The 47,672-nt window shown below is 65.3% G+C and carries 42 protein-coding genes and 1 pseudogene; 32 read left to right on the top strand and 11 right to left on the bottom strand.

Annotation, left to right across the window (positions count from 1 at the left end; genetic code table 11):
• The 4 genes and pseudogenes from Q0071_RS18360 to Q0071_RS18345 form a co-directional block, all read right to left on the bottom strand.
• Window positions 1-452, bottom strand: a pseudogene (locus tag Q0071_RS18360) (CpaF family protein); the annotation flags it as partial.
• Window positions 453-606: 154 nt separating this feature from the next.
• A complete protein-coding gene (locus Q0071_RS18355; protein WP_298173021.1) occupies window positions 607-2,184 on the bottom strand; it encodes a hypothetical protein in 1,578 nt (525 codons plus the stop codon).
• A gap of 55 nt (window positions 2,185-2,239) precedes the next feature.
• Window positions 2,240-2,950: a class I SAM-dependent methyltransferase gene (locus Q0071_RS18350; RefSeq protein ID WP_298173018.1), complete on the bottom strand. Its 711-nt coding sequence runs from the start codon at window positions 2,948-2,950 to the stop codon at window positions 2,240-2,242.
• Window positions 2,943-3,998, bottom strand: coding sequence for a glycosyltransferase family 2 protein (locus Q0071_RS18345; RefSeq protein ID WP_298173015.1), 1,056 nt, complete (start codon window positions 3,996-3,998; stop codon window positions 2,943-2,945). Before Q0071_RS18345 ends, Q0071_RS18350 begins: the two co-directional genes overlap by 8 nt.
• Window positions 3,999-4,171: 173 nt before the next feature.
• On the opposite strand from Q0071_RS18345, the gene Q0071_RS18340 reads away from it, so the two are divergent.
• Entirely contained in the window at window positions 4,172-5,074 is a 903-nt protein-coding gene (locus Q0071_RS18340; protein WP_298173012.1) for a DMT family transporter, read from the top strand.
• A gap of 2 nt (window positions 5,075-5,076) precedes the next feature.
• A complete protein-coding gene (locus tag Q0071_RS18335; protein ID WP_298173007.1) occupies window positions 5,077-5,346 on the top strand; it encodes an HNH endonuclease in 270 nt (89 codons plus the stop codon).
• Here the strand turns inward: Q0071_RS18335 and Q0071_RS18330 are convergent.
• From Q0071_RS18330 to Q0071_RS18310, 5 genes are read right to left on the bottom strand one after another with little or no spacing between them, the layout of a single operon-like run.
• A complete protein-coding gene (locus tag Q0071_RS18330) occupies window positions 5,343-6,185 on the bottom strand; it encodes an HAD hydrolase-like protein (RefSeq protein ID WP_298173004.1) in 843 nt (280 codons plus the stop codon). The two genes, Q0071_RS18335 and Q0071_RS18330, sit on opposite strands and share 4 nt — an antisense overlap.
• Window positions 6,182-7,654 (bottom strand): biotin carboxyl carrier protein, encoded by a 1,473-nt coding sequence (locus Q0071_RS18325; protein WP_298173001.1) that lies wholly within the window; start codon window positions 7,652-7,654, stop codon window positions 6,182-6,184. Before Q0071_RS18325 ends, Q0071_RS18330 begins: the two co-directional genes overlap by 4 nt.
• A complete protein-coding gene (locus tag Q0071_RS18320; RefSeq protein ID WP_298172998.1) occupies window positions 7,651-8,985 on the bottom strand; it encodes a biotin carboxylase N-terminal domain-containing protein in 1,335 nt (444 codons plus the stop codon). Before Q0071_RS18320 ends, Q0071_RS18325 begins: the two co-directional genes overlap by 4 nt.
• Before the next feature lie 18 nt (window positions 8,986-9,003).
• Window positions 9,004-9,450, bottom strand: a complete 447-nt coding sequence (locus Q0071_RS18315) for a biotin/lipoyl-containing protein (RefSeq protein ID WP_298172996.1) — start codon at window positions 9,448-9,450, stop codon at window positions 9,004-9,006.
• A gap of 12 nt (window positions 9,451-9,462) precedes the next feature.
• Window positions 9,463-10,692 (bottom strand): Tm-1-like ATP-binding domain-containing protein, encoded by a 1,230-nt coding sequence (locus Q0071_RS18310; RefSeq protein ID WP_298172993.1) that lies wholly within the window; start codon window positions 10,690-10,692, stop codon window positions 9,463-9,465.
• 143 nt (window positions 10,693-10,835) lie between these two features.
• Here Q0071_RS18310 and Q0071_RS18305 point away from each other — a divergent pair, with 143 nt between their 5' ends.
• From Q0071_RS18305 to Q0071_RS18215, 19 genes are all read left to right on the top strand, one after another.
• Window positions 10,836-11,663 (top strand): IclR family transcriptional regulator C-terminal domain-containing protein, encoded by an 828-nt coding sequence (locus Q0071_RS18305; RefSeq protein ID WP_298172990.1) that lies wholly within the window; start codon window positions 10,836-10,838, stop codon window positions 11,661-11,663.
• A gap of 121 nt (window positions 11,664-11,784) precedes the next feature.
• Window positions 11,785-12,798 (top strand): NAD(P)-dependent alcohol dehydrogenase, encoded by a 1,014-nt coding sequence (locus Q0071_RS18300; protein ID WP_298172987.1) that lies wholly within the window; start codon window positions 11,785-11,787, stop codon window positions 12,796-12,798.
• 75 nt (window positions 12,799-12,873) lie between these two features.
• Window positions 12,874-13,422, top strand: a complete 549-nt coding sequence (locus Q0071_RS18295) for a VOC family protein (protein WP_298172985.1) — start codon at window positions 12,874-12,876, stop codon at window positions 13,420-13,422.
• Window positions 13,419-14,381: an MFS transporter gene (locus Q0071_RS18290; RefSeq protein WP_298172982.1), complete on the top strand. Its 963-nt coding sequence runs from the start codon at window positions 13,419-13,421 to the stop codon at window positions 14,379-14,381. The genes Q0071_RS18295 and Q0071_RS18290 overlap by 4 nt, the downstream gene beginning before the upstream one ends.
• Before the next feature lie 27 nt (window positions 14,382-14,408).
• A complete protein-coding gene (locus Q0071_RS18285; protein WP_298172979.1) occupies window positions 14,409-14,660 on the top strand; it encodes a hypothetical protein in 252 nt (83 codons plus the stop codon).
• 42 nt (window positions 14,661-14,702) lie between these two features.
• The gene (locus Q0071_RS18280; protein WP_298172976.1) at window positions 14,703-15,635 is read left to right on the top strand and encodes a helix-turn-helix domain-containing protein; all 933 of its coding nucleotides are present in this window, start codon (window positions 14,703-14,705) and stop codon (window positions 15,633-15,635) included.
• 151 nt (window positions 15,636-15,786) lie between these two features.
• Window positions 15,787-18,312: a TonB-dependent receptor gene (locus Q0071_RS18275; protein WP_298172973.1), complete on the top strand. Its 2,526-nt coding sequence runs from the start codon at window positions 15,787-15,789 to the stop codon at window positions 18,310-18,312.
• Between the two features lie 63 nt (window positions 18,313-18,375).
• Complete coding sequence (locus Q0071_RS18270) at window positions 18,376-18,909, top strand: 2,4'-dihydroxyacetophenone dioxygenase family protein (protein WP_298172971.1); 534 nt, start codon at window positions 18,376-18,378, stop codon at window positions 18,907-18,909.
• Window positions 18,910-18,923: 14 nt separating this feature from the next.
• A complete protein-coding gene (locus Q0071_RS18265) occupies window positions 18,924-19,460 on the top strand; it encodes a 2,4'-dihydroxyacetophenone dioxygenase family protein (RefSeq protein WP_298172968.1) in 537 nt (178 codons plus the stop codon).
• Between the two features lie 11 nt (window positions 19,461-19,471).
• Window positions 19,472-20,005, top strand: a complete 534-nt coding sequence (locus Q0071_RS18260) for a 2,4'-dihydroxyacetophenone dioxygenase family protein (protein WP_147157747.1) — start codon at window positions 19,472-19,474, stop codon at window positions 20,003-20,005.
• Window positions 20,006-20,018: 13 nt separating this feature from the next.
• Complete coding sequence (locus tag Q0071_RS18255; protein WP_298172959.1) at window positions 20,019-21,089, top strand: aromatic ring-hydroxylating dioxygenase subunit alpha; 1,071 nt, start codon at window positions 20,019-20,021, stop codon at window positions 21,087-21,089.
• Window positions 21,090-21,120: 31 nt separating this feature from the next.
• Window positions 21,121-21,960: an SDR family NAD(P)-dependent oxidoreductase gene (locus Q0071_RS18250; RefSeq protein WP_298172956.1), complete on the top strand. Its 840-nt coding sequence runs from the start codon at window positions 21,121-21,123 to the stop codon at window positions 21,958-21,960.
• A complete protein-coding gene (locus Q0071_RS18245) occupies window positions 21,957-22,274 on the top strand; it encodes a cytochrome c (protein ID WP_298172953.1) in 318 nt (105 codons plus the stop codon). Before Q0071_RS18250 ends, Q0071_RS18245 begins: the two co-directional genes overlap by 4 nt.
• The gene (locus Q0071_RS18240) at window positions 22,271-23,890 is read left to right on the top strand and encodes an FAD-binding oxidoreductase (protein WP_298172950.1); all 1,620 of its coding nucleotides are present in this window, start codon (window positions 22,271-22,273) and stop codon (window positions 23,888-23,890) included. The genes Q0071_RS18245 and Q0071_RS18240 overlap by 4 nt, the downstream gene beginning before the upstream one ends.
• Entirely contained in the window at window positions 23,887-24,774 is an 888-nt protein-coding gene (locus tag Q0071_RS18235; protein ID WP_298172948.1) for an MBL fold metallo-hydrolase, read from the top strand. The genes Q0071_RS18240 and Q0071_RS18235 overlap by 4 nt, the downstream gene beginning before the upstream one ends.
• Window positions 24,762-25,520: a glucose 1-dehydrogenase gene (locus Q0071_RS18230; RefSeq protein ID WP_298172945.1), complete on the top strand. Its 759-nt coding sequence runs from the start codon at window positions 24,762-24,764 to the stop codon at window positions 25,518-25,520. Before Q0071_RS18235 ends, Q0071_RS18230 begins: the two co-directional genes overlap by 13 nt.
• Before the next feature lie 12 nt (window positions 25,521-25,532).
• Window positions 25,533-26,540, top strand: coding sequence for an alcohol dehydrogenase catalytic domain-containing protein (locus Q0071_RS18225; RefSeq protein WP_298172942.1), 1,008 nt, complete (start codon window positions 25,533-25,535; stop codon window positions 26,538-26,540).
• A gap of 24 nt (window positions 26,541-26,564) precedes the next feature.
• Window positions 26,565-27,200, top strand: a complete 636-nt coding sequence (locus Q0071_RS18220) for a hypothetical protein (protein WP_298172939.1) — start codon at window positions 26,565-26,567, stop codon at window positions 27,198-27,200.
• An 11-nt stretch (window positions 27,201-27,211) separates the two neighbouring features.
• On the top strand, window positions 27,212-28,048 hold the full coding sequence (locus Q0071_RS18215) for an SDR family NAD(P)-dependent oxidoreductase (protein WP_298172936.1): 837 nt from the start codon (window positions 27,212-27,214) through the stop codon (window positions 28,046-28,048).
• A gap of 8 nt (window positions 28,049-28,056) precedes the next feature.
• Here Q0071_RS18215 and Q0071_RS18210 read toward each other — a convergent pair whose 3' ends face one another.
• Entirely contained in the window at window positions 28,057-29,547 is a 1,491-nt protein-coding gene (locus Q0071_RS18210; RefSeq protein ID WP_298172933.1) for an MFS transporter, read from the bottom strand.
• 122 nt (window positions 29,548-29,669) lie between these two features.
• The gene (locus tag Q0071_RS18205) at window positions 29,670-30,704 is read right to left on the bottom strand and encodes a LacI family DNA-binding transcriptional regulator (protein ID WP_298172931.1); all 1,035 of its coding nucleotides are present in this window, start codon (window positions 30,702-30,704) and stop codon (window positions 29,670-29,672) included.
• 310 nt (window positions 30,705-31,014) lie between these two features.
• Here Q0071_RS18205 and Q0071_RS18200 point away from each other — a divergent pair, with 310 nt between their 5' ends.
• The 11 genes from Q0071_RS18200 to Q0071_RS18150 all read left to right on the top strand — a co-directional run.
• On the top strand, window positions 31,015-33,822 hold the full coding sequence (locus Q0071_RS18200; protein ID WP_298172929.1) for a TonB-dependent receptor: 2,808 nt from the start codon (window positions 31,015-31,017) through the stop codon (window positions 33,820-33,822).
• Between the two features lie 213 nt (window positions 33,823-34,035).
• Window positions 34,036-35,586: a tryptophan halogenase family protein gene (locus tag Q0071_RS18195; RefSeq protein WP_298172926.1), complete on the top strand. Its 1,551-nt coding sequence runs from the start codon at window positions 34,036-34,038 to the stop codon at window positions 35,584-35,586.
• Window positions 35,583-37,430 carry an alpha-amylase family glycosyl hydrolase gene (locus Q0071_RS18190; protein ID WP_298172923.1) on the top strand — a complete coding sequence of 616 codons (1,848 nt, stop codon included), beginning with the start codon at window positions 35,583-35,585 and terminating at the stop codon, window positions 37,428-37,430. The genes Q0071_RS18195 and Q0071_RS18190 overlap by 4 nt, the downstream gene beginning before the upstream one ends.
• Window positions 37,427-39,055, top strand: coding sequence for an alpha-amylase family glycosyl hydrolase (locus Q0071_RS18185; protein WP_298172921.1), 1,629 nt, complete (start codon window positions 37,427-37,429; stop codon window positions 39,053-39,055). The genes Q0071_RS18190 and Q0071_RS18185 overlap by 4 nt, the downstream gene beginning before the upstream one ends.
• Before the next feature lie 8 nt (window positions 39,056-39,063).
• Window positions 39,064-41,130 carry a glycoside hydrolase family 97 protein gene (locus Q0071_RS18180; RefSeq protein ID WP_298172918.1) on the top strand — a complete coding sequence of 689 codons (2,067 nt, stop codon included), beginning with the start codon at window positions 39,064-39,066 and terminating at the stop codon, window positions 41,128-41,130.
• The gene (locus Q0071_RS18175) at window positions 41,127-42,035 is read left to right on the top strand and encodes an alpha/beta hydrolase-fold protein (RefSeq protein WP_298172915.1); all 909 of its coding nucleotides are present in this window, start codon (window positions 41,127-41,129) and stop codon (window positions 42,033-42,035) included. Before Q0071_RS18180 ends, Q0071_RS18175 begins: the two co-directional genes overlap by 4 nt.
• A gap of 111 nt (window positions 42,036-42,146) precedes the next feature.
• Window positions 42,147-43,595, top strand: a complete 1,449-nt coding sequence (zwf, locus tag Q0071_RS18170) for a glucose-6-phosphate dehydrogenase (protein WP_298172911.1) — start codon at window positions 42,147-42,149, stop codon at window positions 43,593-43,595.
• Window positions 43,588-44,199, top strand: coding sequence for a 6-phosphogluconolactonase (locus Q0071_RS18165; protein ID WP_298172908.1), 612 nt, complete (start codon window positions 43,588-43,590; stop codon window positions 44,197-44,199). Before zwf ends, Q0071_RS18165 begins: the two co-directional genes overlap by 8 nt.
• Window positions 44,199-46,019, top strand: a complete 1,821-nt coding sequence (gene edd, locus Q0071_RS18160; RefSeq protein ID WP_298172905.1) for a phosphogluconate dehydratase — start codon at window positions 44,199-44,201, stop codon at window positions 46,017-46,019. Before Q0071_RS18165 ends, edd begins: the two co-directional genes overlap by 1 nt.
• A 56-nt stretch (window positions 46,020-46,075) precedes the next feature.
• Window positions 46,076-47,041 carry a glucokinase gene (locus tag Q0071_RS18155; RefSeq protein WP_298172903.1) on the top strand — a complete coding sequence of 322 codons (966 nt, stop codon included), beginning with the start codon at window positions 46,076-46,078 and terminating at the stop codon, window positions 47,039-47,041.
• A gap of 108 nt (window positions 47,042-47,149) precedes the next feature.
• Window positions 47,150-47,672: enoyl-CoA hydratase-related protein (locus Q0071_RS18150; protein ID WP_298172900.1), on the top strand; the 523-nt coding region annotated here is incomplete at its 3' end.

Below are 47,672 nucleotides of genomic sequence, written 5' to 3'. Positions count from 1 at the left end.
TCGATCAGCACCTTTTCCAGCGCGAACTGTTCGCGCCGGTTGAGCGTGACCTTGAGCTCGGCCAGGACTTCCATGATGATCGGGCGGAATTCCTCGGAAAGCTCTTCCTTGGTCAGCGTTGCCGCCGCTTCGGGATCGACGCGTTCGAGCAGGCGCGGGAGCACCTGTTCCTTGATCTTGTGGACCGACGCCTCGAAGCCCTCTGCCTGATAGCCCGGCTCGTTGACCCCGTTGGCACGGTCAGCAAGCCGCGTCAGCGCATCCGACTTGTTGTTTGCCCCGGAATCGGCGGCGTCCATGTTCGGAAGCGGCGGGAACTGTTCGCCCCCCATCGGCACCGGAATAGGTGCTGCCGAACCTTCGCCCGATTTCATCGGACGCGCCACGCCGAACGAGGGGCGCATGGCAGTGCTGCCCCCACTGACTCCGGACTTGCGGCCAAATGCGCTCATGCAGATTTCCCTGTTCTCGTAACGGTAGGTTTGCGCCGACAATGGTCAGCACGATCTTCCGATGCGTGGTGAATACCGCCGAAACCTTCAGGATTTCCTAAACTGATCCCGATTTCGCACAGACGCTGCGAAAGCCGAGGGCGGTGGAGGCCCATCATAGCGGCACATACTCCGGAAAACCGGGCCTTGCGGCGTCCGGCCAGGCGATATCCCAGCACTTGGAGGGTTCCCGGATCGGCACAATCGCGGGGTGTTCGGGGCGAATCGCGCCGATCATCCGGTCATAAGGCGCGATGTAGGTGGCGTAACCTGTCGGCACGACGCCGTAGTAGCCGCAGCGCACTTCGGGCGCGCGAGGCAGCAGAATGGCGCGCGCCGTTTCGCCGATGGGCACCGCAAGGCCGATCAGGAACAGGCAGATCGCAATCCGGCGGGCGGCTTTTCCGTCCTTGTCCTGCGCGGCGGGGGAGGACCGAAGCACGCCGGCCATGACGATGGCGATGAAGACGAGCGAGGGAATCGAGACTCGCATCATGAAGTCGATCTTCTCGCCGACCCGGCCGAACGGCAGCACCAGCAGCATCGCAACGCTCAGCAGCACGGTCACCCGGTCAAGGTTCCATGATCCGCGCGAGAGCCACACCACGCACAGGAACGGCACGACCTCGACCAGATAGAACAGGACGTAGACTTCCACCGCATAATGCGAGGTCCCGGTCGAGACCCCGCCAAGGCCGCTGGCCAGATAGAGCAGGGAGGGCAGGGCGAGCGCGACCGAAACCGCGGGCAAGGCGATCTCGGCGATGCCGATGCGCCGGGCCACAAGTTCGGACAAGGACGCCGCGATCACGAACGGCACGATGCCCAGCCCGCCAAGCGGCGACATCAGCGCGAGTGCGGGAACGAGGCACAGCAGCGCAGCGAGCGGCAGCTTGCCAGCGCGCCAGCTGAGGTAGAACGCGGCCCCGATCCATCCGGCCAGCGCGTGCTGCGGGACCCAATAGGCCAGCGTTACCACCGCCGTATACTGCATCTCGTCCCACTGTTCGAGATGGACCAGCACGCTGCCGCCATAAAGGCGCTGCCCGATGACATCGAGCCCGCTGGAGCCCAGCACCAGCAGCAGGGTGATCCAAGGGCGCCTAATGCCCGAGAAGATAGGTGCAGCAAGCGCGACGAGGCCGGTCAGCAGCGCGGCATCCTGCACCAGCAGCGCGAGCTGCGCCGCCCATGGTCCGGCAAGCTTTCCGACGAGCGCGGGAACCAGATAGATGCCCACCGGGCAGCGCAGCATGGTCAGCCCGCCAGCGGTCTCGTAGACCCAGGGCCAGGGGTGGGAGACAAGGTCGTTGAGGACGGCGTAGCGAACTTGCCAATCGGTGTTCGCGTAGAAAAAGCTCCCTTCACCGCCAAGGATGAACAGGACAAGCGCGCCCGCAAACAGCAGGCCAAGGGTGCGCGGCTGCACCGCAGCGCCCTCGCCCCATCCGCGCAGCCGCCAGAGCGCGGCGCACAGTGCGGCCGAACCGGCCGCTGCTCCACTGACAACAAGCGGGGAAAGCCCGAGCAAGGCCAGCAGCAGGACCTGATCGAGCAGCAGGAAGCCGACCAGGCCCAGCGCCAAGGTCCTGCTTTCCAGCAGCACGGTGCGCGCGCGGGTTAGGTCAGCGGGTGCCTCGGCACCGATTGCGGGCAAGGGTGGGTTGAGCATCCCGGACAGGATACGCAGCACCCCTCAAGGTATGGTTAACGCAATCCCGCTGGGCAGAAATGTTGGGAACCTGCGCTCAGCTGCCGACGAGGTGGTACTGCGCGCCGAGCGGAAGCCAGCCGAGAAAGCGCTCCAGCGGGCGAAGCAGCCCGAGCGCCGGCGGAAAGAACAGGCAGAACTTGCTCGCCGCGCGGACGAAGCCGCCGGCCACCAGCCGCCGCCGCATTTCGCGCGCGCCGATCAGCACGGCATCGCGGTCGAACTCGCAGCGCGCAACGGCAAGGCGGGTGAGGGGGTTTAGCGGGTTGTGCTCGAACAGTACGAGCACCCCGTCGGGCCGCAGCACGCGGCGCAGTTCGGCAAGCAGCGCGACGTGATGTTCAGCCGGAATGTGGTGGAACACGCAGGCGATGAAAATGCAGTCGAGGCTCGCATCGGGCAGCGGAACCTTGAGCCCATCATAGGCGAGGGTGCGCACGTTCGGGATCGCCTGCGTGTCGACGAGATCGAGGCTGGCGCGCGAGACGTCGAGGGCGATGATCTCGGCCTCCGGAAAGGCCTCGTGCATCGGGGCGAGCGCGTTGCCGATCCCGGCGCCAAAATCCATGATCGTGCGCGGACTGCGGCCCCGTTCGCGCCACAGTTGCTGTACATACTCGATCTTGTAGCTGGCGAAGTAGTCCAGCGCGTCTTCCGAAACGCCGGTCGAATGGGCGTGCTGGGCGCGGTAATCCTGCGCAACCCTGTCGAATTCTGCATCTGCGTGCAGCGGCATGGTTTCACCCATGGACTCGCTCCCTGATGGTGTCGTGAAGCTGGTGGACGGCATTGCCGCGCACGCCGCGCACCCCATGCACTTCGTCGATGACATAGAGCGGGCGGCGCTTGGCTTCCATGTACATGCGGCCGAGGTACTCGCCCATGATGCCGAGGATCATCAGCTGGGTGGACCCCAGCACGAGAATGACCGCCAGCGTCGAGGTCCAGCCGCTGATCGCATAGCCCATGACCCACGCGCCGAGTACGTAAGTCAGCATGAGCATCGCCCCGATTCCGGCGCAGACACCCATCCACGAAGCGATGCGCAAGGGCGCGACAGAGAAGCTGGTGATTGCGTCGATCGCGAAGGAAATCATCTTGTGCAGCGGATACTTGGTCTCGCCCGCAAAACGCGCATCGCGGTCATAGGGCAGGGCTACCTGCTTGAAACCGACCCAGCTGACCATGCCGCGCACGAACCGGTAGCGCTCCGGCATGGCCTGCAGCACATTGAGGACCCGGCGCGTCATCAGCCGGAAATCGCCGGTATCTCGCGGGATATCGACATCGACGAGCCGGTCGAGCACGCGGTAGAACGCAGCGGCGGTCGCGCGCTTGAACGCGGTCTCGCCGTCACGCTTGCGGCGTTGGCCATAGACGACATCGTTGCCGGCGCGGATCAGCTCGAGCATCGGGCCGATCAGTTCGGGCGGGTCTTGCAGATCGGCATCGAGAACGAAGACCAGCTCGCCGGCCGCCTGCGCGAGGCCAGCCGTCAGCGCGAGCTGATGCCCGTGATTGCGCGCCAGATTGACGCAGAGCACGCGCGGATCGGCATCCGAGAGCGCGACCATGCCCGCCCAGGTCGCATCGCGTGAACCATCGTTGACGAGAACGATCTCGAAATCCTGTGCGAAGATGGGTTCGATCGCGGCCACCAGCCGGCGGTGCAGTTCCTGAAGCCCTTCGGCTTCGTTATAGCATGGCACGACGACAGACAGCGCGGGGGCCAGCGCGGAAGAAGGGGCCGACCCGTGCAGCGCGGCTGCGGCATCCCGCCCGGGCTGATCCACCATCAAAATGTCTCCTGCGATGCGCTGAACCATACGCAAAGCTTGGTAAACAAGCCGTAAAGAAGCCTTAACGGGCCTGTGATGCAACCCCATGGCACCGATTGTGGAACAAGACCAGTATCGAGGGTTGCAGCCGGGGCCAAGTCCAGCAATGAGGCTGGGTGACGGAGGGGCTATTGCGCAATCGGACAAGAGACGGACTGCTGCTGGCTCTGGGCGGGTTTGCGCTGCTTTCCACAGGCGATACGCTGGTCAAATCCATGGCCGGGCTCTGGCCGGGGCCAGCCATTGCGGCGCTGCGCTATATCATCGGCACCATCGGCCTTGGCACGATCCTGCTCTGGCGTGAGGGCTGGGCGGGTTTCCGCATGGACCATCTGGGCTGGCATGCCGCGCGCGGGTTCGGCGTTGCATTCTCGGCCACGACTTTCTTCACCGCCGTGCAGATCATGCCAATTGCCGAGGCGACTGCGATTTCGTTCACCAGTCCGATGGTGACAGCGCTGCTCGCCGCAGCGCTCATCGGCGAGCCGATGCGGCGCGAGACGTGGATCGCCAGCCTTGTCGCCTTTGCTGGGGTGCTGATCGTGCTCAGGCCCAATTTCGCCGCGATCGGCCCGGCGGCCGTGCTGCCGCTGTTTGCGGCCTGCGGCATGGCACTGCTGATCATCGGCAACCGCGCGGTGCTCGGGCGCGGCTCGGCGCTTGCCATGCAGGTCAATGTCGCGATTTTCGCCACGCTGTTCCTGCTGGTGTTCACGCTGATCGGCCATTTGTGCGGCATTGCCATGCTGCATGTCGGCGCGCCGCCATGGAGTGTGATCGGCAAGAGCGCGGCCATCGCGGTCACCGGCAGCAGCGCGCATGCCCTGATCTACATGGCAACCTCGCGCGCGGGCGCCGCCACGGTCGCGCCGATGACCTATTTCCAGCTGATCGTGGCCGGCTTCTATGGCTGGCTGCTGTTTCGCGAACACCCCGATGCGACCGCGCTGCTGGGCGCCGCGATCATCATCGGCGCGGGCCTTTTTCTCTGGCGCGCAGGCCGCATGACCGACGAGCCGCAAGGCACCGAATAGCGATGCCGGAGGCCTGCTGGCTTTGCGAAAGGCCACTTGGCCGCAAGGTGGAATGGCACCACCCCGTGCCGAAAAGCCGTGGCGGGCGTGAGACAGTGGCGGTCCATCCGATCTGCCACCGCACGCTCCATGCCCAGTTCAGCAACGGCGAACTGGCCCGGATCGGGGCTGATCCAGATGCCTTGCGCGCGCAGCCCGTGATCGCGAAATTCGTTGCCTGGGTCGCGAGCAAGCCGCCCGATTTCCACGCACCTACCGCGCGTCGGCGTTAGAGCAGGTCGAGCAGCGGCTGCAGGCTGTCGAGCAGGACCGCAGGACGATCACGCTCGGGAAGCTCTGCCCCCTTGGCCATGATCCCGGTTGCCATCCCCACGGAGAGCGCGCCCACGGCATTGGCCATGCGCATCTCCAGCGCAGGGTCATCGCCCACCACGACCATCTGCTTTGCAGCACTGCGCGGCAAGCCCATCAGCACCCGGGCCGTATCGAACGCCACGCGGGAAGGCTTGCCGAGAATGCGCGGCCGCTTGCCGGTCATTGCGGTCAGCATCGCGTTGATCGGATAGCTGGCGCCGATGGCGCGGCCATTCGCCGTCGCGAAGAAGGGCACATTGCTCGCAGTCAGCAACTTGGCGCCTTTCCAGAGCGAATCGCAGGCGGCCTCCAGCGCCGGAAAATCGAACTCGCGGAACCAGCCAGTGTAGACCGCCTCGACACCTTCGGCAGCCTCGTCCGGCCCCACCACATCGAGACCCGCATCATCGAGCGGCGCGCGGCATCCGGCATTGCCCAGTACACGCACCTTGCCCACGCCAGAGCGCTTGAGCCAATCGGCGGTCGAGGACGAAGGCGTCAGCATCTGCCCGTCGTCCACGGGGAAGCCGGCGTTGCGCAGCGATGCGGCATAGGCGGCAGGCGGCTTGGCCGTGCCATTGGTGAAGACCACGAAGGGCGTGCCGCGCGCCTTCAGTGCTTCGAGCAGCGCCACCGCATAGGGCAGAGCGTTGTGCCCGCCGCTTTGCGCGTCGCCCAGCGCGATGGTGCCGTCCATGTCGAACACGAACCCGGCGGCATCCTTCAGCCGCACGGCGTTCTCGGGGGAAATGGTCACAGGCTGGCTCCGGCATGAAGGGCAAGGCGGAAGGACCCGCGCTCGATCACGAGGTCGCGCGCGGTGGGTTTGGCGGCCAGCTTGCGCAGCAACGCGATGACCGGCGCGGCCTCGGGGGTGTAGGTCGATCGCGAGGGGCCTGCGGCGAGCATGGCATCGACCTGCTCCGGCGGCATGACCGCGCGCAGGAGGAATTCCTCGTCGGGCATGGCATGGCCGAACTGGCGGCGCAGATCGCCGAGCGCGGGGAACGTCGGCTCGTTTTCCAGTTCGCGGGCGCGGGGCCGGTCCATGATCGCGGCCAGCACATCGCGGTCGATCGGCGAAGTCGGCTTGCCGAACTTGCCGAGGCAGTAGCGGATGACCTGATCGGAGACTTGCGCATAGCGACGATCCCCGATCACGTTGAACAGTGCCTGGCTCATGACCATTTGCGGGAAGGGCGTGACCATGATCGGATAGCCGAGCTCCGCGCGGACCTGTTCGGTTTCGGCGATCACGGCGGGCAGGCGATCTGCGAGGCCTAGCTCGGCAAGCTGGCGCGCGGTCGTCGTCATCACGCCGCCGGCGATCTGGTGGCGCAGGAAACTTGCATCGAAGTTCTGCGGCTGACCAAACGGCAGGTTTTCCGCAAGCGCGAGGCGGTTCCAGTAGGATGTCAGCTTCGCCAGCGCCGCGCGGTCGATTTCGACGGTGTGGCCGGCCTCCTCGAGATTGGCGAGCATGCGGTTGGCCTCGGGCAGCGAGGAACCATCGCCCGCTGCGCCGATGCCGACATGGATTGCCGAAATGCCTAGCTTGGCGGCTTCAAGGCTGGAGAGCATGCCCTGACCGATGGTGGTGTGGGCGTGGATTTCCAGCGGCCGATTGCCGATGGCAGCTTTCACTGCCGGGACCAGCGTGCGCACCCGGTCCAGCGAGAGCAGACCGGACGGGTCCTTGATGTAGAACAGGTCGATGTCCGGGCTCTGGCCAACGGCACGCGCGAAATCGGCGTAGAACTTGTCGGTGTGGAATTCGGAGAGCGTGAAGGTGAGGGCACACATCACCTCGGCGCTGCCTTCCTCCTTCACCAGCCGCGCCGCCTCGATCACCGCGGGCACTTCGTGCATCGGATCGAGCAGCACGAAACGGCCCACGCCGTTCACCTGCAGCGCGCGGTAGACGAGGCGCATGAACTCCGGGTCCGCCTGCTGCCAGGCAATGAAGCGCAGGCCGGTCGTGATGAACTGCAGCGGGGTTGTCGGCATGGCCGCAGCCATGCGCCGCAGCCGCTCCCACGGGTTGTTCTGGAAGTAGCGCACCGCGACGGCCATGTGGCTCGAGGAGGTGAAGTCGATGGCGCGAAAGCCGCAGGCTTCCGTAAGCGCAGCGGCCTGCAACATATGCGAGGTGTTGAGCCCGGTGGCGCCCCACAGGCTCTGGTTGCCATCGCGCATGGTCACGTCGACCAGCCTGAGCGTTGTCATTGCGCAAGTCCTGTCAGAAATCCGGTGTCGACCCCGCCTGCCACAAAGCGCGGATCGGCGGCGATGCGGGCGTGAAGTCCGGCGGTGGTGGGCACGCCCTCTATGCGAATGCTGGCCAGCGCCGCCTTGAGCCGTGCGACCGCCTCTTCGCGGCTAGGCGCATGAACGATCAGCTTGCCGAGCAGGGAATCGTAGAGCGGGGGCACTTCTCCGCCTGCGGCGATATGCGTGTCGACGCGAATACCCGGTCCAGCAGGCCAAGCGGCCCGCGTGATCCGGCCCGGTGCCGGGCGGAAATCAGCGTCCGGATCCTCGGCGTTGATCCTCACTTCGATGGCATGGCCCACTGGGCGCACCATGGCCTGCGTCAGCGTGAGGCGCTTGCCCGCAGCCACCAGCAATTGCTGCTCGACCAGATCCACGCCGGTGATCGCCTCGGTCACCGGATGCTCGACCTGGATGCGCGCGTTGAGCTCGAGGAAATAGAACGAAAAGTCGGTCGCATCGACGAGGAACTCCGCCGTCCCCGCGCCGCGATAGCCGATATGCCGGGCGAGCCGCACTGCCGCCTCCTCGATCCCCGCACGCGCCGCATCGGGCATGGCCGGGGCAGGGGCCTCTTCCACCAGCTTTTGAAACCGCCGCTGGATCGAACAATCGCGCGTGCCGAGATGGATGGCGCTGCTGCCATCGCCCAGCAACTGGACCTCGACATGCCGTCCCTTGGCAACGAAGCGCTCGACATAGACCGCAGCATTGCCAAACGCGGCCTGCGCTTCGGCCTGCGCCATATCGAGCACCGTATCGAGGTCCTCGGCGCGGTCGACCCGGCGCATGCCCTTGCCGCCGCCGCCCGCCACGGCCTTGAGCAGCAGCGGATAGCCGATCTCGGCCGCGCGGGCATGGACCGCCTCGCGCGTCGCTGCCTCGCCGCCGGGGAGCACCGGCAGGCCCGCTTCCAGCGCGAGGGCGCGGGCGGCCAGCTTGTCACCCATGCCCTCCAGCGTCTTGATTTCGGGCCCGACGAAGCGGATGCCCGCGCCCGCAACAGCCCTTGCAAAAGCGGCATTCTCCGAAAGGAAGCCGTAGCCCGGATGCACCGCATCGCAGTGTGCCGAGATCATGGCCGCCACGACCGTATCGATAGCCAGATAGCTCTGCGACGAAGGTCCGGGGCCGAGCAGCACGGTCTCGTCTGCCATCAGCGCGGGGAGCGAGGCGGCATCGGCGCTGGAAACACCCAGCACGGTGGTGATCCCCATCGCCTTGGCGGTGCGGATGACGCGCAGCGCGATCTCGCCGCGATTGGCTATGAACAGTCGGCGGATCATGGTTGTCTGCCTTTGCGCTCAGGCGAGCCGGAACAAGGGCTGGCCCTTGGCGACCATCGTCGCATTGGGGACGATCACTTCGGCAACCCGACCTGCGCGTCCGGCATGGACCGGGTTCATGAGCTTCATCGTCTCGACAATGCCGACGACTGTTTCCGGTCCGACTTCATCGCCGACCGCCACGAACGGCGGCGCGCCCGGCTGCGGTGCGTGATAGAAGGTGCCGGGCAGCGGCGCCGGGACCGCGTCGGGATCGGTTGCATGTTCAGCCATGGCCGCCGCCGCTTCAGGCGCGCTGCCCGCCCATTGCCATTCCTGCGTCAGGCCCGCTTCGCCGTCATCGCCGCGTGCAAGGCGCAGGCGGAAGCGGCGGGTCGAAAGGTCCAGTTCACGGTAGGGCGAGGCCTCGATGATCGCCGCGATTTCGGCGACATCTTCGGCAGTCAGCGGCAGGTCGTCGCTCATGATTGTGTCCGTTCAGGCCTTGGCCGCGGCCAGCATCTCGCGCGAGGCGGCGATGATCGCGTCGGAAAAGGCAGTGTCGTTGAAGTGTGCGTCGACGGCAGTCACCGGCACCTCGGCGGGCATCACGGCCCTGAGGTACTCGGCAAATGGCGGTGGCACGCTCCGGTCCATCAGGTGTCCGGCGGGGCTGTCATGGTTGGAGAAGCCGTGAAGCGGGGTGAACACGCGGACCGGCCCCTTGGCATCGCGCACATTGGCGGCGAGGTGATCGGCGAGCTTCTTGAGATCCTCGAATGTCGTGCGCACGGCGGTTAGCTGCGGGTTGTGCTCGTGATATCGGCGGCCGGGGAACTGTGCGCGCGCACCATCGATTGGCCCGCCGATGATGAAGTCCGCATTGCCCGGCGCCAAGATGGTCGGGATGCCCTTGAGCAGCGCGGGGCGTCCGCGATCCGGGCCGGTATCGGCGAGGCCGCCGAAGATGTGGTCGATGATCTCGGTCTGCGAAAGGTCGAGCACCAGCGCCACATCCTTGCCCGCCGCCAGCCCGTCGAGCGTCGGCCCGCCCGCGCCGGACGAGTGAAACACCATGACCTCGCAGCCATCGCTTTCCAGCGCCTCGCGAATGCGCTTCACGCTCGCCTCGGTCGTGCCGAGCGTGGTGATCAGCACCAGCGGCTTTTCCGCCGCCGCCTTGGGGTCATAGCCCTTGGCCATGCCAGCAACCGCGTTGGCGGCGTTGCGGAACACGTCGCGGCTGATCGAATTGAGGCCGGAAATGTCGGTCACCGCGTTCATCATCGCGATGTCCTGCACGCCCATGTAGGGCTTGGTGAAGCCGGAGGCCATGGTCGAGACGATCATGCGCGGCAGGCCATAAGGGAAGCTCTGCATGAGAGCGCCTGCCAGCGCCGAGCCCATCGAACCGCCAACCGCGAGAATGCCGGAGATCGGGTCATTGGCGTTCCAGGCATGGGCGGCGGCAATCGCGCCGCGGATCATGGCGTCCTGGCATTTGCCTTCGTGGCCCAGCGCGCGGACCTCTTCGATCGTCATGCCGGCTGCTGCCGCCACGTCCTCGGGCGAAATCTCCGCGCCGCCGACGGTGCGCCGAACACTTGGATCAAGATGCACGACACGCACGCCCGCTGCCTCCAGCACGGCGCGAACGAAGCGGGCCTCCTCTTCCTTGGTGTCCTGCGTCACGATGAGCATGACGCTCGGCAATGTGGTCTCAGCCATGGCTATCCCTTGTCTCCCTCATGCAAGAGTGCGTCATCGCGGTTGACTTTGCACCACGGTATGCGAAGTGCGCGTTGCATAAGGTGAAACACGCTGACGGGCCCTCCGGCACCGGCCAGCGCCGAAAACACCGGGAAGAGACGATGCTGGAACGCAAGGTTAAGACGGTGCGCGCGCTTGAACGCGGGCTCGATGTGCTGATCGAAGTGCAGGCGCGCCGGGCTGTCAGCCTCCACGAACTCCATCAGGCGCTGAAGCTTCCCAAGGCAACCTTGCTGCGCATGTTGCTGACGCTCGGGCGCAAGGGCCTTGTCTGGCAGCGCCTCGCCGATGGGGCCTATCTCCCGCATCTGGGCCCCGCTGCGCGCGGAACCGGCAGCGCGGTCGAGCATATCGCTGAAATCGCCTCGCCCTACATGAAGGCGCTTTCGACCAAGGTGGCGTGGCCTTCCGTGCTGGGCGTCCCGCGCCTTGATCACATGGAGATTCTCGAGACCAACAGCCCGCTGTTCCGGCTCGATTCCGCCATTCTCGGCCCGGTGGGCGTGAAGCTTTCCTATATCCACACCGCCACCGGCCGCGCCTATCTTGCCGCCTGCGACGAGAACGAGCGCGAGGCGATCATCGCGCGCCTTCGGCCCAAGGATGCCGCGCCCGGCAGCGAGGACGACCTGCGTGCGATCCTCAAGGAAACGCGCGAGCGCGGCTATGCCCTGCGCGAACCGATGCACCCCTGGCCAGACCGGTCGAAGCAGCTCGTGCTGCGTGACGGGCGGCGCTCTATGGCAGTCGCGATCCTCGCAAACGGTGCGCCGATCGCCACGATCAACCTCACCTGGCCGGCCAAGCGTGGGACAGACGAGGCGGTGATGCACCGCCACCTCGATGCGCTGCACCAGACAGCGCAAGCGATCGGACATGCGGTTGCCGCGCAATCGGCAGGGTTGGTCGTTGCGGGAAGTCCCACCTGATCAAATACTTGGGATCAGCCATTCATTCCAATTGCATCCAGTGAAATCTGTTTGTGTTGCTGATTAAATCCGCGCCTGCCTGTGCGACTATCCTCGCACAATACGGAGGGAGGAAAACGGCATGCGGCAGTGGGTGATCCGGGCAGGCGCGACGTCGCTGGACGACATGGCCCTGCGCGACGTTGCCGAGCCGCAGGCAGGCCCCGGCGAGGTTTTGGTGCGCGTGCGCGCCTGCTCGCTAAACTATCGTGACCAGATCATTCCGCTGGGCTTCTACATGGGCGGCACCGTGGCGGTGGATACCGTGCCGCTCTCCGATGGCGCGGGCGAAGTGGTCGCGGTCGGGGCAGGGGTCACTTCGGTGAAACCGGGTGACCGTGTTGCCGGAACCTTCTTCCAGAACTGGATCGATGGCCCGCCCAATCCCGGAGCAGGTCCTGCGCTCGGAGCGCCGCCGGCCACCGGTATGCTGCAGGATCTCGTCGTCCTGCCGGAACACGGCGTCGTGCCGCTGGCGGATAGTCTTTCGTTCGAGGAAGCAGCCTGCCTCCCTTGCGCGGGTGTCACCGCGTGGAACGCCCTGATGGAGGGGCCACATCCGGTCCGCGCGGGCGAAAGCGTGCTTGTGCTTGGCACGGGCGGTGTCTCGCTGCTCGCGCTGCAGATCGCGAAGGCAGCGGGGGCGCAGGTGATCGCAACCAGCTCTTCGGACGAGAAGCTGGCCCGCGTTGCCGCGCTCGGTGCCGACAAGACGATCAATTACCGCGAGGTCCCGGCCTGGGGTGCGACCGCCGCCGATCTGTCCGGTGGCGGCGTTGACCACGTCGTCGAAGTCGGCGGCGCAGGCACGCTCAAGCAGAGCATCACGGCGGTCGGTTTTGGCGGCGAGATCGCGCTGATCGGCGTGCTGACGCGCGAAGGCGATACCAATCCGCACCCGCTTATGTTCAAGGGCGGTTCGATCCGCGGCATCTTCGTCGGCTCGCGCGGTATGGCGAGCCGGCTCAATGCCTTCATCGATGCGCATGGGATCAAGCCGGTTATCGACCGCACGTTTGCAATCGAAGACGCGATCGAAGCCTATCGCTACCAGTCATCCAGCGCGCTGTTCGGCAAGGTGGTGATCACGCTCTGATAGGGGGCCGCAAGGCCCGAACCATAACAGCCCTACCGGACAAACGGCGGGCACAAGGGTAGGGAACACAGAGGCATGGGTCTGGCACTGGGCTTTGGACAACGCATCGGCGGCGTGGCGCAGACCGCGTTTGTCGTGGCGGATATCCATGCCGCAATCTCCCACTTTCAGCGCGATTGCGGGGCAGGGCCGTTCTTCCTGCTCGATCACTTTCTGGGCGAGGGGCAGGTCTATCGCGGGCAGCCGTCGCAGGCCGATGTCGCCATCGCGATGGGCTTTGCCGGGCACATGCAGATCGAACTGATCCAGCCGCTTGACGATAACCCGTCCGTGTACCGCGAAACCATCGAGGAGCGCGGTTACGGCTTCCATCACTTCGGCATCGCCTTCACCGATGTCGATGCCGCGCTGCCCGGCTATCTCGAGCGCGGCCATACCCTTGCATTCCGCGCGCCGGTGCCGACCGGTGGCTCGGTCGCCTATCTCGAAAGCGCCGATCCGGCAGCGCCCGGGTTTCTCGAGCTGATCCCGGCGACCGAAGGCATGAACACGCTCTTCACCGCGCAGTGGCAGGCAGCGCAGGACTGGGACGGCCAGACCGACCCCGTGAGGTCGTTCCTGTGAGCGGCGCCTCGGTCTCTTCGCAGCGCGCCAGCGGCGGCTATCAGGCGTGGGTTGTCGGGCTCCTCAGCCTCAACTTCGGCATCCTGTTCTTCGACCGCAACGCGCTCAATTTCCTTATGCCGTTCGTGCAGCCCGACCTGCACCTCAGCAACACGCAAGTGGGCATGTTCAGTTCGGCGTTGTCGCTCACCTGGGCGCTGTCCGGCCTCGCCGTCGGGCGCATTTCGGATAAGCTTGGTTCGAAGAAGCCGGTGGTCGTCGTCGCGACGATCGCGTTCTGCCTGTGCTCGTTTGCCTCGGGCCTTGCCTCCTCGTTCTTCATGCTCCTCGGCGCGCGGCTCCTGATGGGTGCGGCGGAAGGCGGCGTCATGCCGGTCAGCCACTCGATGATCGTCAGCGAAGTCGCGCCCGAGCGGCGGGGGCTGGCGATGGGCGTGGCGCAGAACCTCGGCTCGAACCTGCTCGGCTCGGGGCTGGCGCCGTTGCTGCTCGTGCCGGTTGCCGCCGCCTATGGCTGGCGCGAGGGGTTCTATCTCGCTGCCGCGCCCGGCCTCATCACAGCGATCCTGATCTGGTTCACCCTGCGAGAGCCGCCGGCCGAAGTGCATGACGAAGCCCTGCCCAAAGTCCCTCTGGGCGAGGCCTTCCGCCACCGCAACGTTGTGCTTTGCGCGATCATCTCTGTGCTGCTGGTATCCTACCTTGTCGTCTGCTGGGCCTTCATGCCGCTCTACCTCACCAAGGTGCGCGGCTTCGCGCCCGAGACAATGGGCTGGCTCATGGCGACACTGGGGCTTTCAGCGGGCCTCGGCAGCTTTGTCGTCCCGGCCATTTCAGACGCGATCGGGCGCCGCCCGGTGATGATCGGGTTTGCATTCCTGGGCGTGATCCTGCCGCTGGGCGGGCTCTACTACACCGGTTCGCCCTGGGTTCTGGCTGCGATCTTCTTCTTCGGGTAGGGGCTTAACGGCCTGTTCCCGATGTTCATGGCGACGATCCCATCGGAATCGGTCGATCCGCGCCTGACGGCTACGCTCACCGGCGTCGTGATGGGCACCGGCGAGGTGCTGGGCGGCGTGCTCAGCCCCTTCCTCGCCGGCGCGCTGGCCGACGTCTACGGCCTCTCCGCCGCGCTCTGGCTTATGCTGGTGCTGTGCATTCTCGCCGGAATTTGCGCGCTCGGCCTCGTTGAATCCGCACCGCGCGTTGTCGCCCGCCGTAATCTCGCCCCTGCCTGATCCTCTCTGCCCCTGATTCTCTCTGCCAAGGATGTGCCCGCCATGACCGCAGTGCAGAAGTTCGCCACCGATGGCATCGCCCCGCCCGAACGGCTCGCGTTCTGGAATGCGCTGGTCGACCGGGTGTACAGCGGCACTTACGTGAAAAGCGCGAGCGAGGATTTCACCGGCGAGATGTGGACCTGGCAGGTCGGTGATCTTGCGATGATCCGCCCCCGCTCGACCGCCTCGTTCGTTGGCCGCGATCCGCGCTACACGCCTGAGGAACGGCTGATCCTCCACCTCCAGTGCCGGGGCTCCAGCAGCCACCGCCAGAGCGGCACCGAGACCATGCTGGGTGCGGGCGATTTCGTGATCGCCTCGCCGCATGAGGCTTACGCGATCGATCTTGCCGCGCACGAATTGCTGGTCGTGGAGTTCCCGCGCGCGCCGCTTGCCGAACGCTTCCCCGGCCTTGACGATGCACTGCGCCAGCGCATGAGCGGGGGCAGCCCGGGTGCGCGCGTGTTTCACGATTTCCTGCTGTCGCTCTGGCGGCAGAGCCAGCAGGGTTTCGCCGATCCGGATTGGCAGGAGGGGGTCAGCCAGGTCTTCTATGATCTCGTTGCGCTGGCGATGCGCGGGGCGACCAAGCCCGATGCTGCAGTACCTTCGGCAGACAGCGCGCTGCGCCGCCGCGTGCTGGGGATTGTCGAGGCGCAGCTGGCCGATCCGGCGCTGCGCACGCTCAGCCTCGCCGCCGCTTGCGGCGCTTCGGTCCGCACCATCCAGAACCTGTTCGCCAGCATGGGCACGACCCCCAGCGCCTATATCCTCGAACGCCGCCTTGCCCGGGCCGCCGAGCGGCTCGGCGCCGCGCCCGATGCCAGCATCACCGAAGTCGCTTTCGAACTGGGTTTCAACGACAGCGCCTATTTCGCCCGTGCGTTTAGGCAGCGCTTCGGCGTTTCACCACGTGAATGGCGGCGCAAATAGGTGCCGGAAACAGTACGACCTTGCGCTCCAGTCCTGATCAGCTTGCGCTCCAGTCCAAGCCGATAGGTCCGAAGCGGCGTATGAATTCGAATGCGCATGTCCGGCCGCCAGGGGGCGAAGCGGGCAGTGACATTTTGATAGGGAGAGCAACATGAGACGAACAACGGTATCACTTGCCGTGCTCGCAGCCGCGCTGGCCGGTCCGGCTTTCGCGCAGAGCGCACCGCAGGCTCAGGCTGAGGCCGCCCCTGAAGGCGGCATCGCGGAAATCGTCGTGACCGCGCAGAAGCGTGCGGAAAACGTTCAGGACGTGCCGATCGCGATTTCCGCCTTCACCGCTGATACGCTGCAGGAACGCTCGGTGACGAGCGTCGCGGCGCTTTCGAACATCGCGCCCAACGTCACGCTCGATGCCGGTACGCCGTTCTCGGGTTCGACGGCTGTGCTCTCGGCCTATATCCGCGGCATCGGCGCCAACGACTTCGCCTTCAACATCGATCCGGGCGTCGGCATCTATCTCGACGGCGTCTATCTCGCCCGCTCGGTCGGCGCGAACCAGGACCTGCCCGATGTCGAGCGCATCGAAGTGCTCAAGGGACCGCAGGGCACGCTCTTCGGCCGCAACACCATCGGCGGCGCGATCTCGATCGTCACACACGATCCGGGCAAGGAATTCCGCTTCAAGGGCGATGTCACCGTCGGCCGCTTCAGCCTCGTGCAGACGCGCGGCACGGTTGACCTGCCGATCACGGACGGCCTCGGCGCCTCGGTGAGCTTCTCGACCAAGAACCGCACCGGCTACCTCAAGCGCATCGCCTATCCGGGCGCGGGCAACTATGCCTCGACCAACATCCAGAACTACAAGGCTGCCGGCTTCAACAACATCGGGCTCGGCACCGAAGGCGGCGACGGCAACTGGAACCTGCGCGGCAAGCTGAAGTACGACAAGGGTCCGTTCACCGCCACACTGTCGGCGGACTACACCAACGTCGACCAGAGCCAGATCGCCAACACGCTGATCACGACGACCCCTGCGGTCTTCGCCGGCACCTACAACTGCGCGATCATCGCCTCGAGCACCGATTGCGGCGGCGGCCCGCCCGCGTTCGCCTACATCGGCGGCATCGGCGGCCTCAATTCGATCTTCGACAATCCGAGCGTCTACGGCGTGAATGTAGATGCGGATCCGCGCAACAACCGTCTGCCTTATGACAACCGCTTCGTGACCGGCAACATCGACACGAGCTACGCCAACGGCAACAACTACTCGAAGCTGAAGTCCTACGGCGGCTCGCTCACGATGGCCTACGATCTGAGCGATTCGCTCACGATCAAGTCGATCACCGGTTACCGCGAGCTGCACTGGAACGTGGGCACCGATCTTGACGGGTCGCCGCTCAACTTCCTCCACACCAGCTTCACCACCGAGCAGTGGCAGTTCAGCCAGGAGCTGCAGCTCCTCGGCAATGCCATGGACAAGAAGCTGAACTACGTGCTGGGCGCCTACTACTTCAAGGAAGCGGGCAACCTGCATGACTACGTGACCTTCGCCGAAGGCCTGCTGCAGGTCGATGGACCCAACGATCTGGCGACCAAGAACTACGCTTTCTTCGGTCAGGTCGATTACAAGTTCAGCGACATGTTCGGCATCACTGTGGGCGGCCGTTACACGCACGAAGACAAGACCTTCGAGGGCTTCCAGTCGGACGCCAACGGCCTGACCTACAAGATCCTGAACTTCCTTGCCGGGATCGACGCCGGCCCGCCGGCCTGCGCGAACATCAACCCGATCAGCGATGCTTGCCGCATCGCCGCCGGGTTCCCGAATGCCGGACAGCCGCTGCGCTACTACATTGCGGGAACGCAGCAGAAGAAGTTCAACAACTTCGCGCCGAAGGTGGGCGTGCAGTTCCATCCCAACGACGACGTGATGGTCTATGCCAGCTGGTCGAAGGGCTACAAGACCGGTGGCTGGACCACCCGCTTGTCCAACCCGCTGCCCTATGCTCCGGGCTTCGGCGAGGAAAAGGCCACGACCTATGAACTGGGCGTCAAGTCGACCCTGATCGACCGCCGTCTGCAGGTGAACGCGGCGGTCTTCCAGACCGACTACAAGGGCATCCAGCTGAACTTCCAGCAGGGCGTCTCGCCGACCATCCAGAACGCGGGCGATGCCAAGATCAAGGGCTTCGAGGTCGAAGTGACCGCGGCGCCGGTCGATGGCTTCACCATCAACGCGTCGATCGGCCATCTCGATGCCAAGTACACCTCGGTTCTGGCGCCGGCGCAGGTTGCGGCCAACCCGTTCCAGGCCGGTGTGTTCCCGGGCGCCGATCTGCCCAAGACACCGAAGTGGAAGTTCAACATCAGCCCGCGCTACGAAGCGGCGTTCAAGAACGGCGGCAAGCTGATCTTCATCGCCGACTACACGCACTCCTCGTCGCTGTGGAACGACACCGAGCGCGCGTATCTGCTGCAGCGTCCGGGCACGGACATCCTCAACGGCAGCGTCACCTACAAGGAACCGGGCGATCACTGGGACCTCACGGTGGGCGGGACCAACCTGACCGACACACGCTATCTGGTGACCGGGCAGGCGCAGATCGCGGGTGGTCAGATCTACGGCACCTACAGCCGGCCGCGCGAATGGTACGTCAAGCTCGGCCTCAAGTTCTGAGGCCGACAAAACAGGGGGCGGGCGCCGTATGCGCCCGCCCTTCTCACCTAGGGAGAGTCAAACGTGCCTGAAACCGCCCACTCCGAGTTCTGGAAAGGCATCAAGCCAGTCGACAAGGTGTTCCGCGAAGGCAGCCTTCCCGAAGTTTATCTGTCAAAGATCGCCGAGGGCGATGAGCGCTACTGGGTGCCGATCAGCGAGACGGTGAGCTCCAAGCCCGTCTGGATCAGCCCTAGCAAGAACATGTGGGCCGATGTGCTCATGTCGAAATCGGCGGGCCTGGTGAACCGCCACTATCACCCGCACCCGATCTGGGCCTACACGATCAGCGGCAAGTGGGCCTATCTCGAGCACGAGTGGACCGCGACCGCGGGCGACTTCGTCTACGAGACCCCGGGCGAGAGCCACACGCTGGTCTGCTACGAGCACGAGGACCCGATGAAAGTGTTCTTCGTCGTCTCCGGTCCGCTGATGTGGCTGGATGATGATGGCAACACCACCGGGCACTTCGATGTGTTTGACTACATCAAGAACGCGCGCGAGCATTATGACCGGGTCGGCATCGGTGCCGACTACGTCGATACGCTGATCCGCTGAAGGAGCGCTTCCCCATGAATGCCATGACTGCACCGCCTTCATCCAAGAAGGCCATCGTTGATGTCGGGTTTGCGCACAAAGAGCTGGTTGCGCGCCTGAGCCCGGGCGGGCGCTACATCGATGCCCAGACCGACGTCGACAGCCCCTGGGTGCCCTTCGGCGACAACGCCGCAATCAAGCACCTTGCCTTCGACGTGCGGCAGGGCATTTTCTCGAACATCCTCTGGGTAAAGAGCCCCGGAACGATCGGCACGCACCTTCATCGCGGCACGATCGTGATGGTCTGCCTCGAAGGCAGCGTCCGCTATCTGGAATACGACTGGGTCGCCTCGCCCGGCGGGCTGATCCTGGAAGTCCCCGGCGAAAGCCACACCCTCGTCACCGAGCATCCCGAAGGCGTGAAGCTGTTCGGGTGGATGCAGGGGCCGATCGACTTTTTCGACGAGAACGGCGGCTACGTCGATACCTCGGACGTCTGGTGGTTCATCAACCACTACGAGACCTACTGCCGGGAAAACGACATTCCCATCAACCCCAAGCTCTACCTCTGAGGGATCGCCCGATGGCCACCATGACTGCCCCGCCGTCCGGGGCCTACAAGATCGTCGATGTGCCCGAGCTTTACGGTGCGCTGATCAAATCCAAGGGCGTCGAAGGCACTTACGTCGGCGCCTCGGAAGCCGAGAGCCCGTGGGTTCCCTTCGGCGATAACGCCGCGATCCGGCACCTCGCTTTTGACGTGCGTGATAACGTCTACGTCAACATCCTGTGGATCAAGGGCCCCGGCGTGATCGGCACGCACAAGCACCGCGGCCGGGTCTGGGCGATCGGGCTTGAAGGCTCGTTCCGCTATCTGGAATACGACTGGGTGTGCAAGCCGGGCGAGTTCATCACCGAAACCCCCGGCACCGCGCACACGCTCGTCACCGATGATCCGAACGGCATGAAGGCCCTGTTTCACATGCAGGGCGCCAACGAGTTCTTCGACGAGCACGGCAACCATGTGGAGACGCTCGATGTGTGGTGGTTCATGAACCACTACGAAACCTACTGCCGGGAAAACAACATCCCGATCAACAAGCAGCTCTATCTCTGAGGGAGCTGCTGACATGAGCGACGCTGGGGTCCCCAAACTCGGTGCGGAGCCGGTTGGCACGTATCTGCGCAACACGTGGTACGTGGCGGGCTGGGCTACGGATTTGGGCGCGGCGCCCCAGCAGCGCGTGTTCCTTGAAGAACCGGTGGCGCTGTTCCGCGATGGTGATGGCAAGGCCAACGCAGTAACGGGGCGCTGCCCGCACCGGTTTGCGCCGTTGGGGCAGGGCAAGGTGGTGGAAGGCGCGCTCATGTGCCCCTATCACGGCCTTCGTTTCGATGGCAGCGGCGCCTGCGTCCACAATCCGCATCCCGGCGGGCAGCTGCCGGAAAGCAAGCTTCAGGTTTACCCGCTCGTGGAGCGCCACGCGCTGCTGTGGATCTGGATGGGTGATGCGGACAAGGCCGATCCCGCACTGATCCCTGATTTCAGCTGGCTCTCCGATCCAAAGTGGGAAGCCGTGCGCGGGGCAACCGTGGCGGAAGGGCACTACGAGCTCTACAGCGACAATATCCTCGATCTCAGCCACGCCAATTTCGTCCACCCCGCGCTGGTGGCCGCAGCCTTCACCGAGGGGACCCGCAAGTTCTGGCAGGACGGCGAGACGGTCCACGCGGAATACATCCGTCTCGATGACTACCTCTCTGAGGGCATCGGTGGGATGCTGGGGCGCGTTGGGGTCAAGCAGGATTTCTATGGCTGGGTCGTCTGGCACGCCCCCGCTGTGCTCTATTTCGATTTTCGCGCCGGACCTCCGGGCACGCCGCGCGAGGACTGCACGCTGTTGCCCTCGCTGCACGCCTTCACGCCCGAAACGCCTGACACCACGCACTACTTCTGGGCGACCGCACGCGATTTCGCGCTGGGTGATGCGGAGTTTACCGCCGGGATGCGCGCCGCGCTCGAATTTGCCTTCGAGCAGGAGGACATGCCGCTGATCCGTGACAGCCACAGGCTGATGCGCAGCACCGATTTCTGGGATCTGCGCCCGCTCATCCTGAACGGCGATGGCGGCGGGGTGCGCGCGCGCCGCATGTTGCAACGCCTGATGGACCGGGAACGACAACCGCAAGCCGCCGAATAGGGCCGCTGCGGAAGGAGAGGATACAACGACAATGGCAATTCTGGACCGTTTCGACATCAAGGGCCGCTCTGCGCTTGTCACGGGCGCGGCGTCGGGCATCGGCCTCGCCTATGCCGAGGCGATGGCGGAAGCGGGCGCCATGGTCACGATCACGGATATCGACGGCGAAGGCGCCGAGCGGGAAGCCGCCCGCCTGCGTGAGGCCGGATACGAAGCCCGCGCGGACCGCCTCGATGTTTCCGATTTCGATGCGGTTACCGCCGCGTTCGATGCCCATGCCAAGGCCTATGGCGGGCTCGACATCGCCTTCGCCAATGCCGGGATCGATACGGGTGCCGGTTTCTGGAATCCCGCTGGTCACCGCAATCCCGATGGCCAGGTCGATACGTACGACCCGAAGCGCTGGGACAAGTCGATCTCGGTCAACCTTTCGGGCGTGTTCTACACCGTGAGCAACGCGGTGCGCGTGATGAAGCAGGCCGGCCGCGCCAATGGTCGCAGCGGCGGCTCGATCATCTGCACCGCCTCCAACGCCGGGCTCGTCACCGAACCCATCGTCGGCCTGCCCTACATGCCTGCCAAGGCCGGCGTGCTGCACATGGTGCGCGCACTGGGGCTGGAACTCGCCGAGTTCCGCATCCGCATCAATGCCATCGCGCCGGGGCCGTTCGTCACCAATATCGGCGGGGGCTGGCTCAAGAAGGACCCTGTCGCGCGCAAGGCGTGGGATGCCATCGTGCCGCTGGGCGCGGTTGCGGAAACCGAACAGCTCAAGCCGTTGGCCTTGCTCCTCGCCTCCGATGCCTCGGACTATATGACCGGGAGCCACGTCGTGATCGATGGCGGCATGATGCTGGGGAAATTCCAGTGAAGCGGGTGCTGGTCCTCGTGGCGGGCCTTGTGCTCGCGGGAACTGCTCAGGCGGCGCAGAAGCTGGGCGAAGTGCAGGCGCAGCGGAGCCCCGAACAGGTCTATGCCGCCGTGTGCGGCTACTGCCACGGCAAGAACGTCGGCCCGGTGATCCGGGGCAGGGGCCTTCCTGCCGAAACGGTCGAATACATGGTCCGCCACGGTCAGAACGCGATGCCCGCCTTCCGTCCCACCGAAGTGACGCCCGCCGAGCTGAAGGCGCTTGCCGTCTGGGTCCAGACCAGCGCCGCAGACCCCAAGGAGCACGGCCAATGACCGTCAATCTCGATCGCCGCAGCCTGCTCGGTGCAGGCGCGGCCTCCGCCGCCGCTGTTGGCCTTGGCACCGGCGCCAAGGCGAAGGCAGTCCTCGCGCCCGGCGTGAAGAAGGCCGATTTCAAGGGCGCAGTTGCCGCCATGCGCAAGGTCGTCGGCGATGATTGGGTCTTCGCCGATCCCGATGCTGTTGCGCCGTGGAAGAAGTCCTACACGCCCGATCCCTTCGGCAAGCATGTCCCCGTCGGCGCGGTTTGCCCGGAAAACGTCGAGCAGGTGCAGGCCATCGTCAAGATCGCCAACCAGTTCCGCCAGCCGATCTGGCCGGTCTCCACCGGCAAGAACATGGGCTACGGCATGACGACCACGGCCATGCCGGGGCAGATGATTCTCGATCTCAAGCGCATGAACCGGATCATCGATGTTGATCCTGTGCTGTGCACCGCGCTGGTAGAACCGGGCGTCACCTATCGCCAGCTCAAGGACTACCTCGTCGAGAACAACCTGCCGCTGTGGATCGATGTGCCCACTGTCGGCCCGATCGCCAGCCCGGTCGGCAACACACTAGATCGCGGCGTGGGTTACACGCCCTATGGCGAGCATTTCATGGTCCAGTGCGGCATGGAAGTGGTCCTTGCGGATGGCGAGATCTTGCGCACCGGGATGGGCTCGACGAAGAACCCCTCCGCATGGCAGGCGTTCAAATGGGGCTACGGGCCCTATCTCGATGGCCTGTTCACCCAATCGAACTTCGGCGTGGTGACCAAGATGGGCATGTGGCTGATGCCCGCGCCGCCGGTCTACAAGCCCTTTGTCATTCGCCACAAGAAGATGGAGGACGTCGCCCGCATTGTCGAGGCGATGCGCCCGCTGCGCATTGCCAACATCGTGCCCAACGTGGTGCTGATGATGGGCGGCGCCTATCAGCTGGCCATGTTCAAGCGGCGCAGCGAAGTGTGGGACGGCGCTGGCCCGATCACCGACGAGGCCGTTTCCAAGGCTGCCACGGCCAACAACCTCGGCATGTGGAACACCTATATCGCGCTATACGGCACGGAAGGAATGATCGCGGAAAGCGAGAAGATCATCCGCGCCGCCTTCGCCGCCATCGACGGCGAAGTGCTGACCGAGGCCGAAATGGCGGACAACCCGTGGTTCCACCACCACGCCACCTTGATGCAGGGCGGCCTCAATCTCGATGAAATCGGCCTCGCGCGCTGGCGTGGGAATGGTGGCGGCCTTGCGTGGTTCGCGCCGGTTGCACCAGCCAAAGGCAGCGAAACGCAGGGACAGGTCGCGCTTGCCAAGCAGATCCTGGGCAAGCACGGCTTCGACTATACCGCCGCCTTTGCCATCGGCAGCCGCGAACTCCACCACATCATCGCGCTGCTTTACGACAAGTCTGACCCCGCCGAAGAGAAGCGCGCTGACGATTGCTACCGCGAACTCGTCATCGGCTTCGGCGAAAAGGGCTGGGCGAGCTACCGCACCGGCGTTCATGCCATGGATCTTGTTGCGCAGCAGTTCGGCACCGTGAACCGCGCGTTCAATGCCAAGCTCAAGCACGCGCTCGATCCAAACCACATCCTCGCCCCCGGCAAATCAGGGATCGCATGATGATCAGGAAAACGCTTCTGGCGCTCGCCGCCGCGCTGCTCTCCACCACTGCGCATGCGCAGGAAAAGCCGCTCACGGTCGAAACCCTGCGCACCAGTGGCGGCTCACTCTTCGCCAATATCGCGCTGATCAAGGGCGAGAAGGACGCGGTCCTCGTCGACGCGCCCTTCACCCGCGCCGATGCCTACCGCGTCGTCGCCATGGTGCTCGATAGCGGCAAGCACCTCACCACGATCTTCATCACCCATGACCACCCCGATCATTTCTTCGCGATGGAAGTGCTGCAGGATGCGTTCCCGGACGCGAAGATCGTCGCGCACCCGGTGGTGGCCGCCGATATCTGGCGCTCGCTGCCCTTCAAGGTGAAGCGCTGGTATCCAGTCCTCGGTGTCAACGCCCCGCGCCATCCCACTGCGCCTGCAGCGCTGGAGGGTGACACGATCATGCTGGAGGGCAAGGAGTTGAAGGTCCTCGGCCCCGTGCAGGGCGACCATGTCCACGCCACCGCACTCTGGGCGCCTTCGATCAAGGCGCTGTTCCCCGGCGATCTCGTCTACAACCAGATGTACCTCTGGATGGGCGAGCATGACGCCGCTGCCATTGCCGCCTGGGGCAAGGCGAATGACAGTTTCATCGCGCTGAAGCCCGAGATCGTGGTTGCCGGGCATGACAAGCCGGGCACGCCGAACGACGCATCGGGCCTTGAATTCACCCGCCGCTATATTGCGGAGTGGCCCAAGCTGGTCGCCGCCTCGAAGGACAGCGCCGACCTCAGCGCCCGTGTTAAGAAGGCCTTCCCGGATGCGGTCGACGTTCTGGGCGATTTCCTGCTCGGCAATTCCGCGCGCGTTGCCAAGGGGGAGCAGGCCGCATGGACCGAATGACCTTCGCCGATAAGGCCGTGCTCGTCACCGGCGGCGCCACTGGAATCGGCCGCGCCGCCTGCGTTGCGCTTGCCGGCGCTGGTGCCAAGGTCATCATCGGCGATATCGATTCCCGTGCCGAAGAAACCGTGGCCATCATCAAGCAGGCGGGCGGCGAGGCATCGTTCATGCACGCCAATGTCACCGATCCCGCCGCGATGGACGCGCTCGTGGCGGCCTGCCTCGTGCGCTACGGCCGGCTCGACGCCGCCTTCAACAACGCCGGCATCCTGCCCCCACAGCGCCCGATCCATGAAGTGACGCCGGAGGAAATGAACCTCGCCATCGACGTCGATTTCAAGGGCGTGTTTTTCGCGATGCAAGCCGAAATCCGCCATTTCCTGAAGGTGGGCGGCGGCGCCATCGTCAACACCGCCTCGGTCGGCGCGTTGATCGCGGACCCGAACATGAGCGTCTATTGCGCAATGAAACATGCGGTTTCGGGCCTGACCAAGGCAGCCGCTGTGGAATATGCGCAGCAAAACATCCGCGTGAACGCCATCGCCCCCGGCTTTGTCGTCACCCCGATGACACAGCACTGGGCGGATGACCCGAACTTCCGCGCCGCCTTCTTCGCCGGCAATGTCAGCGGCCGCGCCGGGCAGCCGGAGGAAATCGCCGGAACCGTGCTGCACCTCCTCTCGGATGCTGCCAGCTTCATCAACGGTGCCACCATCGCCATCGATGGCGGCCAGACCGCGCACTGAGGAACCACGCCCATGCGCGCCGCCGTCATGCAGGGCCTGCAAAAGCCGCTGAGCGTCGAGACCGTGCCCGATCCGGAGCCCGGCGAAGGCGAGGTCGTGGTGAAGGTCGGCCGCTGCGGCATCTGCGGCTCCGATCTGCACATGACCGAGGACCCGGCCTACGGGCAGGGCGCAGGCTCGATCCTCGGGCATGAATTCGCGGGCGAAATCGTCGAACTCGGCAAACGCGTAGAAGGCCTTGCCAAGGGCGATCTCGTGGCGGTCAGCCCGCTCAAGAGCTGTGGCCGTTGTCCCGCCTGCCTCGCGGGCAATGTCTCATGGTGCGAAGGTTTCGGCCTGCAGGGCGGGGGCTATGCTGAATATGCCCTCACCAAGCCCAACCAGTGCGTGAAGCTGCCGAAATCCGCCAGTCTGGCCGATGGCGCAATCATCGAACCGCTCGCCGTCGCGCTCCACGGGGTTGCCATGGCGGGCATGCATATCGGCGACAAGGTGCTGGTCCTCGGCGCGGGTCCCATCGGCCTTGCCGCCGCCTTCTGGGCACGGCGCATGGGGGCCGGGCGCGTCGTGGTGCAGGATGTCGCCACCTGGCAGCAGGACCGCGCGCTGGCCATGGGCGCGCACGATTTCGTCGCGGATCGCACCGATCCGATCGGCGCAGCGGAGCGTGCGCTGGGCGGCAAGGCGGACGTAGTATTCGAATGCGTCGGCGTTCCCGGCCTCATCGCGCAAGCCGTCGAGCAAGTCCGCGCGCGCGGCACCATCGTGTTGCTGGGGCTCTGCACCGTGCCCGATACCTTCAACAGCTTCGCCATGCTTTCGAAGGAAGTGCGCCTCGTCACCTCGGCCTTCTTCACCGCCCATGAATACCGCGCCGCGCTCGATGCGCTGGACCGGGGCGCTGCCGAACCGCGTCTCCTCGTCACCGAAACCATCCCGCTCGCCAGCACCCCCACCGTGTTCGAAGCGCTGCGCCGCCGCACGCAGCAGTGCAAAGTGCTGATCGCTCCGGGAACCTGAACCAGAACACAAAAGGAGAGGCCGATGAACATCGCGACGACCCTGCCGACGAACGCCATTGAGCGCGCTGTATTCGAATGCATGAGCCCAACCGAGGCGCTTTTTGGCGCAACTTCGAACCCGCGGCACAAGGCCATCCTGCTCAACTTCTGGCGCCACGTGCATCTGGAAGGGGCGGGTTTCTATGACGATATCACCGCCAGCGACATGATGGGCGATCATCCGGTCTACCGCGTCAGCTGGGGTGCGAACCCCGCAGTGATCGAGGGCAAGGAAGGCGTGAAGGGCTTCTACAACAGCGTCGGTCAGGCGGTACTGTGGCATTCCGACGACCGCCTCGCGGTGAACGACTGGGGCATCTGCGACGAGATCACCTTCCACCAGCTTGCGCGCGGCGCAGACTTGCAGGCGATGGGCTACGATGCGCCCAAGGCTGATGCGCTCTACCATGTCTCCAGCCGTCAGGCGTTCATCTGGCCCTATGACAACAAGGCCCGCCTTGCCGGAGAGCACCTCTACGAGGACCCGACCAGCATCCGCCTCGAGGAAGTTCCCGCCGAGGAAGCGACCACCCCCGCTGCAATCCAGGCGATCCACAAGGCCAAGCTCGCCGAGCTCGAAGCACGCTTCGGCCCGCGCTACTGGGTCTATGAGGGCTGAAGGGAGGCCCCATGCGCAGCTTCCATGACAAGCGGGCCTTTGTCACCGGCGGTGCCAGCGGCATCGGGTTCGGGATCGTCAAGGCACTGGCTGAGCGCGGCGCCTTCGTTGTCATCGCCGATCTGCGGCCCGATCACATCGACCGCGCGCTGGTGGATATCCGGGAAGCCGGCTTCGCCAGCAGCGTTGCTGCGCTGACGCTTGACGTCACCGACCGCGCCGCGTTTGCCGCCGTCGCCGAACGCATGGATATCGAACTCGGCGGCATCGACATTCTCGTAAACAATGCCGGTGTCGGCGTCGAAGGGCCTTTGCTCGAAGCGGGCTATGCCGATTGGGACTACGGCCTCGGCGTCAATCTCGGCGGTGTGGTCAATGGCCTGCAGAGCTTCCTGCCGCGCATGATCGCGCACGGGCGGGGCGGGCATGTGGTGAACGTGTCCTCACTCGCCGCTGCGGTCCGCATGCCGTCGAACTTCGCGATCTATGCTGCGGGCAAGGCGGCGGTGCTCAATCTAACGGAAAACATGCGCGAGGAACTTGCCGACAAGGGCATCGGCATGTCGGTGCTGTGCCCCGCCTTCGTACGCTCGAATATCCATGAGGCTGCGCTCAACCGCCCGGCGCACCTACGCGAGGGCAGCGGCTTTAGGCAAAGCGAGGCCAGCCTGCTGGAACGCCCGCCCGGCAATGACTGGATGGACCCCGCCACCGTGGGCGAGATCGTCGCCGACGGCATTCTCGCCAATCGGCTCTATATCGTCACCCATGGCGAATTCCGCGACAAGATGCGCGAACGGAACGATGCGTTGATGGACGCCGTGCCTGAGGCGGCGTTCCAGTATTAGGCCCAGGATTAGGCTTGATCCTCGCGCACGCGCAGCATCGCAAGCGCGGCGGCCGCCATCACCACTGCTCCCACCAGCATGGTCCACTTGGGGTCGGTGGGGAAGAAGCTGCGGATCACTCCGCCCATGATCGTCGCGACCATCAGCTGCGGCACGACGATGAAGATGTTGAACACGCCAATATAGATGCCGAACTTGTGCGGCGGCAGCACGCGCGTGAGGATCACGTAGGGCATCGCCAGGATCGAGGCCCAGGCAATGCCGACGAACACCATCGGCAGCAGCAGCAGCCATGCGTCGCGCAGCACGAGCAGCAGAAGAAAGCCCACTCCGCCGCCAAGCAGGCACAGTGCATGGGTTCGCGCATTCCCGATCCGCTTCGCGAGAACCGGCAGCAGGAACGCGGCGAGCGCGGCGACGCCGTTGTAGAATGCGAACATCACGCCCACCCAGTCTGCGCCCGCGTTATAGGCCGCGCCTATCGTGTCAGTCGCACCGAAGGCGTTCCGGGTGACGACCGGGGTCGTGTAGATGAACAGGATGAACAGCGCGGTCCAGGTAAAGAACTGGGCTACCGCCAGCTGGCGCATCTGCGCGGGCATCTGCGCAAGGTCACTCATGATTTCTGCCAGTGCACCTCTGGCTCTGGTGGCGCGCAGCACGATCTGCGCAAGGCCGAAGAGGGCGAGGCCGCCGCCTAGCACATAGAGCTGTTTGTCGAGCCCCATTTCATTCACGATCGCCAGAAGACCGGCACCGATCAGCAGCCACATCGGCCCGCGCGGCGAATAGACAAGCGGCTGCCCATGCTGCGCGGCATTGGCGTGGTCGCTGTTGAACGCAGCCATTTCCTCGGGGCTGTATTCGCGCACCCGCAAGGCCGTCCACGCCACCGCCAGCACCATCGCCGCCGCGCCGATCGTGAAGCTCAGCCGTACCGAATCCGGCACCACGCCCTCTGGCGCGGTATTGGATATCCCGAGATGCGCGAAAACGGCCGGCAGCAGGCTGCCGATCACCGCGCCCGCGCCGATAAACCAGGTTTGCAGTGCAAAACCCTGTGCGCGCTGGTCGTCCGGCGTCATGTCGCCCACAAAGGCGCGGAAGGGTTCCATTGCGATATTGAGCGATGCGTCGAGCAGCCAGAGGAACCCGGCGGCCACCAGCAGAACGCCTGCTTGCGGCAAGCCCAGCAGCGCCAGCGCCGCAAGCACCGCGCCTGCTACGAAGTAGGGCCGCCGCCGTCCGAAACGCCCCCAGGTGCGGTCCGAGTAATGCCCGATCAGCGGCTGCACGATCAGGCCTGTCACCGGCCCGGCGATCCACAGGAACGCAAGATCGTCGACACTGCTGCCGAGCGACTGGAAAATGCGGCTGACATTGGCGTTCTGCAACCCGAACGCGAGCTGGATGCCGAAAAAGCCGAAGCTCACATTCCACAGTCCCCAGAAGGACTGCTGCGGTTTCTGACGAGTTGTCACGCCGTTCGGCTCCCCCATGCGCCCGCATAGCGGGTGCATCTGCTTTGTTATCTCTGCCTGATCCCTAGGCCAGCGCAGCGCCCTCGGCAGCAATGCATACGAATGTCATCCATATGCCTGCATGATTATTCCGCTCTGGACTACCCGCCGGTGCTGCCGCGCACCACGAGCCGGGTGGGCAGGAAGGGCGAGGGCGGGGGCTTGTCCTCGACTTGCGCCATGACCGTCTCGACCAACGCGACGCCGGCGTGGCGCATGTCCTGCATCACCGTCGTCAAAGGCGGGGAAGTGAGGCTGGCTGCCGGGATATCGTCGAAGCCCACCACCGCAACATCGCCGGGGACGCTGAGCCCCGCCTCGGCCAGCGCGCGCATCGCGCCGATAGCAATGAGGTCACTTGCGGCGAAGATCGCGTCGAAGGGCTTGCCGTTCCTCAAGAGCTTGCGCGCCGCCTGATAGCCCAGTTCCTCGGAGGAAACGGCCGGGGCAACGAGGTCGGGATCATGCGTCAGGCCCGCGGTTTCCACCGCGCGGACAAGGCCTTCATAGCGGTTCTTGAACTCGGGATAGTGGCTGTCTGCCTGCCCCAGAAACGCGATCTTGCGCCGTCCGCGCGCCAGCAGATGCTCGCCCGCGAGGCGCCCGGCGCCGAAATTGTCCGAGCCGACCGTCGCGCCTAGCGCATCTGGCTCTACGGCGCCCCAGCGCACGAAATGCGCGCCGCTACGCACGAGCTGGCGTAGGCGGCTTTCGTAAAGCGTGTAGTCGCCATAGCCGAGCAGGATCAGCCCATCGGCCCGGTGGCTGTCCTGATAGCGTTTGTGCCAATCATCATCGAGCCGCTGGAACGAGATCAGCAGATCGAGCCCGCGCGCCGCGCAATGCCGCGTGATCGACCCCAACATGGCGAGAAAGAACGGATTGATGCCGGATTCGTCCGGCGTCGGATCCTCGAAAAACAGCAGCGCCAACGTGTTGGAGCGCTGCGAGCGGAGCGAGGAGGCGTTCTTGTCGACCGTGTAGCCAAGCTGGCGCGCGATCGCCTCGATCTTCTGGCGCGTGGCGAGGCTGACCGACTTGCTGCCCCGCAGCGCCCGGCTCACCGTCGGCTGCGAGACCCCCGCCAGATAGGCGATGTCGAAACTGGTCGGCTTGTTGGAAGGCCTGCGGCCCATCGCGTGCAACCTCCTCCGCACCGCCGCGGTTTTCCCCCGCATGGTCGGCATGGCTGCAGTCTACGCATGGAAATGCATGGAAGCAATTGCCCCGGAGGACTCATGGCGTTCAACGCATTGTGCAGGCGCCATGCGTGACAAATCGGCCTCACCGCAGTGCTCCAAACGCCCGGAATTCCGATGGTATACGTATGCCATATTCGTTCCTTGCCATGCCGGGCCTACCCAGCGCCTCGTACTGAACCCGGAAAAACCGCGTTCCGACAACGTCGAGGCCACGATCTGGCCGCATGGGGGAGATCTGATTTCCATGGCTAAGCACACCCTTTTTGCTATCCGTCTGGGCAGTTCGGCGATTGCGCTGACCGCTGCCGCTCTTGCTGCACCCGCCTTCGCGCAGGATGCCGCGCCGCAGGCCGCTGCCGAAGCACCCGCCGCCGATGATGGCGCCATTGTCGTCACCGGCTACCGCGCCTCGCTTAATGCCTCGGCCTCGATCAAGCGCGGCGCGCCGACCATCGTGGAAGCGCTCTCGGCCGAAGACATCGGCAAGCTGCCCGACGTGTCGATCGCGGATTCGCTCGCTCGTCTGCCCGGCGTCACCTCGCAGCGTCTTGAAGGCCGCGACCAGCGCCTTTCGATCCGCGGCCTCGGCCCCGATTTCGGCACCACCCTGCTGAACGGCCGCGAGCAGGTCACTGTCGGTGACAACCGCGGCGTCGAGTACGACCAGTACCCGGCCGAATTCTTCAAGAACGTCGTCGTCTACAAGGCCCCGACCCCGTCGCTGGTCGCCGCCGGCATCGCCGGCACGGTCGACCTGCGCATGCTGCGCCCTCTTGCGCAGAAGGACCGCATCGTCTCGGTGCAGCTGCGCGGCCAGATGAACGGCCAGAAGAAGCTCAACCCCGATGGTAGCCGCTATGGCTACCGCGCTTCGGCCGCCTACGTCGACAAGTTCGCAAACGACACCTTCGGCATCGCCATCGGCGTCTCGGCCACCGACGCGCCCTCGCAGAACGAGCGCTACAACGCCTGGGGCTTCCCGAACGAAGGCGCAGCCGGCGGCAACCTGTTCCTCGGCGGCGCCAAGCCCTACGTCCAGTCGAACAAGCTGCAGCGCTACGGCGCTGTCGCCACGCTGGAATACCAGCCGAGCGACAACTTCCACTCGACCCTCGACGTGCTCTATTCGCACTTCAAGGAAACCCAGATCCTGCGCGGCATCGAATTCCCGATCGCGCCGGCATGGGGTTCGGGCGCCACGGTGCAGCCCGGCTACACGGTCGACAACGGCCTCGTCACGCAGGCCACTGTTTCCGGCGTTCACGCCGTGCAGCGCAACGACCGCAACAAGCGTGAGGCAGACAACTTCTCGATTGGCTGGAACAACGTCATCGGTCTCAGCGACACGATGCACCTGACCGTCGACGCGTCCTACAGCACTGCCAAGCGCACCGACGATCTGCTCGAGACCTACACCGGCACCGGCTACGGCGCGACGGGTGCTTCGGACACGCTCAAGATTTCGGCCAATCCCAACGGCACGTTCGATATCGTCCCGACCCTCAACTATGCCGACAAGTCGCTGTTCGGCCTGACCGACCCGCGCGGTTGGGGCTACAACGGCACCAAGGCCGTCGTGCAGGCGGGCTTCCTCAACCGTCCGAAGTTCAAGGACGATCTGCTTTCGCTGCGGGCCGACCTCGACGGTTCGCTCGAAGGTGCGGGCCCGCTCGCGGGCTGGCAGATCGGCGCGAACTTCAGCCGCCGCAAGAAGACCTCGGCGTTCACCTCGTTCTTCCTGTGCCCCAAGGGCGCCGGCAGCGACTGCTCGGTGGACAGCGGGACTCCGAAGTTTGCCGCCATTCCGGATCAGGCCGTCGTCGGCACCGTGCCGCTCGCCTACCTCGGCGTGCCGCAGATGCTCGCGCTCAATCCTGTCTACCTCCTCAACAACTCGCTGGCCTCGGTCTACGACAACCGTCCGGTCTCGCTGGTGCGCGACAACAGCGTGACCGAGAAGGTGTGGACCGGTTACGCCATGGTGAAGCTTGACGGCGACGTCGGCGGCAAGAAGCTCACCGGCTCGATCGGCGTGCAGGCGGTCTACACCGACCAGAGCTCGACCGGTTCGATCTCGAACTTCGACTCGGCCACCGGAACCGTGCTCGTCGTTCCTGCCACGGGCGGCGACAAGTTCTGGCGCGTCCTGCCGAGCGCGAACTTCTCGCTTGAAGTTGCCGATGCCACCTACGTCAAGCTGGCCGGCTCGCTCAGCATGGTTCGTCCGCGTCTCGATCAGGAGCGGGTGAACCAGGAGCTGAGCTTCAACTTCCAGAACCTTGGCTCGAACGATCCGACCCGGCCGTTCTTCCAGTCGAACGGCGGTAACGCGCAGCTGCGTCCCTACCGTGCGGCTAACGTGGACGTCTCGGTCGAACACTACTTCCCGAAGGGCGGCTACGTGTCGCTGGCCGGTTACTACAAGAAGCTGACCGACTTCGTGAATCCTCAGCGCAACCTGCCGTTCGACTTCGCGACCGTCGCGGCCTCGCTGCCGGCAGCTATCCGCAACCAGCTCGCAACCACGGTTGGCGTTGTCTCGCAGCCGCTCAACGATGGCGGCGGCTCGCTCAAGGGCGCAGAGTTCACGCTCTCGCTGCCGTTCTCGCTGCTCACGCCTTCGCTTGACGGCTTCGGCTTCTATGGCAGCGGCTCGTACACCGACAGCACGATCCGCCTGAACAGCGATCCGACCAACCCGATCACCCTGCCGGGCCTGTCGGACTGGGTGGGCAACGCCTCGGTCTACTACGAAAAGCACGGCCTCCAGGTCCGCGCTTCGTATCGCTACCGCTCGAAGTTCCTCGCCGAGGTCGCTGGTCTTTCGGCCAACCCGACCTACCGCACGGCGAAGGCGGAAGGCATCCTCGACGCCCAGATCGGGTATGACTTCCAGCCCGGTACGGCGCTCGAAGGCCTCTCGATCCTGTTCCAGGCGCGCAACCTCACCGATCGTCCGTTCATCACCTACCAGAACAACGATCCGCGCCAGGTGATCGACTACCAGCGCTACGGCCGGGACTTCTACATCGGGCTCAGCTACAAGTTCTAATAGCTATGCGGGGTTCGGGCGGATGGCTTGCTGCAAGTCCATCCGCCCGGTACCTTCCGCCCATGCCTGAAACGATGAAGAGCTGTCGCCAGGCTGCCCGGTCACCGGGCAGCCGCGACAGAACCGCCGCGCCTGCCATGTCTGTCGATGGCCGCCCGGCGCCCGATTTCACCATCCGGACCGCCCCGTCAGTCGGGCCACAGGGAGACTGCGATGCGCAGCACTGAGACCAGCGGTAGCGGACCCAACACCGACCCCGTTCGTATCGTCGTGGCCGGTGGCGGCACGGCGGGCTGGATGACAGCTGCTGCCCTCGGCCATTTCCTTGATGCCGGCTTCACCGTCACGCTCGTCGAATCCGAAGAGATCGGCACCGTCGGCGTGGGCGAGGCGACGATCCCCCAGATCCGCATGTTCAATCAGGCGCTCGGGATCGACGAAGACGCTTTCATCCGTGCCACGCAGGCCACTTTCAAGCTCGCGATCGAATTCGTGGGCTGGGGCGCGCCGGGCGAACGCTACATGCATGCATTCGGCGATGTCGGCCGCGATGTGGGGCTCTGCGCCTTCCACCACTATTGGTCGCGGGGCCGCCGCCTTGGCATTGCCGGGCCGCATGGCGCTTATGCAATCAACGATGTCGCCGCACGCGCGGGCCGCATGCATCGCGGCGCTCCGCTGACCAGTCGCAACATCCCCGAAATGCCGCACGCGTTTCACTTCGACGCGGGGCTCTATGCCGCCTTCCTGCGCCAGTTCGCGGAAGGCCGGGGCGTCACCCGGCGCGAAGGCCGGATTTCCGAAGTCCGGCAGGATCCGCTGAGCGGCGATATCACAACGCTTGTCCTTGCCTCTGGCGAGGAAATTTCCGGCGACCTCTTCATTGATTGCACCGGCTTTCGCGGCCTACTGATCGGTGGCACCATGGGCAGCGGTTATGTCGACTGGAGCCACTGGCTGCCCTGCGACCGCGCGCTGGCCGTGCCGAGCGGCCGTGCCCCGGACTTCACTCCTTATACCCGCGCCACCGCGCACACCGCAGGGTGGCAGTGGCGCATTCCGCTCCAGCACCGCACCGGCAATGGCCGCGTCTATTGCAGCGCCTTCACCTCGGACGACGAGGCGGCTGACAGCCTGCTTGCCCACCTCGATGGCCCTGCGCTTGCGGATCCCAGGCCCATCCGCTTCACCACCGGGCGCCGCAGCGAGGCGTGGCGCGGCAATGTGATCGCGGTCGGGCTTGCCAGCGGCTTCCTTGAACCGCTGGAATCGACCAGCATCCACCTGATCCAGACCGCGATCTCGCGCATCCTCAAGTTCCTGCCCGGCAAGGACCAGACCCAGGCCGCGCGCAATGAATACAACCGCCAGTTTACCTTCGAGATGGAGCGCATCCGTGATTTCATCGTGCTGCACTACCACGTGAACCAGCGGCCCGAACCGTTCTGGCAGGCGATGCGCGAGATGGCGCTGCCTGACACGCTGAGCGACCGCATCGAGCTGTTCCGCGCCAACGGCCATATCTTCCGCCACGGTGACGAACTGTTCGGGGAAGTGGGCTGGTTCCAGGTCATGGCGGGGCAGGGGATCGTCCCGCAGCGCAGCCACGCGCTGGCCGAGACAATCGACGAGGCCGATCTCAAATCCTACCTCGAAACGTTGAACGGGCTCTACGTCCGCGAGGTGGAGCGCTATCCCGGCCATGCCGATTTCATCGCCCGCCATTGCGCCGCGCCGCCGCTCAATCTCGGGGCCGCCGCGTGAAGCGCTGGGCAAGCCTTGCCGCGTTGGCCGTGCTCGCTGTAGCCAGCGCGCCTGCCCGCGCCGATGTGCCACTCGATGCCGTGCGTGCGCGCCCGGCGGCGGGCGAGGTGATCTACTTCCTCCTGCCCGACCGGTTCGAAAACGGCGATCCCGCCAACGATCGCGGCGGCCTCAAGGGCGACCGGCTCAAGACCGGCTTCGATCCTGCTTCGAAGAGCTTTTACCATGGCGGTGATCTCAAGGGCCTGATCCAGCGGCTCGACTACATAAAAGGCCTCGGCGCGACCGCGGTCTGGGTCGGTCCGGTGTTCAAGAACAAGCCGGTGCAGGGCGTGCCGGGGCTGGAGAGTGCCGGTTATCACGGCTACTGGATCACCGACTTTACCCGCGTCGATCCGCATTTCGGCACCAACGCCGATTTCAAGGCGCTGGTCGATGCCGCCCATGCGCGCGGGCTCAAGGTCTACATGGACATTATCGCCAACCATACGGCTGATGTGATCCAGTTCCGCGAGCCGGATGCCGCCGGCGGCTTCCCCTATCGGTCCCGCGCGGACTACCCCTATTCGCGCAAGGCCGGCGTGAACGGGCCGGCGATCAATGCAGGTTTCGCGGGCGATCAGGATTCCTCGCCCGCCAACTTTGCAAAACTCACCGATCCCGCCTTCGCCTACACGCCCTTCGTTCCCGCCGGTGAAGCGCACGTCAAAGTGCCTGAATGGCTCAACGATCCGGCGTTCTACCACAACCGGGGCGACACCACCTTCACCGGTGAAAGTGCCCGTTTCGGTGATTTCGTCGGTCTGGATGATCTGTTCACCGAACATCCCCGCGTTCGCGAGGGCATGATCGCTATCTACCGGCAATGGATAGAAGACTTCGGCATAGACGGCTACCGCATCGACACCGCGCGCCATGTCGACCCCGGATTCTGGCAGGCGTTCATCCCGGCCATGCTTGAGACTGCCAAAGCCAAAGGCATTCCCAACTTCACGATCTTCGGCGAAGTCGCGCGGGAGGAGCCGAGCAACGGCTATATCGCGCAGTATACCCGGCGCGACGGCTACCCGGCTGTGCTCGATTTCGCCTTCGAAGGCTCGGTCCGCGCGGTGCTGGGGCAGGGCAAGGGCACCAGCGTGCTGGCCGAACTGTTCGATGGCGACGTGCTCTACGAAGGGGGCGAGCAGGCGGCGCTCGCCATGCCGACGTTCCTTGGCAATCACGACATGGGCCGCTTTTCCTCGCTCGTCCGCCATGACCGGCCCGGGATCAGCCAGGCTGAACTCGAAGCACGCGTCCGCCTCGCCCATGTCATGCTGCTCACGCTGCGCGGTTCGCCGGTGATCTACTATGGCGACGAACAGGGCTTTATCGGTGATGGCAACGACACGGATTCGCGCGAGGATATGTTCCCGAGCAGAACGGCGAGCTACCTCGACAATCCCGTGCTTGACACAACCCGCCCGGCCAGCGCGGACCACTTCGATCCCGCGCACCCGTTCTACCGCCTGATCCGCGATCTCGCCGCCCTGCGCGCCGCGCATCCGGCGCTGGCGCGCGGACGGCAGGTGGTGCGCGGATATGAGGAGAAGCCGGGCCTGTTCAGCGTCTCGCGCTTCGATCCCGATACGGGCGAGGAGTATCTCATCGCCTTCAACACCTCGGACGCTCCGATCCATGCCGCCAGCGTCGTCGGTACTTCGGCTGAAGCGATTGAAACGCTGTTCGGCGCCTGCCCGGCGCGCGTTGCTGCGCCGGGCAGCGTCACGCTCGATCTTCCCGCGTTCGGCAGCGCGGTGTGCCGCCTTCTCCCTTCCTCCCCAGGGACACAGACTACCCGATGACTCAAGCAAAACGCCTTGCTCAGCCAAACCCCGCACCGGCCGATCTGCCGTGGTGGCGGGGCGCTGCCATCTACCAGATCTATCCGCGCAGCTTCTGCGATGCGAACGGGGACGGGATCGGCGATCTGCCGGGGATCACCCAGCGGCTCGATCATGTCGCCGCGCTCGGTGTCGATGCGATCTGGGTCTCGCCCTTCTTCACTTCGCCGATGCGCGATTTCGGCTACGACGTCGCGGATTACTGCGACGTCGATCCGATCTTCGGCACGCTCGCCGATTTCGACAAGATGGTCGCGCGCGCGCACGAACTTGGCCTCAAGGTCACCATCGATCAGGTCTATGCCCATACCTCCGATCAGCATCCGTGGTTCGAGGAGAGCCGCCAGAGCCGCGACAATCCGCGCGCCGATTGGTACGTCTGGGCCGATCCGCAAGAAGACGGCTCGCCACCATCCAACTGGCAGTCGGTGTTCGGAGGCCCCGCATGGACGTGGGACGCCCGCCGCTGCCAGTACTACATGCACAATTTCCTGAGCAGCCAGCCCCAGGTCAACGCGCACAATCCCGCCGTGCAGGATGCGCTGCTGGGGGTCATGAAGTTCTGGCTGGACCGGGGCGTCGACGGCTTCCGCATCGATGCGCTCAATTTCCTGATGCACGACCCGGGCCTGCGCAACAATCCGCCCGCGCCCTACGACGGTCGCCGCCGCACCCGCCCGTTCGATTACCAACTCAAGATCTACAACCAGTCGCACCCCGGCATTGTCGGCTTCATCGAGCGACTGCGGGCGCTGTGCAACCGCTATGGCGCCGTGTTCACGCTGGCTGAAGTCGGCGGCGATCTGGCCGAAACCGAGATGAAGGAATTCACCGCCGGTGACGAACGGCTCAACAGCGCCTACGGCTTCGATTTCCTCTACGCCGACCGCCTGACACCGCAGCTTGTGGCAGATACGCAGGCCAAATGGCCCGATGCGCCGGGCACGGGCTGGCCGAGCTGGGCCTTCGAGAACCACGATGCGCCGCGTGCCTTGTCGCGCTGGTGCGCACCGCAGGATGTGGAGGCCTTCGCGCGGATGAAGGCCATGCTGCTCGCCTCGCTGCGCGGCAACATCATCATTTATCAGGGCGAGGAGCTGGGCCTCACGCAAGTCGAGATCCCCTTCGAGCAGGTGCAGGACCCGGAAGCGATCGCCAACTGGCCGCTGACGCTTTCGCGCGATGGCGCGCGCACTCCGCTGCCGTGGCAGGCGCAGGGCGAACAGGGAGGCTTTACCACAGGCACGCCGTGGCTGCCGCTGGGTGCCGAGAATCATGCGCGCGCGGTGGACCGGCAGGACGCCGATCCCGCTTCACTACTCAACCTGACGCGCGCACTGCTGGCGCTGCGCAAGGAAAACATGGCCATGCGCGCCGGTGATTTCACCGTGCTTCATGCAGGTGGCAATGTGCTCGCAATTCGCCGCAGCGCCGAAGGCTCGCGCGTGACGGGCGTGTTCAACATGGGGCATCTGGCTGCGCCCTGGCCCGCTGCAGCCTCTCCTGCTGGTCGCGTGCTGAGCGCCGTCAACGGTGCCGTACCCGGAACACTGCCGCCCTTTGGCGCGCTTTTGATCGAGGAATGACCCAGACCATGCTCCGGTTTACCGTCAAGGCCACTCTTTCGGCGCTCGCCGCCGCTGCGCTGCTTCCTTCCGCCGCACTGGCGCAGGCCGCCCCGCCAAAGGCACAGGTAACCGCCGCCTCGCCCGATGGCACGCTCGTGCTCACCGTCACCACCGATGGCTCGGATCGCCCGGTTTATTCGCTCACGCGAAAGGGCAAATTGCTGATCGGCGCGTCGAAGCTTGGCTTCACGCTGACCGACGGGCTCAATCTGGTGCGCGGCTTCCGCATCACCGGTTCTGAAACCGCGAGCGCTGACAGCACATGGGAACAGCCGTGGGGTGAACGCCGTTTCGTGCGTGATCATCACAACGAAGTGCTCGTACGTTTCGAACAGAACGCGGACTACGCCGGCCGCAAGATGAACGTGCGCTTCCGCCTGTTCGATAGCGGCTTCGGTTTCCGCTACGAACTGCCCGAGCAGCCCGGCCTAAAGACGATGAAGATCGGCGACGAATGGACCGAGTTCGACATCGCGCAGCCGGGCACTGCGTTCTGGGTCGCTGGCCTTGAGTGGAACCGCGAGGAACAGATCTATCAGCGCACGCCGATCGATGCCGTCGCCACTGCGCAGACGCCGATCACCATGCGGCTTGACGATGGCACCCACCTCGCGTTTCACGAGGCCGCGCTGGTCGATTACTCGGCGATGTATTTCAAGCGCGCCGAACGCCAGCTGTTCCGCACGACGCTTGCGCCATCCTCGCGCGGGGCGGCAGTGATCCGCGATCTGCCGTTCAACACCCCCTGGCGCACGATCCGCATTGCCGACAGCGCGGCGGGCCTTGTCGAGAACGATCTCGAGCTCAATCTCAACGAGCCCAACAAGATCGGTGATGTCAGCTGGTTCAAGCCGATGAAGTACATCGGCATCTGGTGGGGCATGATCCGCGGTGACTGGACCTGGGCAGAGGGACCGCGCCACGGCGCCACCACCGCGCGTGCCAAGCAGTATATCGACTTCGCCGCCAAGAACGGTTTCGGCGGTCTCCTCGTCGAAGGTTGGGACAAGGGCTGGAACGGCGACTGGTTTGGCCACGGGCAGGACTTCAGCTTCACCGAAGCCGTGCCCGATTTCGATCTCAAGGCGGTGGCCGCCTATGCTGCAAGGAACAAGGTCCAGCTGATCGGCCACAACGAGACCGGCGGCAATATCGCCAACTACGAAGCCCAGCTCGAACCGGCGATGAAGCTCTACCAGTCGCTCGGCATGCATTCGGTCAAGACCGGCTATGTCGCCGATGCGGGCGGGATCATTGCCCCCGGCGACAAGCCCGGCGAGACGCGCATGGAATGGCACGAAGGCCAGCGCACCGTGCAGCACCATTTGAAGGTCGTCGAGACCGCAGCAAAGTATCAGGTCGCCATCGACGCGCATGAGCCAGTCAAGGATACCGGCCTAAGGCGCACCTATCCTAACTGGATCGACCGCGAAGGCGCGCGCGGCATGGAATACAATGCCTGGGGCGAGTTCGCCAACGGGCCGGACCATGAGCCGACGCTGGTCTATACCCGCATGCTTTCAGGCCCGATGGACTTCACCCCCGGCATGCTGAGCCTTGAAGGCGCGAACCACGTTCCGCTCGCCTCCACGCTCGCCAAGCAGCTCGGCCTCTATCTGGCGATCTATTCGCCGATCCAGATGGCCTCGGACTTCATCGAGAGCCTTGCCGCGCATCCCAAGGAGCTGGAGTTCATCCGCGCTGTCCCCGCCGACTGGTCCGAAAGCCACCTCATCGCCGGTGAAGTGGGCGACTATGCTATCTTCGCGCGCAAGGACCGCAATAGCGAGGACTGGTATGTCGGCGGCGTCAACGATGCCACCGCGCGCGACGTCACGCTCGCGATGGACTTCCTCGACGCGGGCAAGACCTACACGGCGACGATCTGGAAGGACGGGGAAGGGGCGACTTACGCAACCGACGCCCGCCACAGGATCGCCTATGCGACGATGACGGTGAAGAGGGGCGACAAGCTTCCGCTCTGGCTCGCCCCCGGCGGCGGTGCGGCAATCCGGCTCCATCCGGGCAAGTGACCGTGCGGCGCTTCCTCCTCCTGCTCGCCGCGTTGCTTCTGCCGGGGCTAGCGGCAGCGCAGGCGGAAATCGGGCGGCGCATCGAATATGCCGAAGTGCAGGCGGCGGGCCTCCCGCCCCAGCGCCTCACCATCTGGTTGCCGCCGGGCTACGACACCTCCGGCAAGCGCTACCCGGTGCTCTACATGCACGACGGGCACAATCTGTTTGATCTGAAGGCCAGCAATTTCAACAAGATCTGGGCCGCCGACAAGGCCATGCTCAAGGTCATGGCGCAGGGGATCGAACCCCGCGTAATCGTCGCCATCTGGGCACCGGGCAAGGATCGCTTCCGCCAGTATCTCCCGCGCCCGGCCTATGATGCGGCGCCGCCCGCGCTCAAGGCCAGGATGGACGAGATGGCGGGCGGCCCGGTGATCTCGGACGTCTATCTTGCGTGGCTGGCAGGGCCGCTCAAGAGCTGGGTCGATGCCTCTTTCCGCACGCGCCCGGGCCGCGAAGATACCGCCATTGCCGGCTCCAGCATGGGCGGCTTGATGAGCTGCTACGCCATCGCCGCGCGCCCCGATGTCTACGGGCAGGCCGCCTGCGTCAGTTCGCACTGGCCCGCCATCGGCCCCGACACGGTGAAGGGCTTCAATCCCGATACGCTTGCCGTGTGGACCGGCTTCTTCGACCGCACACTTGGCGCGCCTGCCGGTCGGCGCATCTGGATGGACCACGGCACCGCCACGCTCGATGCCTTCTACGCGCCCTATCAGGAACCCATCGACGCCGAGTTCGTCAGGCTGGGCTGGCAGCGCGGCACCGATTTCGAGAGCCGCATCTACCCGGGCGCCGAGCACGAGGAAAACGCTTGGGCCGCGCGCCTGCCGGAGATCTTCGCCTGGCTCTTTCGGCGCTGACGCTTGTCCATTCCAACTTGCATACTTATGCGTGCTGAAGCCCAAGGCATTCGGGTCTAGGGAGCCTTCGGGCGCTCTCGTGAAGCAGCCCGGATGAGGAGTTTGCCGCCCATGGCCGCCACCAGCTGTTCCGCCCTGCTCCTGTTTGGCGCGACCGGTGATCTGTCGCGGCGCATGCTGCTGCCTTCGCTCTATGCGCTGCACGAAGATGGCCTGATCGATCCCACCTTGCGGATCGTCGGCACCGCGCGCTCGGTCCATGACGACGCCGAGTTCCGCGAGATGGCGCGCGCGGCGTTGCTGGAGTTTCTGCCAGCCGACCGCCGCGACGATACGCAGCTGGCAAGCTTCCTCGAGCGGCTCGAATACCAGACACTCGATGCCTCGAAGCCCGAAGGCTTTGCAGGCCTTGCCGAAAAGCTCGGCGATACCTCGTGCGGCCTCTCGATCTTCCTCTCGACCGCGCCCGCGCTGTTCGAACCGACCATCGAGGGCCTGCGCCTCGCCGGCCTCGCCCATGAAGGCGTGCGCATCGGCCTCGAAAAGCCGCTCGGCAACGATCTGGCCTCCAGCCGCCGGATCAACGACGCGGTCGCTGCCGGTTTTAGCGAGCGCCAGATCTTCCGCATCGATCACTATCTCGGCAAGGAAACGGTCCAGAACCTCCTCGCCCTGCGGTTTGCCAACATGATGTTCGAGCCGCTGTGGAACAGCGCCGGGATCGATCACGTGCAGATCACGGTAAGCGAAACCGTAGGCCTCGAGGGACGCAAGGGCTTCTACGATGATACCGGCGCGCTGCGCGACATGGTGCAGAACCATATGCTCCAGCTTGTCGCGCTCACCGCGATGGAGCCGCCGGTCGATTTCGACGCAACTTCGATCCGCGACGAGAAGGTCAAGGTCCTGCGCGCGCTTCGCCCGGTCAAGGCCGAGGAGATGGTGCGCGGCCAGTATGGCGCAGGCGCGGTCGGCGGCAGCGCGGTGACTGGCTATCTCGACGATCTCGGCGGCGCTTCGGACACCGAGACCTATGTCGCGATCAAGGCGCATGTCGACAACTGGCGCTGGCAGGGCGTGCCTTTCTATCTGCGCCACGGCAAGCGCCTTGCCGAACGGCGGAGCGAGATTGTCGTCCAGTTCAAGGGCGTGCCGCACAACATCTTCTCGCAGCGCGGCGGCAAGCTCGCGGCCAACCGCCTTGTCATCCGCCTCCAGCCTGAGGAATACGTGCGGCTGCAGGTCATGGCCAAGGAGCCGGGGCTTGATCGCGGCGGGATCGTGCTGCGCGAGGTCAATCTCGATCTCTCGCTCACCACCGCCTTTGCCAAGGCCCGCCGCCGCATTGCCTATGAACGCCTGCTGCTCGATCTGATCGAAGGCGAGCAGACGCTGTTCGTGCGGCGTGACGAGGTCGAGGCGCAGTGGACCTGGGTCGATGCGATCCGCCGCGTCTGGGCCGATACCAAGCTCGAAGTGAAGCCCTATCCCGCAGGCAGCTGGGGCCCCAACGCCGGCATTGCTCTCACCGAGCGCGACGGGCGCAGCTGGCATGACTGAGGTCACATGGGCCAATCCGGGCGATGCTGCCGCGGTCGCCGCGCATATCGCCCGCGTGCTGGCAAAGCCCGGCCCGAAGCGGCTCGCCTTCACCGGCGGATCGACCCCGCTCAAGGTCTTCGCGCTGCTGGCGCAGCAGAAGCTCGACTGGACCGGCGCAACCATTGCGCTGACGGATGATCGCTGCGTGCCCGATGATCACCCCGCCAGCAATTTCGGAAAGCTCAACGCCGCACTTGCCGGAACCGGCGCGGTGTTCGAGCGTCTGGAGGAAGGCGCGGCGGTGGCCCCCTTCGATCTCGTATGGCTCGGCATGGGCGAAGACGGCCATGTCGCCTCGCTTTTTCCGCACATGCACGCGCTGGTCCGCCCGGGCCCCACGGTGATTGCCACCACTCCGATCCCGCTGCCGCCCGAAGCGCCGTTCGACCGGTTGACGCTCAACAAGCGCGCGCTCAAGGCGGCCACAGAGATCATCCTCGTCGTGACCGGCGCGTCAAAAAGGGCGCTGCTCGAGAAGGTCCTCGCCGGGTCCGACGCTTATCCTGTCTCCGATTTCCTGCGCGGCTACGGACCGCCTGTCACGATCTACTGGAGCGAATGATGCCCCTCAATCCCATTGTCGCGAAGGTCACCGACCGGATCATCGCCCGCAGCGCCGCGACGCGCGCGGCTTACCTCGATCTCATCGCCCGCGCCCGCGATGCCGGGGTCAACCGCGATGTGCTGTCGTGCGGCAATCTCGCGCATGGCTTTGCCGCGGCGGGTGACGACAAGATCGCGCTGCGCACCGGGAAGAGCACCAATATCGGCGTGATCACCGCCTACAACGACATGCTTTCGGCGCATCAGCCGTATGGCCGCTACCCGGAGCAGATCAAGGTATTCGCCCGCGAAGTCGGCGCCACCGCGCAAGTCGCGGGCGGCGTGCCCGCGATGTGCGACGGGGTGACGCAGGGCCAGGCTTCGATGGAGCTGTCCCTCTTCAGCCGCGACAATATCGCGATGGGCACCGCGGTCGGCCTCAGCCACGGCATGTACGAGGCGGCGCTGCTGCTCGGCATCTGCGACAAGATCGTGCCCGGCCTTCTCATCGGCACCCTGCGCTTCGGCCACTTGCCAACGATCCTTGTGCCTGCGGGCCAGATGCAGACGGGCCTCGCCAACAAGGAAAAGCAGCGAATCCGCCAGCTCTACGCCGAAGGCAAGGCGACCCGCGACGAGCTGCTTGAAAGCGAAAGCGCGAGCTATCACAGCGCCGGTACCTGCACATTCTATGGCACCGCCAATTCCAATCAGATGATGATGGAAATGATGGGGCTCCACATGCCCGGCGCCAGCTTCGTCAATCCCGGCACCAAGCTGCGCCAGGAATTGACCCGCGCCGCCGTGCACCGCGTGTCCGAAATCACCTGGGATGGCGACGACTACCGTCCGCTCGGCCATTGCGTCGATGAAAAGGCCATCGTCAACGCCATCGTCGGCCTGCTCGCAACCGGCGGCTCGACCAACCACGTGATCCATCTCCCCGCCATCGCGCGCGCCGCAGGTGTGCAGATCGACTGGGACGACATGGACGAGCTTTCCCGCGCCGTCCCGCTTATCGCCAGCATCTATCCCAATGGCTCGGGCGATGTGAACGGGTTCGCCGAAGCGGGCGGCATGCCCTATGTCATCCGTGAACTGGTCGAGGCGGGTCTGGCCCACAACGATATCCGCACGGTTTACGGCGCATCGCTGCTTGAAGGCGCGCAGCAGCCGGTGCTCGATGGCGATGCGCTGCGCTGGGAGCCTGCGCCGCGCGAAAGCCTCAACCCCGCGATGCTGCGCCCGGTCGCCGAGCCGTTCCAGCCTGAGGGCGGTCTGCGGCTCGTTCACGGCAACCTCGGGCGCGGTACGATCAAGGTCAGTGCGGTTGACCGCAGCCGCTGGACTATCGAGGCGCCAGCCCGCGTGTTTTCCGATCAGAACGATGTGCTGAAAGCCTTCAAGGCCGGCGAACTCGAGCGCGATGTCGTCGTGGTTGTGCGCTTCCAGGGCCCGGCCGCGAACGGCATGCCCGAACTTCACAAGCTGACCCCTTCGCTCGGCGTATTGCAGGACCGCGGCTTCCGCGTCGCGCTCGTCACCGACGGCCGCATGTCGGGCGCCTCAGGCAAGGTTCCCGCCGCGATTCACGTCTCGCCCGAGGCCATGAAGGGCGGCGCGCTCGCGCTGCTCAAGGACGGCGATCTGGTGCGCGTCTGTGCCGAGAGCGGCGAACTCGTGGCGCTGGTGGATGAAGCCGAATGGGCTGCCCGCCAGCCTGCCGAGGCACCGGAAGAGGCAATCGGCGTGGGCCGCGAGCTGTTCGCCATGATGCGCCACTTTGCCGATCCCGCCGAACGCGGCGGTTCGGCCATGCTGGCGCTGGGCGGGCTTTGAGCGCAGGATAGCCGGACCGGCAGGACAAGCCGGACGCGAAGAGGGGGACGAGGGACATGCAACTGGTCGCGGTCGATATCGGCGGAACGCACGCCCGCTTTGCGCTGGCCGAAGTCGAGGCCGGGCGCGTCGTCGCGCTGGGCGAGGCGGTCACGCTCAAGACAGCCGACCACCCCAGCTTCCAGCTCGCCTGGGAAGAGTTTGCGCGCCTCTCCGGCGGCACGCTGCCCCCGGCAGTCGCCATTGCCGTTGCGGGTCCTGTCGGCGGTGAGATCATCCGCTTCACCAACAACCCGTGGATCATCCGCCCCGCGCTGATCCCCGAGAAGCTGGGGGCACCGGACTATGTTGTCGTCAACGACTTCGCGGCGGTCGCTCATGCCGTTGCGCAGGCAGACGATGCGCACTTCCTCCACCTCTGCGGCCCCGAAGTGCCGCTGCCCGAGGAAGGCACGATCAGCATCGTCGGCCCCGGCACTGGCCTTGGCGTCGCGCAGCTCTGGCGCCAGCGCGGCTCCTATCATGTCCAGCCGACCGAAGGCGGCCACATCGATTACGCCCCGCTCGACAAGATAGAGGACGCCATCCTTGCGCGCCTGCGCGGGCGGCATCGCCGCGTCTCGGCAGAGCGCGTCGTGGCCGGCCCCGGCATCGTCGATATCTACGAGACGCTGGCCAGCATTGAAGGCCGCGCGATCACTTCGCTCACCGACAAGGAACTCTGGGCGCTCGGCACCAGCGGGGAAGACAGCCTCGCCGCTGCAGCCGTTGACCGCTTCTGTCTCTCGCTCGGCAGCGTTGCGGGCGATCTGGCGCTGGCGCACGGGGCGGGCGCGCTGGTCATGGCGGGCGGCCTTGGCCTGCGCATCAAGGATACGCTGGTGCGCTCGGGCTTTGCCGAACGCTTCACCTCGAAGGGCCGGTTTGAAAGCATGATGGCCGCGATGCCGGTCAAGCTCATCACCCACCCGCAGCCGGGCCTGTTCGGGGCGGCAGCGGCCTTCGCGCAGGCGCATTCCTGATACCTGGCCTGAACCTTGGCGCTTTTATGAGGACCGGCTGAACCCGCTTGCCAAGCTGGCATGGCTGGCTTAGCCATGCCCTTAACCGAGCGATTAAGGGAAAGAGCGATGTCCTACGAAACGATCCGCGTCGAAATGGTCGGCAATGTCCGCCGCATCGTGCTCAACCGTCCGGAGCGGCTCAACGCCTGCCCGCCCAACATGGCGGTCGAGATCGGCGATGCGCTCTATGACCTCGAAGGTGCGCGCGCGGTCGTGATCACCGGCGAAGGCCGCGCCTTCTGCTCGGGCGCGGATCTTGCCGCCACCGGCAAGCGCAGCGTGGCAGGCGGCGCGGGCAGCTACAAGGCGCTGACCGAGCACTACAACCCGATGATCGCCAAGCTCTCGCGCCTTGGCGTGCCGCTGGTCACTGCGGTCAATGGCCCCGCCGCCGGTGTCGGCTGCTCGATCGCGCTCATGGGCGATTTCGTGCTCGCGGCAAAGAGCGCCTACTTCCTGCAGGCCTTCGTCAACATCGGCCTCGTGCCCGATGGCGGCGCCAGGTCGGTCCTGCGGTGCCTGACCGCGAAGGTGCGCGCGCTGCAGATGATGATGCTGGGCGAACGCGTCGGCGCCGAGAAGGCCGAGG

The organism is Novosphingobium sp. (assembly GCF_027486195.1).
Taxonomy (GTDB): domain Bacteria; phylum Pseudomonadota; class Alphaproteobacteria; order Sphingomonadales; family Sphingomonadaceae; genus Novosphingobium.
This window is presented reverse-complemented; position numbering and strand designations above follow the sequence as displayed.

What these genes read in the sequence shown, in the direction of transcription:
- Q0071_RS18350 (WP_298173018.1), bottom strand. Translation starts at nt 2,950, where the DNA reads ATGGGTGAAACCATGCCGCTGCACGCAGATGCAGAATTCGACAGGGTT.
- Q0071_RS18345 (WP_298173015.1), bottom strand. Translation starts at nt 3,998, where the DNA reads ATGGTGGATCAGCCCGGGCGGGATGCCGCAGCCGCGCTGCACGGGTCG.
- Q0071_RS18335 (WP_298173007.1), top strand. Translation starts at nt 5,077, where the DNA reads ATGCCGGAGGCCTGCTGGCTTTGCGAAAGGCCACTTGGCCGCAAGGTG.
- Q0071_RS18325 (WP_298173001.1), bottom strand. Translation starts at nt 7,654, where the DNA reads ATGACAACGCTCAGGCTGGTCGACGTGACCATGCGCGATGGCAACCAG.
- Q0071_RS18320 (WP_298172998.1), bottom strand. Translation starts at nt 8,985, where the DNA reads ATGATCCGCCGACTGTTCATAGCCAATCGCGGCGAGATCGCGCTGCGC.
- Q0071_RS18315 (WP_298172996.1), bottom strand. Translation starts at nt 9,450, where the DNA reads ATGAGCGACGACCTGCCGCTGACTGCCGAAGATGTCGCCGAAATCGCG.
- Q0071_RS18310 (WP_298172993.1), bottom strand. Translation starts at nt 10,692, where the DNA reads ATGGCTGAGACCACATTGCCGAGCGTCATGCTCATCGTGACGCAGGAC.
- Q0071_RS18305 (WP_298172990.1), top strand. Translation starts at nt 10,836, where the DNA reads ATGCTGGAACGCAAGGTTAAGACGGTGCGCGCGCTTGAACGCGGGCTC.
- Q0071_RS18300 (WP_298172987.1), top strand. Translation starts at nt 11,785, where the DNA reads ATGCGGCAGTGGGTGATCCGGGCAGGCGCGACGTCGCTGGACGACATG.
- Q0071_RS18295 (WP_298172985.1), top strand. Translation starts at nt 12,874, where the DNA reads ATGGGTCTGGCACTGGGCTTTGGACAACGCATCGGCGGCGTGGCGCAG.
- Q0071_RS18285 (WP_298172979.1), top strand. Translation starts at nt 14,409, where the DNA reads ATGGCGACGATCCCATCGGAATCGGTCGATCCGCGCCTGACGGCTACG.
- Q0071_RS18280 (WP_298172976.1), top strand. Translation starts at nt 14,703, where the DNA reads ATGACCGCAGTGCAGAAGTTCGCCACCGATGGCATCGCCCCGCCCGAA.
- Q0071_RS18275 (WP_298172973.1), top strand. Translation starts at nt 15,787, where the DNA reads ATGAGACGAACAACGGTATCACTTGCCGTGCTCGCAGCCGCGCTGGCC.
- Q0071_RS18265 (WP_298172968.1), top strand. Translation starts at nt 18,924, where the DNA reads ATGAATGCCATGACTGCACCGCCTTCATCCAAGAAGGCCATCGTTGAT.
- Q0071_RS18260 (WP_147157747.1), top strand. Translation starts at nt 19,472, where the DNA reads ATGGCCACCATGACTGCCCCGCCGTCCGGGGCCTACAAGATCGTCGAT.
- Q0071_RS18255 (WP_298172959.1), top strand. Translation starts at nt 20,019, where the DNA reads ATGAGCGACGCTGGGGTCCCCAAACTCGGTGCGGAGCCGGTTGGCACG.
- Q0071_RS18250 (WP_298172956.1), top strand. Translation starts at nt 21,121, where the DNA reads ATGGCAATTCTGGACCGTTTCGACATCAAGGGCCGCTCTGCGCTTGTC.
- Q0071_RS18240 (WP_298172950.1), top strand. Translation starts at nt 22,271, where the DNA reads ATGACCGTCAATCTCGATCGCCGCAGCCTGCTCGGTGCAGGCGCGGCC.
- Q0071_RS18235 (WP_298172948.1), top strand. Translation starts at nt 23,887, where the DNA reads ATGATGATCAGGAAAACGCTTCTGGCGCTCGCCGCCGCGCTGCTCTCC.
- Q0071_RS18230 (WP_298172945.1), top strand. Translation starts at nt 24,762, where the DNA reads ATGGACCGAATGACCTTCGCCGATAAGGCCGTGCTCGTCACCGGCGGC.
- Q0071_RS18225 (WP_298172942.1), top strand. Translation starts at nt 25,533, where the DNA reads ATGCGCGCCGCCGTCATGCAGGGCCTGCAAAAGCCGCTGAGCGTCGAG.
- Q0071_RS18220 (WP_298172939.1), top strand. Translation starts at nt 26,565, where the DNA reads ATGAACATCGCGACGACCCTGCCGACGAACGCCATTGAGCGCGCTGTA.
- Q0071_RS18215 (WP_298172936.1), top strand. Translation starts at nt 27,212, where the DNA reads ATGCGCAGCTTCCATGACAAGCGGGCCTTTGTCACCGGCGGTGCCAGC.
- Q0071_RS18210 (WP_298172933.1), bottom strand. Translation starts at nt 29,547, where the DNA reads ATGGGGGAGCCGAACGGCGTGACAACTCGTCAGAAACCGCAGCAGTCC.
- Q0071_RS18205 (WP_298172931.1), bottom strand. Translation starts at nt 30,704, where the DNA reads ATGGGCCGCAGGCCTTCCAACAAGCCGACCAGTTTCGACATCGCCTAT.
- Q0071_RS18200 (WP_298172929.1), top strand. Translation starts at nt 31,015, where the DNA reads ATGGCTAAGCACACCCTTTTTGCTATCCGTCTGGGCAGTTCGGCGATT.
- Q0071_RS18195 (WP_298172926.1), top strand. Translation starts at nt 34,036, where the DNA reads ATGCGCAGCACTGAGACCAGCGGTAGCGGACCCAACACCGACCCCGTT.
- Q0071_RS18185 (WP_298172921.1), top strand. Translation starts at nt 37,427, where the DNA reads ATGACTCAAGCAAAACGCCTTGCTCAGCCAAACCCCGCACCGGCCGAT.
- Q0071_RS18180 (WP_298172918.1), top strand. Translation starts at nt 39,064, where the DNA reads ATGCTCCGGTTTACCGTCAAGGCCACTCTTTCGGCGCTCGCCGCCGCT.
- zwf (WP_298172911.1), top strand. Translation starts at nt 42,147, where the DNA reads ATGGCCGCCACCAGCTGTTCCGCCCTGCTCCTGTTTGGCGCGACCGGT.
- Q0071_RS18165 (WP_298172908.1), top strand. Translation starts at nt 43,588, where the DNA reads ATGACTGAGGTCACATGGGCCAATCCGGGCGATGCTGCCGCGGTCGCC.
- edd (WP_298172905.1), top strand. Translation starts at nt 44,199, where the DNA reads ATGCCCCTCAATCCCATTGTCGCGAAGGTCACCGACCGGATCATCGCC.
- Q0071_RS18155 (WP_298172903.1), top strand. Translation starts at nt 46,076, where the DNA reads ATGCAACTGGTCGCGGTCGATATCGGCGGAACGCACGCCCGCTTTGCG.